Consider the following 57,552-nt stretch of genomic DNA (forward strand, 5'->3'; position numbering starts at 1 on the left):
ATCGTTGTTTTCATTAGAGAAACGGTGTTTGGGGGTGTTTGATACTCTTGAATCGTGCTCCGTCGTCGAGTGACGTTCTTAATTTGGAGCCGGCACTCTCGAATTTCGTCGGAGTCACCAGTTTGTCCCAGCGAGCGCTGTTTTGTCCCTGACGCTTCATGGAATCGCTCAAAAGGTTTGTCCCTACGAGCGCTGTTTTGTCCCTGACGTTTCAATAGATTTGTCCCCGAGATCAAAACCTGCTTTTCCTCATTCCAAGTCTTTGATTTACTTCCAAGTGGCGGGAAGCCATACGGCTCAGCCGAGGGCCCCTTCCTCAATATGAATTGTCGCTGAGGCATCAATGCAAATTTGTTGCGCCGCTCCAGGGGTAGGAGCTTGGGCGGTTGAAGGCTGACTCAAGCTTGATCCTCACATCGCAGGCCGTCCATAAGCCGAAACTGTGACATCACCCGGTTCGCATTGTTGAGCACGATGTCATTCGGACTTATGTCTAGGCGACCGATCTCGAACTCCAGGCACCGCATGACCCTCGAAGAATTCACCGCGCAACTGAACGGCTCCACCTTCTGGAAAGAGTTCACGTTCTCACAGAACCAGTTTTCGCCGCGGCCTGGCCAGGAACTCGAACTCGCCGATAGCTTCGTCTGGCTCGGCGACACGGCCTTCATCATCCAGATGAAAGAGCGGGCCGAACCAAAGGACGATCCCGAAGCCGAAAGGCGCTGGTTCAAGGACGCAATCCTGCGGACTGCAGTACGGCAGATCAAGGACTCGCTCCGTTTCTTGAACGAGCACGCTTCGATCTCGATCGCCAATGAGCGCGGGCAGCGGCACGACGTGAGTGGCGATGATATCCAGCATATCGAAAAGATCATCCTCTATGCCGCTGGTCCGTCACTGCCGGAAGATTGTCGGCGCATTCAGTACCATGCTAGCCAGACCGCTGGTTTCATCCACGTATTCGAGCGGGATACCTACAGCCATGTCGTCAAGACCCTTGCGGTTCCCGAGGAGGTGCGGCGGTACCTGGAGTATCGGCAGAATGCCCTTCTAGCGCTCTCGGATGCCAAGGTGACCGTTGTCGAGGCGGACATCCTCGCTGCCTACATGTCAGACGAGGCGCTACCAACGCCGACATCGCACAAGGCGCTGGACCGCCTATTCGACGATGCCGCCCAGACTGACCTGTCGCCGATCATGAACCGTCTTGCCGACCACATCCAAAACCCGGACAGCGGTAGTGACTACGTCCGCATCCTCATCGAATTCGCCAAACTGCCCAGGTCGGGCTGGAGGGCGGCCAAGGAACGACTGGACCTCGTTATCAACCAAGCCAAGAATGGCGAATTCGAACGCCCCTATCGTTTCGCATTCCCGCCTACCGATTGCAGTTTTATGTTCTCGCCGTTCTTTCCTGGAATGCAGACCACCGGCCCCGAGGGCGAGCAGACGAGGAGGACGGGCCTCCTGAACCTGACTACTGTCGCCAAATACCTCGGCGAAACCGCCAAGGGGGTCGGCGTCCTCGCCTCGAAAGACGGTGATCACTTCCATCTCGATTGGTGCCTGATCGATCATGCCTGGGAACAGGACCCCGATCTCGAGGCCCACCTTGAACGTGGCAACCTGTTCGGTGCCGTCAGGGAGAAAAAGATCGACGGGTACTATTTCGTCAACGAATAGATCAAAGCCGCCAGTGACTGGCCATGGCCATCGGCGGTGAACCTCAAAGCCCGCCTATTATGCAACTTTACGGGTTGGTCCGCCCTTGCTAAACCTTTCCCGGGCAGAGGGCGCAAGAAGCATGGCGATTTGGTACTACACGATAGGACAGGAACGTAAGGGACCTGCCAGCGAAGAGGAAATCCGCGGCCTGATCGAAAGCGGGAAAATCGTCCCTCAAGCGTATGTATGGCGCGACGGTATGACGAACTGGAAGGTTGCGGGCGAACATCCCGACTTCGCGGACGTCTTCGTCACGCCACCTCCCCTCCCAACATCGGCCATCCCGCCCAACTTCCCGCCCCCTGCGTTCCAGCCTGTTGCGACGAAACCTGGTGTTGTCCTTACCTCGCGACCCTGGCCGCGGTTCTGGGCGAGGTTCTTCGACAACCTGCTCTTCGTACCATTGTTGGGGTTCGGGATCGGCCTCTGGTCAGCCGTGTATGCGCCGGACATCTACATAAAACTCGTAGCCATGAACGAAGTTCTGTTCAGCCTCATGATTATGCCTCTGGTCGCCTTATTGCTTGCGGTCAGCATGACATTGCTCGGCAGCACACCAGGCAAGGCCATTGTCGGTGTGCAGGTCCCCGTTCCGCCAGGAAGCAGTCGGTTCTGGTTCTACCTAACCCGAGAGTTCAAGGTGTGGATCGCGGGTCTCGGGATGGGTATTCCGTTTGTCGCCCTCTTCACCCAGGTTGCCCAGTACCGTCGCCTAGCGTCTGGCCGCCCAGCCAGCTACGACGAGGGCAATCCATCAATCGTCGCCACCCCGGGTAGACTGCGCCTCGGCATAGCCGTTGCATTGGTTGCAGCCCTTCTCATCGGCAACACCATCTTGCGGACAGAGGACAAGAGGGCCGCGAACAATCTCACAGCCACTCAGACCTGGGTTAGCCCCGTGACGAGTAAGTCAGCGACAATAGGCAAATCCTGGCAGCCTCAGCCTGTCGATGCCGACAGTGGGAGCGCATTCTATTTCGTCGCAAGTGAATTGCTTTCCGAGGCTATCTTCGGCCACGAGACGCTTCCCTCGGATAACGTTGATACCACGACATACGCGAACGCCATCAAGGATGCGATCGCGTCGGAGATCACTATCAACTCCGAGTGGCGACCAGTGCAAGTGAACGGCATGCCAGGGGTACGAGCGACGGGGATTTCAACGAGAGCATCAGATGCCAATGTCGAGGTGACAATTGTCGTCAGCGGGCGAAATGCGTGGCGAACCTTGATGTTCACCCGAGGTAGCTCCGCCGAACAACTGACCGAGAAGGATCGGTTCGTGAATGCCATGTTTGGGACCGCCAACTGAACAACCTTCTTCGGCTATCGCGTATGAAATAGGTAGAAGTGCCAGGATTTAACGAAATTCGTGAATTAATCATATTGGTACTGTGCAGTCTTCCAGTAAGGCGTGTAAATCCAAATCACCTTCAATCGAGTTAGCTACATGCCTGCCGTTTCACCAATCGAATGGGATATCGTCGAAGCGAGAGTATCTACGGCAATGGCTCGCTACGGGCTTCAAGGGCCATCACTTGCTTTTCTTTACCTCGTGCTGGAGCAGTATTTCCCGGACAGGTCGTCAGACTATCCGGAAATGATCGTTGACGGGGGCAACGATCTCGGTGTGGATGCCATAGAAATCCTCGAGCGCGAGGACCGAGCGGAAGTCTTCATTTTTCAATCGAAACATCGAACCTCATTGGCATCAACCGATCGAACGATCAATGACGGGGAGGTCCTGAGAATTGGGGCCTTCCTTCATGGGCTTTTCGACAGGGAAGATCGGCTGCTAAAAACCGGAAACCTTCAGTTGACTGAAGCCGTGGCGCGAATTTGGCAACTCCACAAAAACGGTGTCATTTGCCGCTATCGCGTCGTCTTCTGCAGCAACGGTAAGGGATTGACCCCTTCTGCTAAATCAATCTTCGACAGCACGTTGAATTCTATGCCTAGCGTTGACTACGAGGTCTACGGTCCGGCCGAGATAATGCGTGACATCGGGTCAACCGGCCGAGAACGCGAAATTGGTTGCCTTCAGGTAATCGGGAAAGAAGCATTCGAACGAACCGACGGAGATATCCGCGGGGTCATAGCGTCTGTTGACGCACGATCATTTGTCGAAATGATCCAAACCTCCGACAAGAAGTCAATCAAGCGGCATTTGTTCGACGAGAACCTGAGAATCTTCCTCGGGGCGAATGGCGGATACAACAGCAATATCATCCAAACGGCAGTCTCAGATGACAGCCATTTGTTCTGGTATCTAAACAACGGCATTACGATCACTTGCAAGGGCTATGCTTTCAACAAGGGGCACTCGAATCCCGTAATCCGGATTGAAGACTTCCAGATCGTGAACGGCGCTCAAACCTCGCACTCGCTCCTCGAAGCCTACAAGAAATCACCTGAGGCGTTTGAGAACGTTGTGTTGATGGTGCGCGTTTACGCCACGGCACGAAGTGACATAACTGAAAGGGTTGCCGTCGCGACCAACAGCCAGGCGCGCATCCAGGCTCGCGATCTGAGGGCCAACCACTCCGTTCTGAAAAAACTTGAGATTGCCTTCCACGACCGCGGCTACTTTTTCGAACGCAAGCGCAACATGCACGCCGACCGTGACCCCAAGAAGCGTGTTGATGCGCTGAAGCTGGGTCAGATACTGCTCTCGTATGAATTGGGTGAACCTGATCGGGCGAAAGCCGATTCCGACACTATTTTTGGGGAGCGTTTCAATGTGATCTTCCACGAGCATCACGTCATCGATGACCTATGCCGTCTGGTCGAGCTCTATCGGTTGATTGAGGAGATGCGTGACGCCTATGCTTCCCGGCAACGAGATGTGATTGAACCACCGACAGGCGAGCATCAGTATCTTGTCTACGGCCATTGGTTCGTGCTGTACGCTGCTCATTTGATCCTCACGCAAAAGAAGGCCCCGTTGCCAGTCGATGACGAGGCTCGAAAGCTCGTTTTGGAGGCCTTGACGCTCGTGGCTAACGCATGCGCCAACGTGAAAAGCACCGCGCACTATCAACTCTTTCGAAGCTCCAAAACAAAGGGGCGCATTATTGCTGAATTAGAAGGGCTTCAGATGAACCTCTTTGATCTTTAAAGGGCATTTCCGAGTTGAGACGCGGATGGATCGCAATCGTCTTTAATCATCTGGCATTGTGATGGACGATGGTACGAGACAGTACACCTTCATAGGTCCGGTTCAGGAACCGAATAGAGATTAGCAACAAAAAAGGCTCCGCATGCGGAGCCTTTACTAAGGTAGAACTACGAGGCTGCTAGATCAGGCGAACTCGAGACGCTCGATGCGGCCCAATTCTATGCCACGAGTAAGTGCTGCACGGGCAGCAGTCGGGTTCGCTTTAGACCAGTTGTCGAAGAGCGCTACGATCGCCTCCGGTTGATACTTGGCGATCCATTTCCCAATGCGCTCGATCGAATAAGCCTCAAGCCAGTCTGCTCGTTCCCAGATCAAGACGAATTCCTTCACCGCATCGACCGCAACCTGTCGCGTGGACGCATCATCGAAATGACGGCCAAGAACTGACCGATCGCTAGGGCGGAAGGTGCCCAGTCGGGAGATCAAAATCTTTACGTCTTCAGACATGGCTCACTCCATGAGCGTGTAACGCTATCGCACTATGCGACAAGAACCTTGCGCAAGAATTAAGCGCGCTCCCTTACAGAACACGCTAGTCGTAGTCAACGACTACATCAACCCCTAGTTCCCTGAATCGGTCGGCAACGAGATCGATTTGTTCCTTTTTTGGCGGCTTTTGTCGGCAATACCGACCGGAGTTTGCGTTGATCACCCAATGGAGGGCATCGTTCTCATCCTCGTCGAATGCAAGCTCGCCCGCAATCCTGGCATGTCCCTCACCGATGAGCGTAGGATGACCAAGTTTCTTATCCTCAGACGGATGCCTCAAACCTCGTCTCCGTGGATACCCGGGGTAGATCGTTTCAGGCTTCTCGATCGCCAACTCTTCAACCGCGACGACTATCTTGCCATCCTCGTCCATTGCCCAGATGTAGCTCTTTGCCCTCAGCGCGTAGCGCATGAGTTTGGTCTGAGCCAGCTTATCCAGCTCACACAAAGTCGTTGCCAAACCTTTGTTCAGGTCTGAAAGGGATTCAGGTGTACGCCCTTTTTCCCAGTCATCAACCTTTTCCGGAAGCCGTGGAGTACCGAATTGAACGTTCAAGTCTTCAGACATTTGCGCGATTCTTATATTTGTTCTGGACTTGCGACTATCAAATGAAGTCGGCGCAGGAAAGAGGGGGTACTCGTTTTACGCTACTTTTCGCGTTGAAGGCGAATTTTTCGGCAGCTTGAACCGTCGGCTGCCGCATCCCCAACTATTCCGCGAGATGCGGTGTCCGACAGGTACGCCTTAGATTCCCATAAGCTTGTCGAATTCGTCATTCGTGAAAGGGAAGACCTCAAACTCATCCCTGAGGTCTTCGAATGACATCGGATCGCACCCATAGGTGCCGATGTCGGCGAGATTGGCGATGTAGTCGGACATGACGCGGTTGGCGTTGAACATGGCAAGTGTCTCCTATTCCGCGCATCGGTGGCGGCGGGTATCGTTTTGAATCGGATGTGAGAAGCGGCGATCCCCCTCGGGATCAGCGACCTATTCGAAACGGGAGGCGGGCTACGGACATGGTGAACACCCCTGTGAAATGACGAATGCGGAAAACGCCGTCGCGGCGTGAGCCGGCGGGGTCATATTCGCGCGCTATTCCTGCGAACCTGGGTCATCGATTTTGTCCTTCGAGCGGAATGGTCGTCGCTCAGGACGTCGACAAATAATCCGGAATTTCAGCGAGTCAACCGGGCACTCCCGAAAAAGTTGACGAAAGTTTTTTTACAGTGCCCGGTTGATTTTCTTATTTTGTTCGCTAAATGTTCCCGTATGAACAAAAACCCGCACCACCTCATACGAATAGGTTGACCTCCGCTGCCGCGATGACCGCGGCGACGACCAACCCTTTTTGTCCGAGGATGCCATGGGAATTGCCAAGCAGGCCGCCACGTTGCGCGCCGCCAGAAACTCCGCGACGATCAGAACCTTTCATCCGGCCGGCACAGTAAAGTGCGATGGCGTGCGCCTCTTCCGCTCCCAGTCGGCGCGCGATGTCGGGTGCATGCTGGACGTCAACCCGTCGGTGGTATCGTGGCGTTGTATGCCGATGCCTTTCGGCGCTGGCGGGATCGCACATGTTCCCGACTTCCAGGTCTTCGACGAAGACGGCAGCACCCTGTATCTCGACGCACCTGACCGAGCCATGTCCGTGGACACCACCCTCCTTGCGACCGAGGCAGAGCGCCTGAACGCCCGCTACAGGTTACTCGATCGAGGCGAAATCTACGACGGTTTCAGGCTGCGGAACGCCAAGGACCTGCTGCGCTATGCCGCGACCGTCACGCCCCTCGGGGATCGGCTCAGGTTGCTGGCCGCGCTCGATGAACACGGTTCCCTGCCGCTTGCGGAATGCCTCAAGGCTTTCCAGGAAACGAGGCCCGTTCCCGGGATCGCGTCGCTCATTCTCCATGGTTACGTCGAGGTGAACCTTGACGATGCGCCGCTCGGTCCCGAGACGGCGGTGCGGCGGATATCGCGGTGATCTGATCCCGCATGTCCGATCGTGAACCATGAGAGAACCTCCCGATGTCCTACAGATCAGCCAGTCGGCCGAAGTCGCCACCACATCTCGCCGTCGCGGTTGCGCGATGCGGCGTCCGCAATGCCCTTAGGCCTTTCCTTCGCCGCGATAACCTCGCCTTTATCGCCGTGCTCATCGCGCCCGAGGACACGGCTGACTACTATCGGCGTGCAGTGTCGAGCCTCATCCAAGACCCCCCGCATGTCGATGAGTATGGCAACGATACCGCCGCTGTATTCACCGTTGCCGAGTCCACCATCGACCCGCGGTCGGTCTATGACCGTATCAAGCACGCTCGTCAGGTTGTTGTCGTCACGGAGAGGCGCGAATACCTGCCCGCGGATTTCCTGGCGGGTGCCGATCTGGTCATGGACGTGGTCAGGCCTACGCCCGAACATTTTATTGCGGCGGCCCGGGAGTCGAAGGTGCCGGGCATGACCCGGAAGCATGCCGAATTCCTGTCGACCATGTCATTCGACGCGATCCTGGTGGCGGTCAGACCAGCGCGACCGCTCATGAGTTCGGTGCGTCAGATGAAGCGCATGGCGGCACAAACCGTCGATCCGGAGCCGGCCGCGGAGAAACTGCCATCGTTGGGTCTCGAGAACATGCACGGCTATGGGAAAGCCAAGGACTGGGGCCTCCAGCTTGCAGTCGACCTGCGCGCCTGGCGTGACGGAGACATCGCTTGGGACGATGTCGATCGCGGCGCGCTGCTCTTTGGTCCTCCTGGATGTGGGAAAACCAGCTATGCACAGGCTTTGGCAAACTCCTGCGGCGTCAAGCTGATCATCGCCTCGGCCGCACGGTGGCAGGCAGCCGGTCATCTCGGAGATTACCTGAAAGCGATGCGGTCGGCCTTCGCCGAGGCGGCGAAAAACGCGCCGAGCCTGCTCTTCATCGATGAATTCGACAGCTTTGGCGACCGCGAATCCGGGGGCGGCAGCGACCACCGCGACTACAGGAGGCAGGTGATCAACGGGATGCTGGAGTGCCTCGATCCCGTGGAAGGCCGTGAGGGCGTTGTGGTGGTGGCAGCCACCAACAACCCCGATGCCATCGATCGCGCCCTTCTTCGCTCCGGGCGGCTCGAAACCCAAATCGAAATCCCGCTGCCGGATGCCGCCGCCAGAGTGGAAATCCTGCGCCACCATCTTCGCGATAACGCAATCCGCGGCGACCTTGCCCAATTCGTGTCGGCAACGAACGGCTGGTCGGGTGCCGACATCGAGAAGCTCACTCGGGATGCCCGTCGCCTTGCTCGCCGCAGGGGAACACCCCTCGACGAGCGCATCCTCATGGAAGCGATGCCCGAACGCTACGTCCTGAGCGCCGCCGAAGTGCGCCGCACCGCCGTCCATGAAGCGGGACACGCTATCATCGGGACCGTCCTTGGCTCCGAGACCCTGGTCTCAGTAGCCATCTCGCGCGAGGCTCCCGTTGCGGGAGTTGTCGGAAGGGTGGGTACGACGACTTTCGTGCCGCAGAAAGGCGGTATCAGGAACGCCGCCTACTACGACGACTGGATCGCGATGCTCCTTGCCGGGACCGCTGCCGAACTCGTGGTGCTGGGCGACAGGGGTGATGGTGCCGGCGGCGCGCCGTCCTCGGACCTGATGCTGGCGAGCGACGCCGCGACCCGTGTTGAACGGCAGCTCGGTCTCGGTGCAAACCTGTCTGCCGACCTCGGCAAGGGTGATCGCCCGCTCGAACACCTGCGCGCTAGCGATCCCGACCTCCGTCGCCTCGTGGACGCCCGCCTGAGGACACAGTTCGACCGTGCCGTCGACCTGCTCGGCGGGTATCGGCCGCAGCTCGATCACCTGGTCGAACTGCTTCTTTCGAACGGTATCGTCATGGACGCGCAGGTTCGCGACCTCTTTGGCGAGCCGATCCCGAATGCCGCATCCGTCAGGACGTGACGGCTAACGGCGCGTCGGTCCGCCCCGATGTCGGGCGGGCCGACGCAAACTTCGATCGGTCGTAGATGTTCCAAAGGAAGGATTATGACGTGCTGAAGACCTCGAAATCGATGACCCGAGCCGGAATTCATGACTTCAATAGGCAGAAAATGCATTTTCTGGAGGCGACATATGAACTTGGTTAATTTTTGGTTCTGTGCCGTTTCGCATCAAATTCTCACGGCTCGAAAGGTGCGCAGAAAGCTGCACGCCGGAATCTTTTATTCAACCATTGGTAGCGAATGCACCTCTCGCGATGCTCGAAAATCCAAGTATTCAGGCCTGTTCGGGCGCATCGTCGCAAGGAATCACGGAGAAAATATTCAAGAACTCGTCAAGGAGTTGCGTTGCGCGGAATTCCTTCCGGAGCGTGGGCCGCTAGCAATGACTCGCAATTCGAATCCTTTCAGCCGTCCGGGTCGCCCGCTCGACGCCAACGTCCGGCACGGTGACTGGCGTCGGCGTCCACGGGATGGTCGTCGCGGACCACGACTTGTGTCCGGGGTCCGGCCCGAGGTCCGGCGAGCCCGGCAATCCGATCTCTCGAACTGCATCCGCTTGGGTGTCGCCCGCACGACCGATCCCGGCATGCGCCAATCCCCCGTCCAAGGACTCGAGAATGCAGAAATCGCCCGCTTGCGCGACCAAGGAATCGTCGGAAAAAATCCAAGAACTCGTGCAGAAATTAATTCAAGGATTCAATTAGATAAATGCCAACACTTAGAATGCGCCGTTCGGCTCCAGTCACGGGCATGCCGATCCCAGGGCATCGAAAACGGGAAAACGCGTCAGGCGTGCACCGAGGGGGCAATCCGTCCGTTCGCCGTCGGACGCGGGACATGTCCGCATGGACCGTCGGAGAGGCCGTCGGGGATGGGTCACGGGGTCTTCGGCATCTTGCTTTGTCCGAAGACATCGACTTATCTCCGGGCTGTCGACGCCGGGACGAGGTCTCCACCGCCCCATCTCAGGTCGAGGCGCAGAACGGGAAACGGGTCGCGTTGGACCGCGACCCGTATTGAGGCTGGCCTGTTCACAGCAGGTGACAGCCGGATGGCTCAAACTACAAGGAAAAAGCCATGGCGAAGAGTTACCCCGGCTAGCGGGGCATTACAACAGGAAAACCGGCTACTTGGGCTGATGACGCGTAAAGCGTTAACGGCGCTGGCGGAGCCGTGTCTTCCAGCGGACCGCCTGTCGGTTTCCGGGGCACTTGTCGCGGAAACGGCTCGCAGGGCGGATGTCCGGGCGACGGAGCGAATAGGCGGGCGGCACGGGCCGCTTGCCGCCGCTCCGCCCTGACCCGCGGCGCGGCAACGGTCGAAGCTTCAACGACATAGACGGCGAAAGCCGGATTTCCAATCGACCCGTCGTCACCGACGAACGGGCAACAGAAGGACTGTGCCATGAATCTCGTCAGGAACGCTTTCACCGGGTGCCTTCATCTCGGCTCCATGGACTTCGATCTCGAAGGCCTCGCCCAGATCAGCGCCGTCGAACTCGATGAGGAGTTGCAGCGCATGATCTGCTCCGTTTCCGGCCGCCCGGACCACAACGGCCTCTAACCCCTAACCCCACAGCAATGGCAGACCCGGAGCGGGAACCCGGTTCCCGCGACCGGCGGAGCTATGGAAAGGCGCAGATGAAGCACGTCTTCACCGAACCCTACGAACAGGGCCGCACCGTCAAGGACCGCGCCCGCCACCCGACCCTTCCGGGTGTCTTCCCGACCAGGAAGGCCACGACACCCTGGGTCAGGACCAGACTGCCCCTTATGGCGGACGGCTTGATCCACCTCGAGACCGATCCGTGCGTCATCCGCATCGCGGTCTACCCGCCCAAGCTCGAGTATTCCGTCTGGAACGACATCTCCCGGCGCTCGAAGGTCAGGACCGTGTCTCCCGATGTCGCGGTCCAGGAAGACGACGGCCACGTCACCGTCATCGAGTATGTCCCCGTGGCCATCCAGGACGAGCGTGCGGGCTTCGCAGAACGTGTCCGTGTCCTCAGGGAAATCTACCGCGAGGAACACGGCTGCGGCTACGCCGTGCATTCCGAGCTCTCGGTCCGTATCGAACCGAGAATGACGAACCTGCGCCGCCAGTACGAGCACAGCTTCGTGGACGACCGACCCGCGCTCGAGGCCGTGCGGGATGCGCTCTATCGCCATGGGCTTCCATCGACGATCGGCGCTGTACGCGCCGCCGTGAGCCTGCCGCCGCCCGTCTATCAGGTCCTCGGAAGGACCAACGAGGCGGTCTTCTCGCGCACGCTCGATGAAATCGACCGCCACTTCACCGCCCTCATGCAGCTCGCCCACAGGGGCGAGATCGAGATCGACATCTCGCGTCCATACGACAACCGCTCCGTCGTCCGCTGGCCGCGCTACAGCCCAAAGGAGAACGCACGATGAGTATCTACGCCAGACCCGGCGACTTCCTCAATTTCGGGAGTCTGCCGGTCGCCATCACGGCCGCCGAACTCGAGGTTCCGAAGCACGACTTCGCGGCCCCGCTTTCCCAGCCCGTCTCGATCTCCGTGAACGAGAAATACATGATCTTCAGTCCCGGCCGCCGCAAGGTCGGACACTATGCCGTGCGGTCGTGGGATGCCGACGATCATCACGGGGCCGTCGCCACCCTCGTCAACATCTTCGGCGGCGGCACGCTCTATCTCACGAACTACCAGCTCGTGACCCTCGAACGGGAAGGCCGCTTCAAGCCCTACAAGTCCTCCGGCAGCATCGTAAACGACGGCCAGACCCTCGCGCTCAAGGACTGGCAGCGCGAAAGCGCCAAGAAGTGGCTGGGATACGTTACCGAAATCGCCTCAGCCGCCGAAAGGCGCGGCTGTCCGGCTGACAAGGCCCTGATCCTCCAGGTCGCGGCTGACCGTGCCGACCGTCTCGGCGACAATCCACCGCCCTCCTATAGCCGCCTCAGGCAGAAGCTCGCCGTCTACTACGAAAACCACTACGACCCGCTCGTCGCGCTCGCGCCGAAGGTACCGCCCGGCAACCTGATCACGAGCTTCTCGTCACTCACCGAACGGTTGCTGGAGGATGCCGTCCATCAGGTCAGCACCCAGACCGAAGGGGACTGGGACGACGTGAAAACGCTGTTCCTGCACTGGGCGGCGCTGCCTGAAAACGAGGCCGTCGGAAAGGAAGTCTTCGACGGGAGCGGCAAATACCGCGGCCCTTCCGACAGCACGATCCAGCGTCGCTGGGCCAAGGTCGACAACTTCGTCAAGTATGCCAACAGGTACGGCCCCGAGGCGGCACAGAAGAAGTTCAACATCTACATCCGCCAGGTCTTGCCGGACAGCGCCCTCGATACCGTGGACGTTGACTGGACGCAGGCTGACGTGACGGTCATCGACGACGTGTATCCCGTGTTCTGGGAGCGCCCGTGGCTTTGTGTCTTCCGCGACCGCTGCACGGCCGCGGTCGTGGGCTTTGCGGTTTCCTTCGAGGGGCCGAGCTATATCGGCACTCTCGCCGCGCTGAAGCACGCGATCTATCCCAAGGACATGTCCGCGTTTCCAGGGCTGGTCTATCTCCCGTATGGCCTGCCCGCGAAAGTGGGCGTCGATCTGGCGATGGAGAACCTGTCGGAGAACATGCGTTCGGCCGCCGCCGAGCTCGGTTTCCGGATCGTGGAATACCGCGGCTCCCACGGATGGGAAAAGGGCGGTATCGAACGCACGTTCAGGGTCATCAACCAGGACGTACTCCATATCGCGCCGGGTTCGACGTTCTCCAATCCGCAGCGCCGCAAGGAATACGACGACGCCAAGAAGGCGGGGCTGCCGGTGCTGACGCTGTCGGAGCTCGAAGCCTGGCTCCTGACCTACTTCGCGACGAAGTACCACACTCGCCCCGTCAAGGGCATCGGGGTCCTCCGTTCGATGAAGGCGATCCCCAACGACAAGTGGGCTGCCACGATCAAGCAGGCTCCGCCGCGGCGTCCTGTCGATCCACTCGTTTTCGCGCGCCTAGCCGGCGATTTCACCTACAGGACCATCCAGAACGACGGCATCCTGTGGGATTGCCTGCGCTACGCCGATCCGGGCCTCGCTGCCTTCACGGCCGACCCTAAGCACTGCATGGCGGCAGACCGCTCGGAAACGACGAGGTACAAGTGCGTGCGCGATCCGAATGACCTCGCCCGCATCTGGGTGGTCAACCACCACGTCAACCCGCCGACCTTCATCGAGGTGCCAATCTCTGGATCGGATGCCGCATACGCCACGGGCATGACGCTCGCACGCCACCGCGCCATCCAGAAGGTCTATCGCGAGCGTTTGAACGAGGACGCGGCCTCGGTGACCGACCTTCTGTCCCTTCGCGACACGATGACTGACGAGCTCAGGGAGCTGAACGAGCGCCGCAGGACGATGCGCGTCAAGCACAACTTCGAGCGCTTCTTTGCAGGCCTCAAGCGCAAGTTCGCCCGCAGCCGCATCGTCGATCCCGTCCACAGCGGCGCGGCCAGCGCCGAGCGCATGCGGATTGACGAACCGTTCGAGCCGGCCCCGGCGAACAGGTCCCGCGTCGACGCGGAATCCCGCCGCGGCCGCACGCCCGAGGAAATCTTCACGCCGGGGCTCGAAGTCGAAGGCGACGGCCACGCCGTCCCGCTTTCCGGCGATCCCCTTGTAGGACACTCGGCGGACATCGAGCCACGCACCCGGCGCACGCAGGTCGCGCCGCCGCCGCTCGACGGTTGCACCGATACCGAGGCCCGCACGTCCGCGGCGGACCTCTTCGACAGGTTCCACAGCGAAGGAGAAGACGAATGAGGGTATTTCCGCAGTTCAACGTCACCGCCATGGTGACCCCCGAACAGCGCGCCGAGGCGGCATCCCGTCCCCCGGCCGAACGCCAGGCCATGGTCCGCGACGTGCTGTTCCGCAGTGACGACTTCCTCGCGCGGTTCAAGGACATCAAGCGCTTCCATATGCCCGTCGAGGGCGGCACCCCCGATGTCGGCCAGGTCGGAACGCTGCTCGGCGACTACCGCAGCGGCAAGTCCTTCGTTCTCCAGTACTTCGCCAGCAAGCATCCTCCGGTCCAGACCGAAACGGGCTACCAATATCCCGTGCTTTACGTCGAAGCCCGCCGTGACTGGAATTCGATGTCGCTTGGCCGTGAAATCTACGACGCGACGGCCGCCGCCGCGATCCCCAATCTCTCCGCGGCCACGATCAATAAAATGGCGACGACGAGGCTCATGAAAATGGGCGTCAAGCTACTCGTCATCGACGACGCGCACGCGATCCTGAACGATCGTGGCCAGCGCAGGACCGTCGCAATGTCGCTGGTCAAGTACGTCGCCGACCGCCGCTTCTGCAATGTCCTACTGGTGGGCCATCCCTCGATCGAGAAGGCGATGCTGGAAATTCCGGAGATCGAGGGACGCGGCGGTCTACCCCGTTTCCGCATGCGCAGGTACGACCAGAACAGCGTGGAGGACCGCCAGCGGCTCCAGTACTTCCTCCACGGTGTCGACCGCCTCCTGCCGTTCCGCGAACTGTCGGGGCTTGGCGAGAACGAATATGTCGCCGACTTCTTCCACATCTGCCGCGGCACGATCGGCTGGCCGATGAACGTCATCACGGCCGCTGCTTTCTTCGCCATCAACGACAACAGTCCCCGCATCACCCTCCAACACCTGCGCCGCGCCGCCGCCGAGCGCCTTTCGCTGGACGCTGACTACGTGCCCTTCGGCCGCGGAGGTGACCGCCATGTTTGATCGTCTGACTATGCCGTTCAGCAACTGGGCTATCGAACCCGGGCGAGTGGAAGGTGGTCATGCCTACGTCTGTCGCCTCGTGGACGACGAAGGGCACGACAGCATGCGGGTCTATTCCAGCTGGATCGAAGTCAATGGTCGTAACATCGTGCCCTCCGCGATGCTGGAGGTCGTATCCAGCCTGCCGATCACGGACGAGCGGCGTCGCCAGCTGGCGCACGCCACCCCGGTGGAGAGGGACGGGTCGTACTGGCTGGGCGGCCAGCGCTTCGCCCTGCGCGACCTTTCGTTCTCCACGAGGCGCTGGTGCGCGGCCTGTCTCGCAGAGAAGGCTTATCACCGCAGCTGGTGGGACATCGTCGCGGTACGTCGGTGTCCCTACCACGACCTCGAACTCGTCGACCGCGATATCGACGGCCGGCCGGTCGGATGGTGGTGGCCGAGGTTCGACGTCACGAAGAGCGGGCGCGATCTCGCCTGCGCACGCATGCCGAGGGTGCTGCGCAGCGGGACGCTCGCCGCCTACCTGCTGATGCGCATGGGCTACGAGGAGCGCTGGAGCGCGCCGCTTCTCGACAGACTGGACGCGACCGATGCGATCGACCTCTGCCACCTGGTCGGCCGCCTGGTGTCCAACCCGAAGTCGGAGGCAATCCCCGATCTGACGTCCCGCACGGCGGACGTCGGCTACCGCGCCCTGCGAAGCGACCGTTCGCATCTGGTGGCCGTCGTTGCCAGGTGGCTGTCGAATAACGTTCCGAGCGCCGACATCGACGACTCCTATTCGAACGTGTTCAGCTGGGCGTATCTCCAAGCCCGCTCGCTCCCGGACCTGCCTACGCGCCGCATGCTTCTGGCCCTCTTCCGTAAGGCGCACTCTGCCGCCCTGACAGGCAGCCGCGTTCTCGACGCCGATGACGACGACGCGGTTAGCCTGACGACGCTGGCCGACGATCTCGGGGTCGACCGCCGCGGTGTCGCCAGTCTCGTCAGCGCCATCGGATCGGTCGATACCGGGAAGTGTGGCAGAAGGCGGGTCTCCTTCGACACATCCCAGGCCGCCGCGATCAGGCGGGAAATCGACGCGTTGTTGACGAGGAACCAGGCGGGCGAGCTGCTGGGCGTTCCGGGCTGGGAGGTCGAGCCTCTCGTGACGGCTGGCTATCTCCGCCCCGTCACCCACATGTCCGGCCAGACCCGGGGTCTCCGGTTCCTGCGCCGTCAGGTGGACGACATCCTGGGAAACCTCGCGGACGTGCCCGTCGTGCAGGGCGAGACATCGCGGAAATTCGTCACGTACTGCCGCTCCGGAAAGCTCCGTGCCGGCGACGTGGCGGTCGCGATCCTGAAGGGAGAGGTCGGCGTCGTCCGCGTCGAACCCAGTCAGCGGGGGTTTCGGGGTCTTCATATCTCGGTTGGCGCTGCCACCGCCAGGACTTCCGCTTCGAACGTGCCGCTCGTCTCGATGGCTGAAGCCGAGGCGATCATGAACCTGAACAGGGGTACTCTCGGCTGGCTGTTGGAGAACGGGAAGCTCGGCCCCGCGTCACGAACGCCGAAGCTTTGCCTGCTCGATCGGAGCGCCGTCGAGGACTTCGCGGGCCGTTACCGCAGTGCCGTCGAGTTCTCGGGACCGCTCGGGACGACCAACGCCGGTCTTGTCCGACGCCTTGCAGGGATCGGCGCTTCGCCGCTCGTCTCTTCGACGGACGGCGCGCTGTTCAACACCGTGGTGGCGCGGGATGCCGTCATGGCGGCTTTCGGTCTGGAGCGCGACCCGTCGGTCCTGGACGACGACGGTCTCACGTCCTTCTGGGCGGTGCTCAGGTCCCTGGCGCGGACGCATTGCCCCGGGTTCAAGTTCCCGGCGCGCCTGCCTGCGGTCGGTCAGCGCGTCTGGCGCGGCGACCGGAAGGGAAGCGTCTTCTTGGAGTTCGATCCCGTTGCCCGCGAGGTCCACTACCGCCTCATCGGCCGTCGGTTTCTCGAAGATCGCCGCGACGACGGCCGCCGGCACCGTTTGCCGGTCACAAGCAACCCACTGCCCATCATCGATCTCATCAGCATGGAGTGTACTGCGTGAACGCAAAGAAGATCGAATACCCGGCATTCGCCTCTCGCCCTGTTCTGTCTCTCCCCAATCCGCCCAAGCTGCTTCCCGATGCCTCGAACGATGCCGCTTTCTCCGAGCCTCCTGCTCGCGGAGGGCGTCGAGGCTGGGACGATACCAAGCTCACCATCACGCGAAAGCCGCGGCCCGGGCAGGTCTATTTCATCGCGGCCGCTTCCGGAGCTCGCGCACCCGAATTCGAAGGATACCATCCGGGTGTGATCATCCGCGTATCTCCCCACTTTACGGCAGATGCCTGCACGGTAGTCTACGTCCCACTCACGAGGCACGAGCCTGACGGCGGTTCTGGAAGGGTACTGCCCTACATCCACCAGCTTTCGGCAGCCCCCGGGCCGGACGGTGAGAGACCTGCGTGGGCTGTGTGCGATCATATCATGACGGCCAACGTCTGCAGGTTGGAACGTTTTCACTATCCCGGCGAAGGGCCGCGGATTCCCGACATCTCCCGTGAGGACTTCCGCGCGATCAACGAATGCCTTGGAGTCGCCATGCCGTCGGTGCGCAACCAGATCGAAGCGCGCATGATCGCCGGGTTCGACCGTGAACGGGAGGAACTCCTTCGTCGCCACGCGGAGGAAGTTGCCCGCCTGAAAGGAGAATACGACGAACGGATGGCCGCTCGCGAGTTCGAATTGATGGACGACCTTACCAGTCCGAAAAAAGTCGACTGAAGCTGTTGACGTCTTTCGGGGTGCCCGGTATCTCTTGGTTCTGATCTGAGGATCAGCACAGGTTCTGGCGACAGGGCCAATCGATATTTCTGGTCTGCGGGCCAGCACAAGAGGCAAGGGAAACCTTGCCTTTTCAAGTTTTCAGAGATGTATTTCGCGGGGCCCCGGAGCGGATATGCCGCTTTCGGGGCGTTTCCGCTTCTAGGACTTCGTCCTCCGGATGGCCCTAGAAAAGACCTTTGCGGCCTTCCGTGGCGTGTTCGCCTGCGAAGATGTGTTCCCGCACGCTGTCGGGCAGGTCGAACGGCGGGTCTTGGTTCTCTACGATGATGAATTGGGCGTCCCCAGACCGCGCAATGAGGTCGTTGTAGAAGTAGACCTTCAGATTCGCGGCTCCCAAGGCCTCTTCGTCAGGCGAAAGCGGGCCGTGCCGCGACTTCAGGGGGTCGCGGCCGCCGTTGACATTCTGTTCGAAAACGAAGGCGTCTGCGTGTCGAGGTCAAGCAATTTTCGCTCGTCGCCCGCAATCGGCCCTAACCGGGCTCTCGCGCCAGAACTGTGGTGTTGGTTAGCTTCTTTGTGGTAGGCATTCCCCGCCTCAGGCAGAGCCAACGAGATGGAGTCAGCCGCATGAAGTGCCTTCGCATCTATGCTACCCCGGATGGCGAGTCCCATTTTGATGAAATCGAGTTGCCAACAACGAAGAGCGCAGTACATCCCGACGCCGTTCCGTTCGACGTTACAGGTAGCTATCCAGCGTCTCGTGTCCGCATAACCCACATCCCGGCGGGGATGCGCGAGGTTGCTTGGCACAAGGTGCCGGAGCCGGTGCTCACGGTTAGACTGGACGGCTCAGTGGAATACGAGACGAGCGACGGAGAGGTGCGCCACGTTCAGGCGGGCAGCTTCGTGCTCGTGGAGGACACCCACGGTAAAGGTCATCTGTCACGCCATTCCCCGGAGGCACAGACCGTCATCTGGATTTCGCTACCGAACGGTCTTGAAATACCGCCAGCATAGTCGGTCCTAATGAGACGACCGCTTGTGGCGCATTCCAGCCGACATCGCGTCCGCTCCACTTGTACGGCGTTCAACGTCTTTTCGCGGCCCGCGCTTCCCCGGATATCCCGTTCCCTAAGTGCTGCGGTTCGTCAGCGCGTGTGTTGACTGGCGATCGCTTCTTATTGGCCATCACGCCCCTATATGTTGAACAGCGAAGTCTTCACCCATTGGCTTCGGGGTCTATGGAGGTGACATGACGCTTGAAGACTTCACGGCGAAACTGAACAGTTCGACTTTCTGGAAGGAATTCACCTATTCCGAGACCAAGTTTTCTCCGCGCCCCAAACAACAAGTCGAGCTGGCTGACGGAATCGTGCTGATCGGATCGCTGGCATACGTCTTCCAGCTCAAGGAACGCACGGGGGCCACAGAAGACCCAGACGCCGAGAGAAAGTGGTTCCGCAACAAGGTCCTCGGCAAGGCGACGAAGCAGATCAGGGACACCCTTGGTTACTTGTCGGCCCATGAAAGTATCCAGCTTACGAACACACAGGGTCATTCCCTTGAGGTCAGGGGTGCCGAACTGAGCGACATCAAGAAAGTGATCGTCTTCTCGGCGACGGATGCGTTGCCTCGCGACTGCCGCGAAACCCAGTTCTATGTCAGTGATACGGCAGGTTTCATGCACGTCATAGCTGCTCAAGATTATCTTGGTGTCCTCGACACGCTACGGGTTCCGAACGACATCCGGCTCTACTTCGAGTACCGGGAATCTGTCCTACCTCGGCTCCGTGAAGCAGGTACGGTTGTCGAGGAACCCGACATCATGGTCGCGTTCCTGTCCGAACTCGACCTTCCTGTGCCAGGGGCGCGGGAAAGGCTGCGCGGATTCGTTCAGGACCTGGAAGCGTTCGATCTCAGGAGCATTTTGGGGGACTTGCTGGCGCACATCCAGAATCCGGACCCGAACCATGACTATTACCGGATACTGCTCGAGTTTGCGCGTTCGTCGCGGTCTGTCTGGCGGGAATTCAAACTGCGCCTCGTCAAGTCTCTCGACGCATGCAAAGCCGGTAATCCCTGTCGTCCTTTCCGTTTCACGATTCCAGACAACGATTGCACGTTCATGATCGCGCCGCTTGACCCCGACTGGCCCTCGACGGGGTCAGACGGCGAGAGGATGCGGATCAACGCCCTCGTGATGTTCACCGAAGCGGCCAAGTATGCAGCGAAATCCACCAAAGGTGTCGGGCTGCTGGTCTCAAAGGATGGCGATTACATTTGCCTGGACTGGTGCCTGCTTGATTATCGCTGGGAGAAGGATGCAAGAATAGAAAACCTGCTGGCGACGACGGAACTCTTCCGCGATGTCAAAGAGAGGATGGTAGACAGCTTCTTTTTCAGGGGCGATTGACGTCCGCCAGAATGAGGTCATCTTCAGGCCCTCTATGCTTCAGAGGGCTGGCATCATGACAAAAAGCTGCGAAAATGCATTCGCCATTGTTGATCTTATTCGAAATGACGAGGCCTCCGGCACCTGCGGCGTGGATGCATTTTCCTTGGCTCTCATTAGAAGCGAACGACAGATAAGACGAGTGTTCACCAATCTGGTGTTTCAGGCGTCAGCATTCGAGCGTAAGGATGTCAATGAACTCAAGGACACCCTGGCCAAACGGAAAAGGCTGTACTTCCGCCATTTCAAAGTGGCCTTCGAGCAGTTGATAGGCATCCCGATCTCGGCCCTAGTCGTCGATTTTGATCGACTATCTGACAGGATGGAAGAAGCGGCGAAATACAGGAACAAACTGTTCCACGGTCAATTGACCGGCGACAGCCTTACAACTTCGCGCCTGCTATCACTCGAAGATGACGTTCGCGCTTGGTGTCTTAGCCTATCAGATAGCTCGAATGAGCGTTTTGGCTACGATGGCTTCGCGGGTAGCACTTCTTTCGTAAAAAACGGCAAGCCAGAAATTTCAAAAATTGTCGATCAGAGAATCTCATCGATCGGGGCCTATGGCGCTTTCCTGAAAGAACTAGAAGGTAAGGCACAACGGAAGACCGCGGATAGGGCGGATCAGAGTTCTCTGTAATGTTGAATTCGCGCAGCCGAGATGACGGTCACCCTGGTTTATGCCGTTCAGTAAAGTGCAACTGTGAATAATTGGCGCAGGGTGCCAGATGTCGGCGGTCGCAAATACAATTTTGACAAAGGTATTACTGGTTTGAAGTCTGTGGAACGCATCGACATTTCAGGTGAAAACCCGATGGCAATCCGATGGGCTATTGCAACCAAGGACAGCGCCGTACATCATTCTTCAAGCTATAAGTTTGAGGAAAAGCGATGCGACTGCGGACTGTCCAGATTAATAACTTCAAGCATATCCTCGATTCTTCTCCGGTGGAAATCGACGACGGGATCACCTGCCTTGTCGGAAAGAATGAATCCGGCAAATCCGCTTTCCTCGAGGCCTTGCGCCGCCTTAAACCCGCTCAAGGCGCAGTTAAGTTCGACTCGGCAAAGCACTATCCTGCGTGGCTGGAGAAGAAGCGTCGTCGCGAAGCCAAGGCTGACGGCAAAGACCTCGACGAAACGATCCCGATTTCAGCCACCTTCGAACTCGAGGCGAGGGATCATGAGGTCATCGAGGCTCTTTTCGGACCAGGTGTCCTAACTTCGACGAACTTCACTTACCAGCGTCGATATAACAACAACACATTCGCAATATTCGACACGGATGAGAAAGCGGCTGTCGCGAATTTTATAAGCGAACACGCCGCCGAAGGGGCGCTCGCCAAGCTGGGCTCTTGCAAAAGTTTCGAGGAGCTGCGAGCCGCGCTCGAGGCTTATGAGGACGACGAAGAAACAGACACGTCCGCCCAGCGCAAAGACCTGAAAGCGGCGATCGACGAACTTGTGCCGAAGAGTGCAACGATGCGATCCGTGATCGCCACAAAGCTAGCCGAGCTGGTTCCCAAGTTCTTCTATTACAGCGATTACAGCAGCCTCCCGAGCAGGGTTCCGATTAGGGAGCTGCTGAACGCCGATCCGGATACCTTGGATGAGAATCGGCAGACCGCCTTGGCCTTGCTCCAGCTTGCTGAGTTCGAAAAGGAACACCTCCTCGATACTGACTACGAAACGCGCAAGAGGGAGCTTGAGAACACCGCGAACGAGTTGACGCGCGAGGTCTTGGCCTACTGGTCGACCAATACCAATTTGCGCGTTCTCATCGACTTGACGATGACGAAAGAGCCCAACGGGAGGGTGGAAACGCCTGTCGTTGATGAGTTGCAGGTACGCATGTATGACGACAAGCACATGCTGTCTCTTCCATTCGACGAACGCTCGTCCGGTTTCCGTTGGTTCTTCTCGTTTTTGACGGCTTTCTCGCGCTATGAGTACGATAGCACACCCGTTGTCATACTCCTTGATGAACCCGCGCTGGGCCTTCACGCGAAGGCCCAGAAGGACTTCCTCCGCTTTATTGAAGAGAAGCTGTCGAAGCGCTGCCAGGTAATCTACACAACTCATTCGCCGTTTATGATCCAGCCAGACCGGCTCGAGCGTACGCGGCTCATTGAGGATAAGGGCCTCGAAAAGGGTTCCGTAGTCACCGCTGACGTTCTGACGACCGATAGGGATACCCTATTCCCATTGCAGAGCGCGCTGGGATACGACATCGCTCAGCATCTGTTCATCGCGAAAGACAATCTCGTTCTCGAAGGCCCGTCGGACTTCATATACCTGGACACGATTTCGCAGCATCTGAAGTCGATAGGCCGAACTGGACTCCATGATCGCTGGTCGATGATGCCGATTGGCGGGGCGGACGTAATTCCTGCTTTTGTGGCCCTCCTCGGGAACCACCTGGACGTCACCGTGCTCGTCGATTCCCGCAAAGAAGGGCATCAGAAGTTGACGTCGTTGGCGAAGGCTGGGTTTCTCACGGACAAGCGAATTATCACCGTTGGTGAGATGACCGACACGAACACGGCCGACATCGAAGACATCTTCGACGTGGATGACTACATCAAGCTTTACAACAGCGCTTTCGGAACGAAGATCAAGAAGTCGGACTTGAAAGGTTCCGATCCCATCGTCGCCCAGATAGCACGCCTTGCTGGTGAGAAGCGGTTTGATCACAATAAACCGGCGGACAATCTGCTGAGAAACAAGCACAAGTTGGTCCAGGAGCTATCAGAGACGACACTCTCCAACTTTGAAAAGCTCTTCGTCAGGATCAATGAAACGCTTGCCTAAAAATCTTCACCGTCGCGCCGAGGGCCTGAAACCGCCAATCCGCATGATGTAACGGAACAGCCCTGACATTTGGCGGAGATTGTGGCGTTTGCTACCTCAGTTCGGATGTTTTCCGTCGGGGTGACGCGATTGTCGATGACGACGTCCCTCAGAAACATCATGTACGCGAGGATGTCGTCATGGGGTCTTGCTTTTGTGTGCGCCATCGCCCGGTTGTAGACAAGGACCCAAGCGGATATGGCTCCGCTGAGGAGGAACCAGGGAGCATAAATGTACACGAGACAGTGGGCGCTGGATCGAAGACTGAAGGCTTTTCAGGAAACGATCGCTGCGCCGAATACGTACGCGCTCCGCAAGTCGTGGAGCGCGGAGGTCGAGAGCCTCGTACTTTCCAGTCGGCGATCCCAGTTCATCAGCGACGAGATCGATTACTTCAAGTACCGCGTCATCGAGATGAGCATTGTGTATCGGGAGCGTACACTCGCTATCGCACTTTTCCGCGAATGGTCCCTGACTGAGGGCTACTTTCCAAGCCATGAATACTTCGTCAAGGTGGCTGATGCGATAACCCAACAAGACTACGAGATGGCCGAATTCGTCGCGAGTTGTTGGGATGAGGACGACCATCCACTGTATTACGGGAATATCGTCCTTTTCGACCGGCTTTCGATAGCTGAACCCAGCCCCCTTATCTGGCCGTGCCTTCTAAAGGGCATTGATCGGCAGTTTTCAAGAAACGGATCGCTGATGGTTTTGAAGGCTTTCCCTCTGGAGTTCGAGGGGCGCATCGAGGACGGCACGGGTAGCAACATCGCCGACGGTCCGGAGTTTGACCTGCGTCAGGCTGCCATGAAGCGCCTCTATCGCTGGAGGCTCGATATGAACGATAGTGTCGGTGAACACGGCAAAGATGGCTGGATGTGGCGGACCATGCGGGGTCCCATTCCCGATTTTGGCTAGCCAGTCGCTGGCTTTTTGGTGGGTCTTTGGTCGGCAGTCCGGCGGCAACCGATGTCCGCCAGTCCAGGCTTCGAATGTTTCCGGATAGCCAACACGTTAAGCGAGAGGCGTACGAAGTCTGAATATCATCGGCATGCACCCCTCGATTTCTGTTCTTGGATACCCAGCACAATCGGATGTGACGATTCACCCGTCGCGGAACAATGAATGTGACGACCGCATACGAGGTAGCTGACGTCAGCCTGACAAAAAGGCAATGAAATCAATGACGGTCAGCTCCCACGTATGTGACGAGCCACATTCTTGTAGCGCGCCCCACGATCCTCTGAACTTACGCCACCGACATCTGAATTCGAGTGGCGTGACCGCAGGGTGAATTTTGTTCGTTCCGCCGGCCGCGGATTCCACATCAAGCGTCGTATATAGGCGTCGTCCATATTGTTTGGGAGGGGATGACACTATAAATGAGTGTTGTGTTGAAGTGATTCAATAAAAATCAGTTTGTTTCATTTTTACGCTGCTGATTCTTGCGTAATGTCATCCATGTCGGCGAATATCACTCGTTACGCCTCTCACATGTGTCGTTTTCGTTCAGAATATAGTGCTACATTGTTTTTTGTTACAATCATTAATTGCCAAAATTTGAATAACAACTTAATTTTGTTTGAATTTTATTTCGGTTAACTATTGCGCTTTACCGCCGTTTAGAACTTCACGGCTATTGTCTCGTCCGACGAGTGTAGATGCGTGGCCGTCGGCCGCGCGGTGAGGACGGGGTGGTCACAGTGCGTGTATTGAAAAAACTCTTGGCGGACCGGTCCGGCAATTTTGCCCTGATGGGCGCCATCGTGATTGTGCCCATTCTTGGCTGTGCCGGCATGGCCATCGATTTCGCCCGTGCCATGGAACTCAAGGCGCAGCTTCAGAACGCTGCCGACGCTGCCATCGTTGGATCCATCGCGGAAAAATCCGCCGGCGTTGCGCAGGCGATCAACATGCCGCAGGACGGCCCCGTTCCGCTCAGCGAAGAGGAAGCGGAGGCTCTGTTCGAGGCGCAAATGGACAGCAGCACGGGAAACACCCAGTACGACCCGGAGGCTGCGGCGGATCTGAAGATCGACACCGTGAACGCCTCGGTCAGAAAAAGCGGCAAGGACATCTACGCCGAACTGACCTATCAGGCGACCTTGAAAACATCCTTCCTGCGCGTCATCGGCAAGGAGAGCATCACGGTCTCCGGCAAGGCCACGGCCACCTACCAGTCGCAGTCCTTCATGGATTTCTACATGCTGCTCGACAACACGCCGTCCATGGGGGTCGCCGCGACGCCGGCCGACGTCGACAACATGATCAAGGCGACGGCAAAGGTATCGGATAGCGGCTCGAGAAACTGCGCCTTCGCCTGCCACATCGTTTCGGAAAAGGGCGTGATCAAGACCGACAGCAACTATTTCGTCGCCCGCAACAACGGCATCACCATCCGCATCGACGTGGTGGCAAAGGCTGTCGCGGCGCTGACGCTGGAGGCGGAGCGGACGCAGAGCTATTCCAACCAGTTCCGCATGGCTGCCTATACATTCGGCGAAACGGCGGTGGACGTGAAGCTCCTGAAGGTCGCGGCACTGACCGCCGACTTGACGAAGGTGAAGGCCGGTACCGACAAAATCAAGCTGATGAGCATTCCCTACCAGGGATACAACAGCGACCAGCAGACGAGTTTCGACAACGCACTGACCAAGATCAACGCCGAGATTGGAACGCCTGGCAATGGCACGAGTTCCGCCAGCCCGGAGAAGATCGTCTTCTTCGTCTCCGATGGGGTCGGCGACAGCTACAAGCCGAAGGGCTGCACGAAGAAGTTGACGGGATCACGCTGCCAGGAGCCGATCGACACGACCTTCTGCAAAACGCTGAAGGATCGCGACATCAAGGTCGCCGTCCTCTACACCACCTATCTGCCGCTGCCGAACAACAACTGGTACAACAGCTGGATCAAACCCTTCCAATCGGAAATCGGAACGCGCATGGAGGAATGTGCGTCGCCGGGCTTCTATTTCGAAGTGAGCCCGACAGAAGGCATCGAGGCGGCCATGAAGACCCTGTTCAACAAGGTGGTGCGGTCACCGCGCCTGACGAGCTAAGTTTCAACCTCAACAGAGGCGAACAAATACAGCACCACAGACAACAGCCATGCATCCGACGATGCATGGCTGTTCTAAATTGGGCTTTTCGCCGGATCTTGCCTGATCGGGTTTTGCCGGGCCGCCGCGTTCGCTCTGTACAATTCGCGCCGGGCACAGTAAGAGGACGCGCATGTATTGGCTTGCGACGTGCTGGCCGCGGGGACTGCGCTCTTCCTCATCGACCGAGACGCGCACGGCATCCGAATTCCGAAAGACAAACATATGACAGAGTTCGACAGCATCGCTCCGGCGATCGCTCATGCGTTGACGAAGCGCGGCTATTCCGAGTTGACCCCGGTCCAGAAGGCGGTTCTGGGCGCCGAACTGGAAGGCCGCGACGCGCTGGTCTCGGCGCAGACCGGATCGGGAAAGACGGTGGCCTTTGGCCTCGCGCTCGCCTCGACGCTGCTTGATGGGCGGGAGCGTTTCGCCCAGGCCGGTGCGCCTTTGGCGCTCGCCGTGGCTCCGACCCGGGAACTCGCCCTGCAGGTCAAGCGCGAACTGGACTGGCTGTACGAACTGACCGGCGCGACGGTTGCTTCCTGCGTGGGCGGCATGGACATGCGCAGCGAAAGGCGGGCGCTGGAGCGCGGCGCCCATATCGTCGTTGGAACGCCGGGACGTCTTTGCGACCATATCCGTCGCGGCGCTCTCGACATGTCGGCGCTGAAGGCCGTCGTTCTCGACGAGGCCGACGAGATGCTCGACCTCGGTTTTCGCGAGGACCTCGAATTCATCCTCGAGGAAGCGCCGGCCGAGCGGCGCACCTTGATGTTTTCGGCGACTGTGCCGCGCTCGATCGCCAATCTTGCCAAGAGCTACCAGCGCGACGCCGTCCGCATCTCGACCCAGGCTGAGCAGAAGCAGCATCTCGACATCGAATACCGCGCGCTAACCGTGGCGCCGTCCGACCGGGAGAACGCTATCATCAACGTCCTGCGCTTCTACGAGGCGCGCAATGCACTGGTGTTCTGTTCGACCCGTGCGGCTGTCAATCACCTGACGGCCCGCTTCAACAATCGCGGTTTCTCGGTCGTCGCCATGTCGGGCGAGCTTAGCCAGAACGAGCGGACCCATGCGCTGCAGGCGATGCGCGATGGGCGTGCCCGGGTCTGCATCGCGACCGACGTTGCGGCGCGCGGCATCGATCTGCCCGGTCTTGAACTGGTCATCCATGCCGACCTGCCGACGAACCCGGAAACGCTGCTGCACCGCAGCGGCCGCACCGGCCGCGCCGGCCGCAAGGGCGTCAGCGCCCTGATCGTGCCGAACAGCGCCCGCCGCAAGGCCGAGCGGCTGTTGCGCGATGCCAATATCACGCCCACCTGGGCAAAACCGCCGTCGGCCGACGACGTGACGCGCCGCGACGACGAGCGCATCCTGGCCGATCCGGCCTTCGAGGAGGCAATCCGCGAGGAAGAGCAGGATTTCGTCCGGGAGCTCCTGGAAAAGCACGGTGCCGAACAGGTTGCGGCCGCGTTCGTGCGCTTGTCGCGTGCCGGACGCTCGGCGCCGGAAGATCTGATGGACACGCCATCGTTCACGCCGTCGACGGATCGCGGCGACCGTCCGGAGCGTGGCGAGCCGAGGGCGCCGCGCGGCGATTTCGGTGACAGCGTCTGGTTCTCGCTGTCCGCAGGCCGCAAGCAAAATGTCGAGCCGCGCTGGCTGATCCCGATGCTCTGCCGCATCGGCCGTATCACCAAGCAGGAGATCGGCGCCATCAAGATGCAGGCCGACGAAACCTATGTCGAGATCGCCCGCGACTGGGTGGATCGTTTCGTCGAAGCGATCGGGCCGAAGCGGGCGCTCGAAAAGGGCATTCAGGTCAGGCAGCTCGACGGCATGCCGGATCTTTCCGGCGGGTCGCGCGGCGCGCCCTATGCGGGCAAGAAGGCAGGCAAGCCCGACTGGAAGAGCGAAGGCAAGCCCGATTGGAAGGGCTCCGATTGGAAGGGGGAAGGCAAGCCGAAGCGCAAGTTCGACGCAAAGCCGGAATTTGCCGGGGCGGACAATCGCTCTTCGGAGAAGACGGATACCAAGCCATGGAGCAAGAAATCCGGTAAGCCCGGTTTCGACAAGCCGAAATTTGACAAGCCGGGCGCCGAAGGCGCCAAGCGCAAGCCGTTCAAGAACAAGGCGAATTGAGTTTGATTCTCGGAGTTCTGGGGTGAACGGCTCCGACCTGGTGCCATCACTGCCCCTCACCCTGACCCTCTCCCCGTAAACGGGGAGAGGGGACTTGAACGGAGTTTGCCGCTTGTTCCTTCTCCCCGTCATAACGGGGAGAAGGTGCCCGACAGGGCGGATGAGGGGCGAGCCACGCGGCGGGAAGAACCCAACCCGTGGTCCAGCCTTTGATCATTCTTACTAGCTGCCAAGCCGTTTGATCTGGCCAACGAGCGTTGAAGCCAGCCGGAGGCTCGCGCCGCAGGCGATGGCCATTTGCGGCAGGATCATCCATTCGAGCGTCCAGGCGGCACCGGAGCGTTCCTGCTCGTGAACCATCGACTGGTGTATGCCGGAAAGCTGGACAGCATTGAAGCGGGCGAGCGCGACCAGCGCTTCGGCGGTCACCGGATTCTGCTTGTGCGGCATGGCCGAGGACCCGCCACCCCCCGACAATTCGATCTCATCGCCGGCCTGTGCCAACAGCGCGATGTCCTGGCCGAATTTGCCAAGGCTGCCTGATATCAGGGACAGGATATGGGCTAGGTCGGCGATCGTCGTACGCTGGCTTTGCCATTGCGGATGATCGGCGAGACCGAGATGTTCGGCAAGGGCCGCACGCACTGCGCTGGCCTTGTCGCCCAGCTTTTCGAGCGTGCCTGCGGCGCCGCCGAATTGCAGGGGGAAAGACACGACGGCCATTCGCTCCAGCCGGTCCTCGTAGCTGGCGAGCGGTGCACTCCAAGCGCCGACGCGATCCGAAACCCGGATGGCAATCGCCGCCTGCATGCGCGTCTTCGCCATCAGCGGGCTTGTACCCCATTGCCGGTTGATCTCCTCGAAAGCCGCGCGAAGCTTATCCAGGCGGCCGCACAGGAGCCGGCAAACCGATGTCAGGCGCAGCATCAGGCTGGTGTCGATCACATCCTGGCTGGTGGCGCCGAAATGCAGTTTTTCGGCAGCGTCTCCGCCGATCGCCTTGCGCAACTGGCGGACAAGTTCGGGGATCACCACTCCGTCCGTCGCCGTTGCGCGCCGTAGGGCGAGCACATCGGGGAGGAAGTTGCCGCAGATCTCGGTGATGCGTGCCGCGGCCACGTTGGAAATGACGCCATGTTCGGCCTCGGCTTTCGCCAGTGCCGCCTCGAATGAAAGCATGGCGCGGACGTCGGCGTCAACCGAGAAGAAGGCGGCGATTTCCTCGTCGCCCAAGAGGCCCGAGAGAAACGGATGATCGAAGACGGAGGCGGTCATGTCTTTCCCCAGGCCCTAGAGCGCTTCAGTTCTATCACGGAACGCTCTAACCCTTGTTCTTACGTATTTCCGGACGGAAAACCGTTTCACACTTTTCCCGGAAATGGCCTAGATGTCGAGAAAGACGGTTTCCTTCTCGCCCTGCAGGTGAATGTCGAACGTATAGATAGAGCCCTTGCGCGGCGCGACCAGTGTTGCGACGCGATGGCGGTGTTCGATGCGGGCAAGCAGCGGGTCTTCGGCATTGGCTTCCGGCTCGTCGGCGAAATACATACGGGTGTGCAATCCGATATTGATACCGCGTGCGACGATCCAGAAGGTGATGTGCGGCGCCATTTTCCGCCCATCCTTGTAGGGCGCGCGTCCAGGCTTGATTGTTTCGAAGGTGAAGACGCCTTCGTCAGCGCTGGTCGGGCAGCGGCCCCAGCCGGTGAAATTCGGGTCAGCGGTGCCGCGCAACTCGGAAGGACTGTTGTAGAGACCGGCCGCATCTGCCTGCCAGATTTCGACAAGCGCGTCCTTCAGCGGCGTTCCAGCGCCGTCGATCACCCGGCCACGCACGGTGATGCGCTCACCCAGCGTCTTGTCGTTGACCATCGATGAGCCAAGATCCGTCTCATAGATGCCGGCGATGCCCGCGAAATTGGGTGTGCAGCCGATATGAACGTAAGGGCCGGCGGTCTGCGACGGCGATTCCTTGAGGTATCCGAGATCCTGGACCATCAGTTGCCCTCCAGCCGGTTTTCAAACAGCGTCGAGCGGCGGCCGCGCAGCACGATGTCGAATTTGTAGGCGCGGGCATCCATCGGAATGGTGTTGGCCCAGTCGAGCGGCGCGATCAGCTGCTCGATGGCGCGGCGGTCCGGAATGGTGGTGACGATCGGACATCTCCAGATCATCGGGTCACCCTCGAAATACATCTGCGTGATCAGCCGCTGGGCAAAACCGTGGCCGAAGATGGAGAAATGGATATGCGCCGGGCGCCAGTCGTTGACGCCGTTCGGCCACGGGTAGGGGCCGGGCTTGATGGTGCGGAAGCGATAGGCGCCATCCTTGTCGGTGATGGTACGGCCGCAGCCGCCGAAATTCGGGTCGAGCGGCGCGAGGTATGTTTCCTTTTTGTGGCGATAGCGGCCGCCGGCATTGGCCTGCCAGAATTCGAGCAGCGCGCCGGGAACCGGCTTGCCCCGCTCGTCGAGTACACGGCCATGGACAATGATCCGCTCGCCGATGGCGCTCTCGCCGGACCTGGCGAAATTGTTGATGAGATCGTTGTCGAGTTCGCCGAGGATGGAGTGGCCGAAGACCGGACCGGTGATTTCGGAAATCGTGCCGTCGAGCGAGAGCAGCGCCTTTTGCGGCGAGCGCAGCACCGAGGTCTTGTAGCCCGGCGTCAGCGCCGGCGCATGCCAGGCGCGGTCACGCTGGAAAAACGCGCCGGTCTCGGGCTTCTTGTTGGAAAGGTCGGACATTTTCGCTTTTCCTCAGGCTGTCTGTTCGGCGTCCATCTGTTCGAAAACCTGCTTGGCGATCTTGATCGCGCGATTGGCAGCGGGCACGCCGGCATAGATTGCCACATGCAACAGCGCTTCGGCGATATCGGCGCGGCTGGCGCCGGTATTGGCCGTTGCGCGCACATGCATCGCCACTTCTTCGTCATGGCCGAGGGCGGCAAGAAGCGCGATCGTCACCATCGAGCGCTCCCGCTTCGTCCAGGTCGGCCGCGACCAGAGGTTGCCCCAGGCGGATTCGGTGATCAGTTCCTGGAACGGCTGGTCGAAATCGGTGGTGGACGACTGGGCCCGATCGACATGCTTGTCACCAAGCACGGCGCGGCGGGTGATCATGCCCTGACGGTAGCGTTCGGTCGGCGCGGCGGCATCATTCATGGCGTTACTCTCCAGACAGGACGATATCGATAAAGTTGCGCAGCACGGCTGTCAGCGCCTCCGGCTGTTCGACGCAGGGGATGTGGCCCGCATCGCGGATCACTTCGTAGCGCGCGCCGGGGACAAGCTTTGCGGTCGAGAGAACGAGATCGGGCGGTGTCGAGCCGTCCTGATCGCCGACAATACACAGGGTGGGCACCGCAATGCGCTTTGCGGCCTCGGTGAAGTCGGCATCGCGGATCGCTGCACAAGTGCCGGTATAACCGGTGACCGGCTGGCGGACGAGCATGTTGCGGTAGCCATGATAGGCGTTGTTTTCCGGCCGGCGAAAAGCGGGGGTGAACCATTTCTCGAGGACGCTATCGGCGATGCTCGCGATGCCGCTCTGCTCGACGGTCGCAATGCGCGCGTCCCATGATTCCACGGTGCCGATCTTGTGGGCGGTGTCGCAGAGAATGAGCGCACGCAACAGATCCGGTCGCGTTGCATACAGCCCCTGCGCGATAAGGCCGCCGACCGACAGGCCGCAGACGATCGCCTGCTTCACCGACAAGAGATCGAGCAGGCCGGCGAGATCGGAGACGTGTAGCTCCATCGAATAGGGGACATCGCCGATGTCGGAAAGGCCGTGGCCGCGCTTGTCGTAGAGAACAATGGCGAAGTCACCCGCAAAGCGCACGATCACGTCCCGCCAGATGCGGAAATCGGTGCCGAGCGAATTGGCAAAGACCAGCACCGGCTTGTCATTGGCAGCACCGATGACCTGATAGTGAAGCGTGATGTCGTTGATATGGGCAAACTGCACTGGAATTCTCCTCCGCCGCCAGATTGGGACTTTAATCTGGTTAGGTAAAATGACATTTTATTGCTTATCATTAACTCGCAGGTTATGAATCCTCATGATCGATGCCCGTGTAAAATTCCGCCATTTGCAGACCTTTGTCGAGGTCGCCCGCCAGAAGAGCGTGATGAAGGCGGCCGGCCTTCTTCATGTCAGCCAGCCGGCCGTGACCAAGACGATCCGCGAACTGGAAGAGGTGCTGGGCGTCAAGGTATTCGAGCGGGACGGCCGCGGCATCAGGATCACCCGGTACGGCGAGGCCTTCCTGCGGCATGCGGGGGCGGCGCTGACGGCCATCCGGCAGGGGCTGGATTCGGTCTCGCAGGAGCGCGCCGGCGAGGGGCCTCCGGTGCGCGTGGGCGCGCTTCCGACGGTGTCGACGCGGATCATGCCGCGGGCGATGGCGCAATTCCTGAAGGAAGAGACCGGCAGCCGCATCAAGATCGTCACCGGCGAGAATGCGGTGTTGCTCTCGCAGTTGCGGATCGGCGACCTCGATCTGGTCGTGGGGCGGCTGGCAGCGCCTGAGCAGATGACGGGATTTTCCTTCGAGCACCTCTATTCCGAGCAGGTCGTCTTCGTCGTGCGCAAGGGTCATCCGCTGCTTTCGGCAAAGCGGTCCGTGTTCGATAATCTCGCGGCCTATCCGGTGCTGATGCCGACCCGCGCCTCGATCATCCGGCCGTTCGTCGAGCGCTATCTGATCGCCAACGGTATTGCCAGCCTGCCGAACCAGATCGAGACCGTGTCCGATTCCTTCGGCCGCGCCTTCGTGCGGGCAAGCGACGCGATCTGGATCATCTCGACGGGCGTCGTTGCGGGCGATATCGAGGACGGCATGCTGGCGGCGCTGCCGATCGACACGAGCGAGACGAAGGGCCCGGTGGGACTGACGGTGCGGGCCAACGCCATTCCCTCCATGCCGCTTGCCATCCTGATGCAGACGATCCGCGAGGCGGCTGCCGAAGTCTCGGGCAAACCAGTGGAGGCGGCCGGGCGGCGATAGGGAACGCCGGACTGTCCGGAATCACAGGCGACGCGACAGACCTACAGCGCCGCGCGTCAAACATGACGCGCAAAGGACGCTGTAGCACTTTGAAACTGCTGCATAATTCCTTAAATCGATTCCGATTTAAGGAATTATGCAGTAGCCATCAATCGCCCGAATAGCGCTGCTCACGCCAGGGGTCGCCAAGCATGTGATAGCCGTTCCGTTCCCAGAAGCCTGCCTGGTCGCCGAGAAGGAATTCGATGCGGCGCAGCCACTTGGCGCTTTTCCAGAAATAGAGATGCGGGATGACCAGGCGCATCGGGCCGCCGTGGTCGCGCGTCAGCGGTTCGCCTTCCCAGGCGGTCGCGAGGATGCCGTTCTCGGAGGCGAAATCGTCAAGCGGCAGGTTTGTGGTGTAGCCGTCATAACTGGTCAGCATCACGAACCTGGCTTCCGGCGCCGGCATCACCAGATCGAGTAGGTCCCGGGTTGAGACGCCCTGCCAACGATTGTCGTAGCGCGACCAGGTCGTCACGCAATGGATGTCGGACAGCCTGTTGCTTTGCGGCAGGCGGTGGAAAGCGTCCCAGTCGAGTTTCATCGGATTTTCGACGGCGCCGATGATCTGCAGTGCCCATTCGGTTGTCTGGATACGCGGCTGCTGGCCGAGATCGAGCACCGGCCAGTTCTTGACCAGATGCTGGCCGGGCGGCAGGCGGTCTGTTTCCGCGCGGGTGAGTTTCCCTGTCAGGAACCTGCCTTGCTCGGCCCAGCGCCGTTTGGATGCGGTGAGTTTCGTCTCAGGAGTCTCGTCGGTCATGAGTAACTCGTTGCTTACGCCGGGCCGGCGGGGAATAGGCCGCGAAATTACAGGTTGAATCGCCCGCGAAGTCAAGCGCGGGCGAGATGCGCTCCCTTTGCGACGATCAGAAGGGATAGTGCTGGGCGGAATCCTCCACTGTGATCCAGCGCAAGTCGGTGAATTCGTTGATCGCCGCCTTGCCGCCGAAGCGGCCGTAGCCGCTGCCCTTGACGCCGCCGAAGGGCATTTGCGCCTCGTCATGCAGCGTCGGGCCGTTGATGTGGCAGATGCCGGATTCGATCCGGGCCGCAACCGCCATCGCGCGCTGGACGTCGCTGCTGAAGACGGCGGACGACAGGCCATATTCGGTGTCATTGGCGACGCGGATCGCTTCTTCCTCACCGGAGACGCGGACGATCGGCTTGACCGGGCCGAAGGATTCTTCCGAATAGACGCGCATGTCGGGCGTTACATGATCGAGCAGCGTTGCCTCGACCACGGTGCCGGAGCGCTTGCCGCCCGCCACCAGTTTTGCGCCCTTCGCTGTCGCGTCGGCGATCAGTTCTTCCATTTTGATGGCTGAATCGAGGCTGATCAGCGAGCCGAGCACAACGTGGCCACGCGGGTCGCCGGCGGGGAGCTGGCTGGCACGAGCGGCCAATTTGGCGACGAACTGATCGGCGATGGCCTCGTCGACGATGATCCGCTCGGTCGACATGCAGATCTGGCCCTGATTCATGAAGGCGCCGAAGATGGCGGCGTTGACGGCCCCGTCGATATCGGCGTCATCGAGGATGACCAGCGGCGCCTTGCCGCCGAGCTCGAGCAGGGCTGGCTTCAGGTACTTGCCGCAGGTCTCGGCGATGATCTTGCCGACCCTGGTCGAGCCGGTAAAGTTGACGCGCTTGACGGCCGGGTGGGCAATCAGGGCGGCGACGATTTCCGGAGCGTCCTCCGGCGCGTTGGTGACGACATTGATGACGCCGGCGGGCAGGCCGGCCTCGGACAGTGCGGTGGCGATCAGCCGGTGCGTGCCGGGGCATTGTTCGGATGCCTTGAGGATGACGGTGTTGCCGCAGGCAATCGGCATGGCAACGGCGCGGGTGCCGAGGATGACGGGTGCGTTCCAGGGCGCGATGGCAAGGCAGACGCCGGCCGCCTGCCGAACGCCCATCGAGAGCGTACCGGGCTTGTCGGAGGGAATGATCTCGCCCGAGATCTGCGTCGTCATCGAAGCGGCCTCACGCAGGATATTGGCGGCCAGCATGACGTTGAAGCCAGCCCAGGGGGCGGTGGCACCCGTCTCCTCGATCATCAGTTTGGTGAATTCGCCGACCTTGGCGTCCATGATGTCGGCCGCCTTCATCAGGATCGTGCGGCGCTGGCCGGGGCCGGTCTTCGACCAGGCGGGGAAAGCGGCTGCGGCGGCATCGATGGCTGCGGCGACATCGTCCAGCCCTGCTGCGGCAGCACGGCTTGCGAGCTTTTCGGTAAAGGGATCGATCCGGTCATAGGTCCGGCCGCTCGAGGCTGCGCGGTCGGTGCCGTTGATGAGAAGGGAAATGTTCATGAGGGACTCCTTGAGGGAATGAATTAGAAGCCGAGGACTTCGGCATTGATCGAGGCTTCGAGGCCGCCATCGGCGGAAAGATTGACGCCGTTGATCCAGCGGGCGCCATCAGAGCAGAGGAAGAGGATCGCCGGTGCGATATCGGCGGATGTGCCGGCGCGGCCGACGCGGGTGATGTCGCTGTCGACGCGGGCATCCCCGAGCACGGCGCGGAACTGTTTGAGGATCGGCGTTTCGACCGGACCGGGGCTCACCGCATTGACCCGGATGCCGCGCTGCTTGAACAGCGGCTGATGGGCGGCGCGCATGGTCCAGAGCAAGAGCAATTCCTTGGAGAGCGGATAGCCTTCCTCGTCCCTGAGGTCGTGTTCGGCGGCAACCGTCGACACGTCCGGGAAGCCATCGATGCCGGTCAGCGCCTTTGCCCGCTCGAGATTGGCGCGCCAGCCGTAACCGGCGATAGACGCGACATTGACGATGGCGCCGCCTTCGCGCAGGCGCGGCGCAACAGCTTCGGACAATGCCCGTAGGCCGTAGAAATTGACTGATAGCGTCGGGACGACGCCGGTATTGCCGGAGAGGCCGGCAACATTGGCGAGCGCGTCGAGGCGCATCGGAAGCTGCGCGACGATGTCGGCGACGCCGGCTGCGGTCGAAAGGTCGCCTTTGATGAAGGCGGCGCTTCCATTGGCTGGTTCGTGGACGTCGACGCCGATGACCTCGGCGCCCATCTGGCCGGCCAGGTCGGCCGTGCGCGCGCCAATGCCGGAGGCGACGCCGGTTACCAGGATGGTTTTACCGAAAAGCATGAAGTTCACCTTTCACAAGAGAGTCCGGGCCGCCGGGCATGTCATTGTTTCCATTGAATCTTGGTCGGCCCCGGAAGTTTCAGCCGGTAGCCGACGGGAAGAAGTTGCAGGTCGAAGCGGCGCTCGATTTCGCCCCAGAGACCGCGTGGAAGATAGAGCGAGAAGATCACGGCGGTGGCCCCAAGGCCGATCAGGTACCAAACGCCGAGCGAGCCGAAGAAGGTTTCGATGATGAAGAACAGCACAGCGCCGAGGATCGCGCCCTCGAACTTGCCAATGCCGCCGACCAGCACCATGAAAATCATGTAGGCGGTCCATTGAACACTGAAATAGGTCTTCGGCTGGAAGGTCGTGGCTGATGCCAGCCACAGCCCGCCGGCAACGGCGATGCCGAAGGCGGCGAGCACGAACAGCAGGCGCTTGGTGCCGATGACATGCACGCCGACGGAGGCAGCGGCGTCCTCATTGTCGCGGATCGCCTGGATCGCCGCGCCCGTGCGGCTGCGCAGCAGGGCAAAGAGGATGCCAAGGAGGGCTGCCATCGAGGCGAGCGCCAGCCAGTAGATGACCGCACGGCGGGTACCGCTGTCATAGGCGTTCAGCGAGATCAGCGAGGTGCCGGTCTCGCCCTGGATCAGCCGGTCGAGATTGACCAGCATATGCGTCAGGGCGGAGATTACCCACATGCCGATAGCGAACTCGCCGCCCTTCAGGCGCAGCATGAAGAGCGACAGGGGCAGTGAGATTGCGCCGGTGATGAGGGCGGCGGCAAACAGCGAGAGGAACGGGTTCAGCCCGGCATCGGCAAGGCGGATGGTGAAATAGGCGCCGAGGCCGAAGAACACCTGTTGCCCGACCGAAACAAGGCCGCCGAAGCCGGCAAGCGCGTTCCACATCGCGGCGAGGATGACGTAGACGAACAGCGCCGTCATCCGGTCGACCGCACCCGCGCCGAGAACGAGCGGCGCAAGGGCGAGGAGGCAGAGCACCGCCGCCATGGTCGACAGGGCAAGACGGGATGACCGGGTCGAGCGTTCGATGGAAATGTCGTTGGTGAGAGCTGTCATGTCTTGCTCCGAAGCGGTAGGCGGATTTTTCCGATGCCGGCCCGGCCGACGATGGGCACGCCGGTCAGGAACAGCCGGGCGAAGAGCGCCAGGAGGAAGGCAATGTGGCCGCCGATCAGGAAGCCCTGCGGGTGGAATTGCGCGCCGAGCGACTGGGCAAGGCCGAGCACGACCCCGCCGATGAGGGTGCCCCAGAGCGAGCCCGCCCCGCCGATCACGGCCGCCTCGAAGGCGAAGAGCAGTTGCGGGCCGCCGGAATAAGGATCGAAGGTGGCGCGCATGCCGAGGAAGGCACCGGCAATGCCGACCGTGATCATGGCGATCGCCGCGGCCAGTGCATTGACCTTCCGGGCGTCGATGCCGACGAGACCGGCCGTGTCGGGATCCTCCGCCGTTGCGCGGATGGCGCGGCCGAGGGCAAAGCGACTGAGGAAGAACTGCAGGCCACCAAGCAGGGCAATCGCTGTTGCCATCATCAGGATGGCGAGCTTGCCGACATAGATCCCGCCCGGCAATTCCCAGCTGTCATAGGACAGGCTGCCGATGAACGGGGCCAGCGAGCGCGTGTCGGCGCCGAACTGCTCGAACAACAGGTTGTCGATGACGATGGCGAGACCGAAGGTGGTGAGGATCGGCAGGAGCGCACCGCCGCGGGCGCTGCGCTCGAGCAGATAGCGCTGCAGCAGCCAGCCGACGGCCGCCATGACGGGCAGCACGATCAACAGCCCGGCAAAGGGCGGGATGCCGAACCTGGAGGCGAGCAGCCACAGACCATAGCCCGATGCGACCGCCAAGCTGCCATGGGCGAGATTGATGATCCGCATGACGGAGAACATGAAGGACAGGCCGCAGGCGATGACGGCATAATAGCCGCCAAGCAGAATGCCCTGGATCAGGGTGTCGATCACGATGCTGCCCTCCCGGTGTTCGTCCGATGCAGCCCGAAATAGGCCTCGGTGATCTGGTCGCGGGTGACGCCGCGCGTCGGCTTGTCGAGCACGATGCGGCCTTCCAGCATGCACATGACGCGGTTGGCGACCGCCATGGCGCGGCCGAGATCCTGCTCGACCAGCACGATGGTGGTGCCGGAGGTGAGCAGCGACTGGAGTTGGGCATAGACGCGATCGACGACCAGCGGCGAAAGCCCGAGCGAGACTTCATCGAGCAGAAGAATATCGGGGTTGCTCATCAGTGCCCGGCCGATCGCCGTCGCCTGCTGCTCGCCGCCGGAGAGGTGTCCGGTCTTGGCATGGCGGCGCGGGACGAGGTTGGGGAACGCGTCGAAGACGCGGTCGATGGTCCAGTTACCTTGCCGACCGGCGGTTTTCCCGAGCAGCAGGTTTTCCTCGACCGTCATCTGCGAAAACAGCTTACGACCTTCCGGCACCAGCGCGATACCCATGGCGATGCGCTTGTGCGAGGGGACGGAGGCGAGGTCTTCGTCGCCGAGCAGGATGCGGCCGGATGCCGGCAGATGCGCGCCGGCGATGGAGCGCAGGAGCGTCGTCTTGCCGGCGCCATTGGCGCCGACCAACGCCAGGACGTCGCCCTTGGCGAGATCGAAGCTGACGTCGCGCACCGCCTTAAGCAGGCCGTGGCGGACTTCAAGATTGCGGATGGAGATGAGGCTCATGCGGGTGTGCCTCCGAGGTAGGCCTTGACCACGGCAGCATCGCCCATGACCGTTTTCGGCTCGCCGTCGGCGATGATGCGGCCGGCATCCATGCAGATCAGCCGTTCGGCGACCTGCAGCAGGATATGGACGATATGCTCGATCCAGACGATGCCGATGCCGCGGCGGCGCAGTTCGAGGATCGTGCCGACCAGTTCCTGTGCCTCGCCATCGGTCAGCCCGCCGCCGATCTCGTCGAGCAGCATCAGTTTCGGTTTTGTTGCGAGCGCCCGGGCGAGTTCCAGACGTTTGCGATCGAGCAGGCCGAGCGTATCGGCCTGACGGTTGGCGACGCCGCGCATGCCGCAGAGCGTCAGCGAGTCGACCGCGCTCTCATAGGCCTCGTCGCGGCTGGCCGCACCGCCATGGGTCGCGGCAACAAGGACGTTTTCGAAGGCCGTCATGCCGCTGAAGGGTTTTGGAACCTGATGGGTGCGCACGAGGCCGAGGCGACAGCGGTTCGCCGCTGCTTGCGCGGTGACGTCGCGGCCGTCGAAACGGACCGTTCCGGCGCTCGGCGGGAAGGCGCCTGCAAGGACACTCAGAAGCGTCGTCTTGCCGGCACCATTCGGGCCGACAATGCCGACCGCATCGGCCTGGCCCATGGAGAAATCGACATTGTCGAGTACCACAAGCGCCCCGAAGCGCTTGTGGATGCCGGTCGCCGAGAGAAAGGTCTCTCCCGGCGGTGTCTTCCTGACTTGCTGCCGCACGGAACTGTTATCCATTATAGGGAACAGTCTTGACCCCCACCGGCACATTCGAGTCGGTGGCGTTTTCCGTGACGACGTAATCGAGCGTGAATTTGCTGCCCTCCGGCGCCTTGACCCACTGCGCGCCGATGATCGGGCCGGGCGAGACATTGGCCACCGGTCCGCTGGTGAAATCCACCTTTCCGGCAATCGTCGTCGTCTGCAAGGTGCTCAGCGCCTTGGCGACAGCCTCCTTGTTCTTGGCGTCGGTTGCCGCTTTCAGGGCTTCGAAGCCGGCGTCGAGCAGCGACAGGCTGGCGCCAAGCTGCTGCGTCCATTGCTTGCCGCTCGTCTCCTCATAGCCATCGGCAAGTTCGCTGCCGGAGACACCGGTCAGCGAGGACTTGTAGGGGAACGCCTTGTGCCAATAGGCGGCGCTGCAGATGTTGAAGCCGAGATCGCCCAGCGCCTCGATGTCGGAGGGGAAGAGACCGGTCTTCGCCACCTGGCAAATCTTGACCTGGCGGGTAAGGCCCTGTTGGGCCGCCTGACGCCAGAAGGCCGCGAAATCCGGAGGGATCGGGAAAGAGTTGAAGATTTCGACGCCTTCCTGCTTGAAGAGGGCGATCTGGGCGGAAAAATCCGTCGTGCCGGTCTCATAGGCGCCGGGGTCGACGATCGTGAAACCTTCCTTGGCAAGAAGCGGTGCCAGATTGGCGCGGATGGCATTGCCGTCGGCGTCGTTCGGATACATGACGCCGACCTTTTTGTTGGTCTCGATCAGGTTCCACTGCGAGACATAGGTCTTGAAGAACTCGTGGACGCCGAAGCCGAAATGATAGGTCCATTTGAACGGCGAGGGTGCGCCAGGCTTTGCGCCGCGGCCGAAATACCAAGCTTCCCAGGGCATGACGGTGGAGAGGCAGGGGATACCCGCCGCCTCGCAGGCATCTGCCACCGGATTGATGGTTTCCGGGGTGGAAACGGCGAGCATCAGGTCGATACCCTGGTTGTTGATCAGGTCCTTCGCCAGTTGGCCGGCGCGGGAGGGATCGGACTGGGTATCCTGATCGAGGATTTCGACTTGGAATGTCCTGCCGCCTGCCTGGAAGCCGGATGCCAAGGCCTTGCGCGCAAGGTCGAGCACATAGCCGTCGGTCTGGCCGAAGCCGGCGAGCGGGCCGGTCCGGGGGCTGATGAAACCCACTTTCAGCGTTTCGCCGCTTTGCGCGAAAGCCGTGCGGCCTGACAGGGCGAGCGCTGCGCTGCCTGCTGCCGCCGCGGCAATGAAAGAGCGGCGGGTCAACGATGCCTGATCGAATTTTCCGTTGCGGACGTTCATGAAATTCCTCCCTGTTGCGGGCCTTCCAGCCCGTTGGTATGTTCATTCCCGCCGATCCGGCCCCACCTCCGGATGCCTAGATCGGATAATCCCGTTTGCCGGATGCCAAGGTGATCCAGCGCAGTTCGGTGAATTCGTCGATCGCCGCCTTGCCGCCGAAGCGGCCGTAACCGCTCGACTTGACGCCGCCGAAGGGCATTTGCGGCTCATCGGAAACCGTTGCCTCGTTGATGTGGCAGATGCCGGATTCGAGCCGCCTGGCGACGGCCAGCGCCGCGTTGATGTCCCGGCTGAATACGGCCGAGGAGAGGCCGTATTCATTGTCGTTGGCGACCGTCACCGCTTCGTCGGCACTGCCGACGCGGATGATTGCCGCCACCGGCCCGAAACTCTCCTCGCGATAGATGCGCATGGCCGGCGTCACATGATCGACCACGGTGGCATCCATCAGCGTGCCGTTGGCAACGCCGCCGCAGACGAGGACCGCACCTTTCTGCAATGCGTCGTCGACGAGACCCTTCACGCGCCGGACGGCCTCGGCGTTGATCAGCGTGCCGAGCGGCGTATTGCCATCCTGCGGGCTGCCGGCGACGAGGGTTTCGGCTTTCGCCTTAAACTTGCCGACGAAGTCGTCGGCGATCTCGTCCATCAGGATGATCCGTTCCGTCGACATGCAGATCTGGCCCTGGTTCATGAAGGCGCCGAAGGCGGCAGCGCGGACGGCTTCGTCGATATCTGCGTCGGCAAGCACGATGAACGGCGCCTTGCCGCCGAGCTCGAGCAGGCAGCGCTTCAGGTGCCGGGCGCTGGATTCGGCGATGATGCGACCGACGCGCGTCGAGCCGGTAAAATTGACACGGCGGACGGCGGGATGGGCGATCAGCGCCTCGACCACGGCGGCCGCGTCCTTCGGCGCGTTGGTCACGACATTGACGACGCCACGCGGAAAACCGGCCGCGCGCATGACGTCGCCGATCAGGCAATGAGTCTTGGGGCAGAGTTCGGAGGCCTTGAGAACCACGGTGTTGCCGCAGGCGAGCGGCATGGCGATGGCACGGGCGCCAAGGATGATCGGTGCGTTCCAGGGCGCGATGCCGACGCAGACCCCGGCCGGCTGGCGCACGGCCATGGCGAGACTGCCCGGGATGCCGGAGGGGATGATCTCGCCACTGATCTGCGTGGTCATTGCCGCGGCTTCCCTGAGGATATCGGCGCCGAGGCCGCAGTTGAGCGCCGCCCATTGCGCGGTCGCCCCGGTTTCGCCGGTCATGGCGGCGATGAACTCCGGCGTGCGGGCAGTCAGGATGTCGGCGGCGGCATTCAACAGTCGGCGCCGTTCGCCAGGGCCGGTTTCCGACCAGGCGGGGAAGGCGGCGGCTGCGGCATTGGCGGCCTTTGCCATGTCGGTGACCGAGCCCGCCGGGGCGATCGTCGCGACATCGCCGGTCAACGGATCGACGCGCTCGAAGGTGGACGCATCGGATGCATCCATCGCTTCGTCGTTGATCATCAGCTTTGCCACAAACACCGTCTTCACCCATTCGCCTGCAGGCTGGGCCTGCGTTGATCCTGAAGGGAGATGCACGCACGCAAGGGCCGGGCCGAGAGGGCCGCGTGTCCTGCATGGGTCTGTTGAGGTGCCTCCTCCCAAAGGCTGATGAGGGAAGACTACGCCGATGTTTAAGGGATGGAATGTGTTTTATTGGGTTAATATTGTTATTATCTGGTATTTATGGCTTCGATTTGGTGTTCGGGAGGAAGAATGCGATGGCGACAGATGGTGGCATCCATCATCACGCGCGCGGCGAGCGGCGGGAACCGTCCTTATCGTATCGGCGCATCCGCTTTCAAAAAGGGCTTTATGCCGATTTTCATCATTTCTTCCTTTTGACGGAGGGAGAGGCCGAGCTTGAATTCGACGATGGCGAGCATCGGCGGCTGCAGGGTCCGGCGCTCGCTTTCCTGCCACCGCAGGCGCAGTGCGAGGTTTCGATGGCCGCCGGAGCTGAAGCCTATCTGATCGGCGCGTCGCCGCAGATCATGGTCGATGCGATCGGCGACAAGGTGGAATCCTATTCGCTGCGCATCTTCATCGAGCAGCCGAAGTTGATCGAAGAACCGGACGCCGTGTCGGTCAATGAGATCAATCCGCTGATTTCCGGCTTCGTGCGGGAACTCGGCGATCCGTACCGCGCCTCCTGGATGGTCGTGTCCGCCTATATGCGGCTGATCCTGATGGCCGTATGGCGCACATCGGGCGGCGAGAAGGCCGAGCAGCGTGGGCGCGGTGAAAGCGGCTCGGCCCTGCAGAGATATCGGCAACTGGTGGAGGTGTGGTTTCGCCAGCACCGGCCGATCAGCGACTATGCCGCAGAACTGGGCGTCACGACCGATCGGCTGCATTCGATCTGCCAGCGGGCACTCGGCCGCTCGCCGATCCAGCTTCTGCACGAGCGGGTGGTGCAGGAGGCGAAGCTCAGGCTGGAGCGGTCGGCCCGCAATATCCAGGAAATTTCCGACAGTTTGGGTTTTCGTGATCCGACCTATTTCAGCCATTTCTTCAAGCGCAAGACCGGGCATTCTCCGGCCGGTTATCGTGAGATTGCCCGCGCTTCGGCCGGTTCTGAAAATAGTGTCCTGTCTTCCGGTTACGCTGACTGGCCCTGAAAAATGGAAAGGGGCGATGCGCGGCCCCGCGATGTGTCGCTTCCGAATAGCGTGGATTTGTTGGCACGAAGCCTCACGCCAACGGGTTGAAAGTCAGAGTTTGAAGGCTTCGCGAAGGTCGCTGCTCTTGTTCTCGCGCATGTCGAGATCGGCCTCGATATGGTCGATGTGGTGGATCATCAGGTGGCAGGCATGGTCGAGATCGCCGCGCTCGATCGCCGTGACGATGTCCTGATGCTCCTGATGGCCACAGCTTGATATGGCCGACTGGCCGTAGAGTGCGATGACGAGCGATGAACGGGCGACGAGTTCGTCCATGAAGCGCTGCATGACGGCGTTGCCGGTCATCGAGGCGAGCATCAGGTGGAAATCGCCGGACGCCTTGATTTCGGCGCGGCGGGCCGTCTGGCCGCGTTCACCCATCAGCCGGCCTTCTTCCATCAGCAATTGCCGCAAGTGCTGCAGATGCGAAGGCCCCATATGCCTGGCCGCCTCGCGAAGGATGCCCGGCTCGATCAGCCGGCGCGTGGCAAATATCTGCCTTGCTTCTTCGGGCGACGGGTAGGCAACGAAGGCGCCGCGATTTTTCTCGACATTGACAAGGCCCTCATAGGCGAGCGCCTGCAGCGCGCCGCGCACGAGGGTGCGGCTGACATTGAACAGCGCACCGACATCCGCCTCCGACAGCTTGGTGCCGGGAGCGAGCCTGCGGTCGACGATCGCATCTCGGATGGAATCGCGGATAGATTGTGTGCTGACGTCGATCTGATCGTTGGCGGGAACTGCTGCGGTTTTCATCAAGGCTCATTCCGGGTTCTGCGCCGCATGTTATCGTGGTTTTTGTATAAAGTGAATCAGGATTTTGTGCTCATGTGAATGGTGAAATTGTATACGATGTTTTGCGCATATTGCAGACAAACGCATATATTTTAAGCAAAACCTAACGTGCAAAAATTTCGCGGCATTCCGGGTGGTTCGTAATAATAGATACATTTCAATTGCTTATAATTTCATCTCCGGTCTGGCACGCGGGATGCATTGAATACTCCGTCACAGGAGAGACTGGATGACCAAAGCGGCAGAAATCGATATCGTATCCGTTTCCAAGGTTTATGGCAGCACAACCGCCGTGCATTCCATCAGTCTGAAAATACCCTCCGGCAGTTATTGCTGTTTTCTTGGTCCGTCCGGTTGCGGCAAGACCTCGACGCTCAGGATGATTGCCGGACACGAGAGCATTTCGTCGGGAGACGTCCGTCTCGGCAATGCCGTCGTTACCGACCTGCCGCCGGCCAAGCGCGGCACGGCGATGATGTTCCAGTCCTACGCCCTGTTTCCGCATCTCGACCTCGTCGACAATGTCGCCTTCAGCCTCAAGATGAAGGGTGTCGATAAAGAGGAACGCCGCGCCAAGGCGCTGGAGATGCTGAAGCTGATGCAGATGGAGCCCTATGCCAACCGGCGTCCGGCCCAGCTTTCCGGCGGCCAGCAGCAGCGCGTGGCGCTCGCCCGCGCGTTGATCACCGATCCGGAGGCGCTTCTTCTCGATGAGCCGCTGTCGGCGCTCGATCCGTTCCTGAAGATCCGCATGCGGGCTGAACTGAAGAAGCTTCAGAAGAGCCTCGGCATCACCTTCGTCCATGTCACCCATAGCCAGGAAGAGGCGATGGCGCTGGCCGATATCATCGTCATCATGAATGACGGGCGCATCGAGCAGGCGGCGCATCCGCGCGAGGTGTTCGAACGTCCGGCCACTGCCTTCGTCGCCCGCTTTATGGGCGATCACAATGTTCTTACCGGCCGGGTCGTGGAAAGCGGCGATGGCAAGGTGACGCTGGAAGTGGCCGAGGGGCAAAAATTCACCGTCGCAGGTCCGGCCCAGGCGCTGGGATCGCCGATCGATATCGGTGTTCGCACGGACCGGGTCAGGCTCGCTGCGCCATCGGAAAAGACGCTCGGTTTCCAAGGCGTCGTGTCGAACGTCGAATATCGCGGGGCTTCCGTGAAAATCACCGTTCTGGGCGCCGGCAGCGACGATTTCACCGTCATCGCCACCGACGCGGATTATTTCGAAAAACCGGTATCCGTGGGCGATGCGGTGCCGCTGAGCTGGGGCCTGGATGACGCCGTGCTTCTCGGCCGCGTGGCCGCCTAATCCTTTATCAACATCAAAAAGAGGGAACTGACATGACAACCGAAAACAAGACTCCAAAGGGAATTTCTAGGCGCGGCCTCTTGAAGACCGGTGCCGCGGCAACCGGCGCGGTCATCGGTTCCGGCCTGATCACCGGCTTCCCGACCATCTGGGCGCAGAACCCGATCACGCTGCGCCAGTTCGGCACCGGCGTTTCGAATATCAATGCGATCGCCGAGAAGTGCAAGGCCGACCTCGGCATCACGCTGGAGATGACGGCGACCGACTCGGACGCCGCTGCCCAGCGCGCCGTCACCCAGCCGGACTCTTATGACATCGCCGACATCGAATACTGGATCCTCAAGAAGGTGTTTCCGGCCGGCGTCATCCAGCCGATGGATATCAAGAAACTGAAATACTACGACAAGATCGTCCCGCTCTTCAAAACCGGCAAGCTGAAGCCGGACAGCGTCATTGCGCAGGGTACCGCGCCGCATACGGTAGGCTTCGTGGAAGCACCGGGCGAGAAGACCTTTGCCAAGGCCGAAACCCAGTTCTTCACCATGGTTCCGACCATCTACAACGCCGACACGCTTGGCATCCGACCGGACCTCGTCGGCCGCGACATCACCTCCTGGGCCGATATCATGGACCCGGCTTTCAAGGGCAAGACATCGATCCTCAACATTCCGTCGATCGGCATCATGGATGCGGCGATGATCATGGAAGCCATGGGCAACATCAAATATGCCGACAAGGGCAACATGACCAAGGAAGAGATCGACGCAACGATCGAATTCCTGATCAAGGCCAAGCAGGACGGCCAGTTCCGCGCCTTCTGGAAGTCGTTCGATGAATCCGTCAACCTGATGGCGTCGGGCGAAGTTGTGATCCAGTCCATGTGGTCGCCGGCCGTTGCCGCCGTCCGCTCGAAGGGCATCGCCTGCAAGTACCAGCCGCTCAAGGAAGGCTACCGCTCGTGGGGCGGCGGTCTCGGCCTTGCAGCCCATCTCGAAGGCGCACAGCTCGATGCGGCCTACGAGTACATCAACTGGTACACGTCCGGCTGGGTCGGCGGTTACCTCAACCGTCAGGGCTACTATTCCGCCGCCATGGACACGGCCAAGGAATTCATGTCCGCCGATGAGTGGGGCTACTGGATCGAAGGCAAGCCGGCTCAGGGCGATATCATGTCGCCGGAAGGCAAGGTCATGGAGAAGGCAGGCGCGGTGCGCGACGGCGGCTCGTTCGAAGAGCGCATGGGCAAGGTCGCGTGCTGGAACTCGGTCATGGACGAGGACCGCTATATGGTCAAGCGCTGGAACGAGTTCATCGCTGCGTAAGGGAACTTGCCCCTCACCCTAGCCCTCTCCCCGTAAACGGGGCGAGGGGACGACGGAGGTTGCCGCTTCTTCCTTCTCCCCGTTCACGGGGAGAAGGTGCCCGCCCTTCTTTTCAAACAAGAGGGGGCGGATGAGGGGCGTGCCTCCTTGAATCAACGAAATGAACCGGAGACCCAACACGTGACAGCAGCCATCACGGAAGAGCCCCCGCAGATCGAAGCGCCTACCAAACCGGCCTTCGCTGCCAGTATCGGCAAGATCGCGGCCGCTGTTGCGTCCTATCTGCAGGCGGCACCGCTGGCGCTGATCCTCGGTTTCTTCTTCCTGTTGCCAATCCTGATGATCGCCGTCGTCAGCTTCTGGGATTACGACTTCGCCGGGCTCTACCCGGATTTCCTGACAATGAACTATACCGATACGCTCGGTTCCTGGGTCACCTGGAAAACCTATCTGAACACGCTGAAATACACGGCGCTGGTCTGGGGACTGACGCTGGCGATCGGTTTCTGGGTCGCCTATTTCCTTGCCTTCCACGTGCGCACGACCACCATGCAGATGGTGCTCTTTCTCGTCTGTACCGTGCCCTTTCTCACCTCCAACATCATCCGGATGATTTCCTGGATCCCGGTGCTTGGTCGAAACGGTCTCGTCAATTCGACGCTGATCGAGATGGGCCTCATTCCGGCGCCGATCGAATGGCTGCTCTATTCCGATTTCGCCGTGGTGCTCGCCATGGTGCATCTCAACACGCTGTTCATGGTGACGCCGATCTTCAACACGCTGATGCGTATCGACAAGTCGCTGATCGAGGCGGCGCGCGACGCCGGAGCGAACGGCTGGCAGATCCTCTGGAACGTCATCCTGCCGCTGGCGAAGCCCGGCATCGCCATCGGCTCGATCTTCGTCGTGACGCTGGTCATGGCGGATTTTTCGACGGTGCAGGTGATGTCCGGCGGGCAGAGCGCGTCAGTCGCGCTGATGATGAAGAACCAGATGTCGTTGTTGCAGTATCCGGCCGCCGCCGCCAATGCCGTCGTGCTTTTGATCGTCGTGCTGCTCATGGTCGCCGCCATCCTGCGCGTCGTCGATATCCGCAAGGAGCTGTGAGCCATGTCCCACGAAAAGCGCACGCTGGAATTCTACGTGCTGGCGATCTTCTTCGCTTTGTTCGTCTTTTTCCTCTACGGCCCGCTGTCGGCCGTTCTTATCCTGTCCTTCCAGGGGCCGGACGGGGGCCTGACCTTTCCGCTCAACGGCGTTTCGGTGCACTGGTTCTACAATCTTTTTGAACAGCAGGCCGTCGGCGATTTCGGGGCATCCTTCAAGCGGTCCTTCTCGCTCGGTGTGATGGTCATGGTGGTCAACGTGCTCGTTTCGCTGCTTGCCGGTCTCGCCTTTCGACGCAAGTTCAGGGGGGCGACGGTACTGTTCTACCTGACGGTCGCAAGCCTCGTCGTGCCGTCGATCATCATCTCGCTCGGCATCGGCGTCGTTTTCCAGCAGCTCGGCCTCAAGCCCGCTTGGTATTCGTCGGCTTTCGGCGCGCACCTGACCTGGACGCTGCCGTTCGGCGTGCTGATCATGTTTGCCGTGTTCAACCGGTTCTCGCCCTCCTACGAGGAAGCTGCCCGCGATCTCGGCGCGACCTCGTGGCAGACCTTCCGGCATGTGCTGCTGCCGATGATCGCGCCGAGCCTGATCGGGGTGGGGCTGTTCGGCTTCACGCTCTCCTATGACGAATTCGCCCGCACGCTGATGACATCAGGCACCTACAACACGCTGCCGCTCGAAATCTACGGCATGACGACCAACGTAACGACGCCGGTGCTCTATGCGCTCGGCACGGTCACGACGCTCTTTTCCTTCTCCATCATCCTCCTGGCGCTTGCGATCATCCTGGTGATGCGCCGCAGGCAAGCAAAACTGGTCTGATCCCGCATGCGCATTCTTGTCGTCAATCCCAACACCACCCGCTCCATGACGGAAAAGGCGGCAGAGGCCGCCCGCGCCGTCGCCGGTCCCGGAACCGAAATCATCGCGGCCACGGCGCAGATGGGGCCGGCCTCGATCGAGGGGCACTATGACGGCGCGCTCGCTTTGCCCGGTCTGCTCGCGGAGATCAAAAAGGCGGAGGAGGCGGGTGCGCAGGCGGCGGTGATTGCCTGCTTCGACGATACCGGGCTTGATGCCGCGCGTTCGCTGGCCGGGTTTCCCGTGCTGGGGCTCTGCGAATCCGCGCTGGTCACGGCCGGATTTCTCGCCCAGCGCTTTACCGTCGTGACGACGCTGGAGCGCTCGCGGGTCCTGCTTGAAAACTTGTCGCGGCATTACGGCTTCGGCGGCCGGGCGAAGGTCCGTGCGGCGGACATCCCGGTGCTCGAACTGGAAGACGCGGCCTCCGGTGCGATCGGCAAGCTGCGCCGCCAGATCGAATTGGCGCTTGTCGAAGATGGCGCGGAAGCCATCGTTCTCGGTTGCGCCGGCATGGCCGATCTCGCCCGCGCCCTGCAGGAGGACTATGGCGTCCCGGTCATCGACGGCGTCTCGGCGGCGGTGAAGCAGGCCGAGGCGCTGGTCGCCCAGCGGTTGACCACAAGCAAGCGCGGGTCCTATGCGACGCCACTCGCGAAGGAGTATGCGGGGGCGATGGGGGCGTTTGCCCCAGGCGCGGTTTGATCTTCCCTTTGAGCGAGATGTCAGTAAGTGATAGAGCGGGTAAACAGCCTTGCTTGAGGCCCCGCGGCTGCGTCCGGCTGAGGAGCGGAAAGTGACGAGCCAAGTATGTGATTTCCTGAACGCGACCGGCGAGCCCATTCGTGAGTGAATTTGATGCAGATGTGATCGTGGCCGGGGCCGGCTTTACCGGCCTTTCGGCGGCGGAGGCGCTCGTTTCCGCGGGTATCGACGTCATCGTGCTCGAAGCGAGGGATCGTGTCGGCGGACGTGTGGAATCGGTGGCTTTCTCGGATGGCATGCGGGTCGACACGGGCGGCCAGTTCGTCTGTGACGAGATGCCGGAAATCATGGCCTTGGTGCGCCGGTTTGGCAAAGCGCTTGCCGAGACGCCCATGGAGGGCGCCTTCCTGATACAGCGCGATTCCAGGTCCACGGAAACCGGTTACACTTTTGCGGAATCCGGCCGTATCCGGGCGCGGGCAAACAGGATCGACCCGCACGATCCGGCCATCGCCGGGCTGACGGCGGAGGCGTGGCTTGCCAGACAGAGCGATCCGCCGGATGCCAAGGCTGGCTATCGGGCGATGGTCGAGGGGCTCTGGTGCCGTCCGATAGGCGAAATTCCGCTCTGGTACCTGATCGACAATGATCGCCGCACCACCAGCAATGGCAGCGAGCTGCAATATTTCGTCGAAGGGACGATTCATGCCGTTGCCGAGGCCTTGGCGGCAACGCTTGGTCCCCGCTTGCAGCTTAATACGGCCGTCACCTGCGTTGAGCGAATGGACGGATCGGTCACGGTCACCACCGGCAATCGTGACGTGTTCAGGGCGCGGCAGATTATCGTCGCCGTGCCGCCGGTGATGGCGTCGCGGATGACTTACGAGCCCGATCTACCGAAGCCGCTGATCGACGCATTTGCTGCCTGGAAAAGCGGCACCGTCATCAAGACGTTTGTCCGTTACGAGCGCCCTTTCTGGCGCGATCGTGGATTGAGCGGCATGGTGATGTGGCGCGATGTACTCGGTCTTTTCGCCTGCGATGTCAGCAGCGACCGGGCGGCGGCGCTCGTCGTGTTCGTCGGAGGACCGCTGGCTGCCCAATGGAGCGGCAAGGGGGCTGGGTTCGTCCAGGCCGAAATCATCCGCCGGCTCGTCGCGGCGCTGGGCAGCGAGGCGGGAGACTATACGGATTTACGGATGCGCGACTGGGTCGACGATCGCTGGAGCGGCGGAGGTTACAGCGATGTCATCACCGACGCATCAGCCTACCACGCGGAAGCGATTATCCGGGTCGGTGCACCGCCCGTGCATTTTGCCGCTTCGGAACTGGCGCCGTCCTTTCCGGCCTACATCGAAGGTGCAATCATCGCAGGCCGCGAGGCCGCCGCGCGCGTGATGGCGGCATTGCACTCAAAAGATCAGCCGGCAAGCGCAATCAGCGCATCAGCGTCATAAGGTGTCATAGGCGCGCCGAAGGAAATAGCGTCGGACCTGGAACCTTCTACCGGTCCAGTTCGGGATAGACCCGATCGAGAAAACCGGGGCGCAGTTTCTCGCCGATCAGGCAATCGGTCCTCGGGGCTGTCTGGACGGGAATAACCTGGCTGGCGTGTCGCTTGCGGCTCACCTCCATGACCAATTTTTGCCGGATCGCTACGGCGAAATCCTCCGGGCGGTGAACGGGCAGGACGAAGGAGCCCGGACCACCGATTACGCAATCGGCGTAGTAGCGGTCGAGCTTTCCTGCGCTGGCAGAGGGGCGGATGACGATGGCGAGGCCGTTGATGATGATGCCGTCGTCGACAGCCGCGTCGCGGATGGGATCGACCGGCGGCCCGATATTGTTTGGGCCATCGCCGGACACATCGATCACCCGGCGCGTCGCATTATAGGGGGTGGTGGCGATCAGCCTCGATGCAAAGGCAATCGCGTTGGATATCGATGTGCCCCGCCGCGTGTAAACCGGGCGGGCGGCGATACGTTCGGCGAAAGCTGCGGCATCCTCGGCGTCGTCGATCAATTGCCATTCGACCAACGAGGTTTCGTTGACGCTGCCGGCCCACTCGAAATAACTCATGGCGATGCGGCCATTGAGGCCGGCGGTTACCGCATTGATGAACTCCGCATGGCGTAGGGCATCCACGTATCCCAGCCGCTGCACACGCGCTTCCTCGATATCCATGGAGCCGGACATATCGACGGCGAGCACGAGCGCGACATCAACCTGGGTGTTGCTCGCGGCGGGGGTGACTGAAGCAGCGCCCGAGAGACTGAAAAGTATCGCAAGTGTCGTGAACATCAGGTCGTCCAATCACTGCTGCCGCTCGTAGGAAGCAAAAAGTGTAACACAGGTCATCCGTCAGGCGATCCTTTCGTATAATGGCAAGTTCAACAATCGGTGATTTGCCGATGCGTCCGGGTTGTGGTGAAACTTGTGGTTGATTGGAGTGCTTGATGAAATGCTTTTGAAAAACGACACCGACGCGGTCCTTCTCGACCGGTTCCAGCAAGCGGCGTTCGGTTACTTCCTTGAATACGCCAATCCGGGCAACGGGCTGATCGCCGATACGTCTCTCCCCGGCGCCCCGTCCAGCATCGCAGCGACGGGGTTTGGCCTTTCCGCCTATCCGGTCGGCGTCGAGAGGGGCTGGATGAGCCGGCAGGATGCGGCGGCAAGGACACTGGCTACACTGCGCTTCTTCGCGCAAAGCCCGCAAAGCCGCGATAAAAGCGCGACGGGATACAAGGGGCTCTACTACCATTTCCTCGACATGAGGACCGGGCAGCGGACGTGGCGCAGCGAGTTGTCGCTGATCGACAGCGCCCTTCTTATCTCCGGCATGCTGACGGCCGCGGCCTATTTCAACCAGGAAGATGAGGTCGAGGCTGAGATACGCTCCTTTGCGGCGATGCTCTATGCCCGCGCCAACTGGGCTTGGGCGCTCGACGGTAAAGGGGCATTCTGGCTCGGCTGGAAACCGCGGAGCGGCTTTCTACCTCATCGCTGGGAATCCTACAGCGAAGCGCACATCCTCTATGTTCTGGCGCTTGCCTCTCCTTCCTATCCGATCGGCAGGGAAAGCTACGATGCCTTTGCCGGGAAATTCGACTGGATGACGGTGGAAGGAAAGCCGTTCCTCTATGCCGGACCGCTGTTCATTCATCTTTTTTCGCATGCCTGGATCGATTTCCGCGGCATTCGCGACGCAGCCGTCGCGGCGAAGGACACAGATTATTTCGAAAACACCCGGCGGGCGATTGCCGTGCAGCGCGATTATGCGCTCAGCAATCCTGGCGGCTTTGCCGGCTACGGTGCCGATATGTGGGGGCTGACTTCCTGCGACGGCCCCTTGCGGCCGCGCCGTCTGCAGGATGGCCGCCACCAGCGGTTTTCTGGCTATACGGCGCGCGGTGTGCCGTTCGGACCGGACGACGGCACGATCGCGCCCTGGGCGCCGCTCGCCTGCCTGCCGTTCGAGCCGAAGGCTGCGATCGCGGCTGCCCGCCATATCGTCTTGACTTATCCCGGGGTGATCGAGGAAGGGCGGTTTCTCGGCAGTTTCAATCCAAGCGTTCCCGGCAAGACGGCCGAAGGATGGCTCAACAATCGCAGCGTCGGACTTGACCAGGGCATCCTGTTGATGATGATCGAAAATCATCGCACCGGCCTCATCTGGAACCTGATGCGGGAATTGCCGATCATTCGGCGTGGCTTGAAACGAGCAGGCTTCTCCGGCGGCTGGCTTTGAGATAAACGGGCAGCCGGCATGGAAAAGGCGGCGCCTTTGGACAAGAACACAGATACCGGCGGTTGGCCGGCCTCTCCGTGGAAAGAGGACGCGCAAGCGGCTATGGCCTGGCAGGCGCAGCGATTTCCGCAAGTTGCAGCCTCCCTTGCCGGTGACGGCGCGGATTTTCCGTTGGTGACCGACGTATGGCGCAATGACAGTGCCGAGATCGCCGATCTCTTGCACTACCAAGGCCGGTTTGCGGCAGGAATGGATGATCGCACCAAGGGCGCCCATCTGGTCGCCTTCTACAGCCACCAACTCAGCATCGCTGCCGGTGCTCTTTATCTGAGGACCGGTCTGGTGCCGGATCTCGATCCGGGAAGCCTCGCTTTCCGTTTTGAACCGTACGCCCCGAAGAACGCGGGCGAGGGTGCGCTGGCCTGCCCATCCGATGCCCGCCGCTTTCATTTTCGCTTCCGCCATTTTCGCCGTGGCCGTGACAATGCACCTCTGTTTCACGACAGCTTCGTTGCCAGCCTTGTGCCGGTTGTCGAAACGGTGAAGGCCCGTACCGGTTTGTCATCGGTTGCACAATGGCGGCTGGCCGCCGACGGCATTGCCGGTGCTTTTCTCGAAATAGGTGCGGCATCGGCGCAAGAGGAACAAGCGATGGTTTCGGCGCTCGCGATCGTCAACACCGAAGGTTCGCCGCTGAAGTCAGACGCATTGCGCTATCAAAAGGTCGCCGCGATCATGGATGGCGTGCCGGTCGAGCGCAATTTTCGGCTCAGAAGCGGTTGCTGCCTGTATTACCGAACGGATGGTGGGACCTTTTGCGATGTCTGCGTGCTTCTCGACGAGAAGACGCAAAGGTGCCGCCTGCGCGCCCATCTTGAACGCGCAGGCGGCTAAGATTGCAAGCCGGTTCGTTACGCCGATTTCAGGAAGCGGTCGTTGAAAAAGCCCGAGACAAGGCCGAGCACGATCCACGAGGCGAGCGCGGTTGCCAGCGCGGCGACAGCGAATTCGGCGCCGAGAACGGCCGGAACCGGGCTCGAAATATCCGCAGGCTGCGGCGCGCCGTAGATATGCGGCGCCGCGAGGACGACCAAGCCGGCGATTTTCGCAGCGATTTCGCGGCGCAGCGCAAGGAGATAGAGGCCTGCGCCGGAGAGCAAGACCGTCGCCATCCACCATATCTGCCGGTCATGCAGGTCGGCAGCTGGAAAGCCGGGCAATTCCGGTGGCAGGCCGATGGCAGGCAGCATGTGGACCGCCAGCCAACCGCAAGCGCCCCAGAGGACGCCGTTGCGAAGCGTGATGGGATAGCCGATCAGCAGGCTGATGCCGGTCAGCAACAGGCTGAAACCTGTGCCGGTCACGAGATTGGCGAGCAAGGTTCCTGAAAAGCGGCTCATGCCAAACATGATGCCGCCTTCGTCTTCATGCTCGCCCTCATGGGCGTAGGCCGGCGTGATTGGAGAGAATGCCGCAAGTATTTCGCCGATCGTGGTTGTCTGCTTGAGCGACGAGTGCTGTTGCTGCCTGTCTGTGCCGCCGGGCTGTTCCGTCGCGGGCTCCTTGCCCTCATATTCTTCGGCATGAAGGATGATCGGAACGACCCGCGCAGTCTGCGCCACCGTCGTAAAGACACCCGCAATCAGTCCGGCCACCAACGCGGCCAGAAGCGTTTTGACAATCATTTCGATACCCCCCAGGTTCAAGCGGAGCGGATGCTCGTCAACGCTCTCTGGCTTGCTATGTTTGAAAACCCCACGGCAAATGCCGCCCGGTACCGCAGCACGGGCGCATGTACCATCGATGCATGGTTTCCATGGAAACCCGCATTCTGTTGCCGGATTGAATGCGAAAAGCGCGCGGCTTCTCACATCAGCCGATCAATGGCAGGGAAAACCGTAGGAGTGGCGAACGTCGTGTGCGGTGTCGTGCAGCACTGCGGAATTCGCGAGACCGGCGCCGAAAACCAGGAATCCGCCGATCAGAAGGGCGAGGATACCGGCGGTGATGCGGTCGTTGAGGGAGAGCGGGATGCTCGAAACTGTAGACGTAGCCATGACAACCTCCGTGATGGCGCGTGGGAAACTTCCCACCAAATGGGCACCATGCCCTTTATCAACCGGCAGGTTTCCTGGCTCGCGGCGTCAGGTGCTTGCACCAAGTGAACCTGTCTCGCCTTCCCAAGGTGCGGGCCAGGCCCGCCGCCGCAGTGGCTTTTGCCGGATTAACCGGCATGACAAATTCCGACCGCTCTACAGTCGCGGGGTCGGCCGTGATTGAGATGCCCAGCATGGGTCCATCCGTCACGTTCCCATTTACTCCCCGGAAACGTTCGCTTCCAAGGGAACCAATTGATCGACGATGATTATGATGTCGCCCTGCTCATGTCAATTCGAGGTTACGACGTGCGATGCCGCTTTGCCGTCACCATTTGCGCAAGTTCGCTTGCACATGTATCTTTCCAGGTTAAGCGCAAATTACACGGTGTACGGCTATTTGTTGTGAAATAGCACTGAATAGTTGATTGTATTGCGGATTACATTTCGCGTTTTTGTGAGGCAATATTTCTTTAGGAACCTTGCGGCAGAATGCCGCGCACGTCCGTATGGAAAGAATCATTCATAGAGAAAACAATGAAGGCGGCGAGGTCCGAACAGGAATTTCAGAATATTCTTCGGAGACTGGAGCTCGCGCTTGACGCCTCCCGGATCGGCGTATGGGAACACGATACGCAGAAGGATGAGGTCGTCTGGGACAAGCAGATGCACCTGCTCTATGGAACCGGCAGGACAAACAAGCGCGTCAAGGCGGCGTTCTGGATCAAGGCGGTCCATCCGGATGACCGGGAGCAGGCCGAGGCGGATTTCAACTATGCCATCAAGAGCAAAGGCAACTACTCGTCAGAGTATCGCATTGTTCTACCGGACGGTAAAGTTCGCTATCTCCGCTCCAGGGCGCATTGCTTCGAGCAAGACGGAAATATCACCTTCATCGGCGTGGAATGGGACGTGACGGCGGATGTGCTGCTCAATCGGGAACTGCAGCGGCAGAAGGCCATTGCCGAAAAACGCGCAGTTGAGCTTGAGGCGAGCGCCCGGAGGATCGAATACGCGGCCGAACACGACTACCTGACCGGGCTGCCGAACCGTAGCTTCTTCGATCGCAGATTAGGGGAACTTTCAGAGGATGCCGGGCTGGAAAAGCTCGCCATCCTTCATATCGGCCTCGACCGGTTCAAGCAGATCAACGACACGGCCGGGCATTCGGTGGGCGATGATGTCCTGAAATCGATCGCCGGCCGGATTGTTGCCACATTGCCGAATAACGCCTTCGTCGCCCGCATAGGCGGCGACGAATTTGCGGTTCTTGTTGCAAACTTCAACTCCGTCGAAGACTTGAAGACGGTTGCCGAACGGCTGGCGCAGCAATTGAAGCAATCGATATGGCACAATGACGAAGTGCTGCGCACCGGTGCCTCGATCGGCCTGGCTTCCGCCACCGGTAGAAATATCACCAGCCTGCTTGCGGAAGCCGAT

General features: G+C 60.6%; 50 protein-coding genes, 1 pseudogene and 1 riboswitch (1 of these 52 running past the window's edge). Of the genes and pseudogenes, 29 read left to right on the top strand and 22 right to left on the bottom strand.

Features of this window, described 5'->3' with window-relative positions:
* Nucleotides 1-525 precede the first annotated feature (525 nt).
* The 3 genes from ACSQ2W_RS14300 to ACSQ2W_RS14310 all read left to right on the top strand — a co-directional run bounded on the left by ACSQ2W_RS14300 (nt 526) and on the right by ACSQ2W_RS14310 (nt 4,846).
* Nucleotides 526-1,686, top strand: a complete 1,161-nt coding sequence (locus tag ACSQ2W_RS14300) for a hypothetical protein (RefSeq protein WP_436086839.1) — start codon at nt 526-528, stop codon at nt 1,684-1,686.
* Nucleotides 1,687-1,807: 121 nt separating this feature from the next.
* The gene (locus tag ACSQ2W_RS14305; protein ID WP_436086840.1) at nt 1,808-3,040 is read left to right on the top strand and encodes an RDD family protein; all 1,233 of its coding nucleotides are present in this window, start codon (nt 1,808-1,810) and stop codon (nt 3,038-3,040) included.
* A gap of 138 nt (nt 3,041-3,178) precedes the next feature.
* Nucleotides 3,179-4,846 carry an AIPR family protein gene (locus ACSQ2W_RS14310; protein WP_436086841.1) on the top strand — a complete coding sequence of 556 codons (1,668 nt, stop codon included), beginning with the start codon at nt 3,179-3,181 and terminating at the stop codon, nt 4,844-4,846.
* A gap of 183 nt (nt 4,847-5,029) precedes the next feature.
* On the opposite strand, the gene ACSQ2W_RS14315 is transcribed toward ACSQ2W_RS14310, so the two are convergent.
* From ACSQ2W_RS14315 to ACSQ2W_RS14325, 3 genes are all read right to left on the bottom strand, one after another.
* Nucleotides 5,030-5,353, bottom strand: a complete 324-nt coding sequence (locus ACSQ2W_RS14315; protein ID WP_436086842.1) for a hypothetical protein — start codon at nt 5,351-5,353, stop codon at nt 5,030-5,032.
* Between the two features lie 85 nt (nt 5,354-5,438).
* A complete protein-coding gene (locus ACSQ2W_RS14320; RefSeq protein WP_436086843.1) occupies nt 5,439-5,963 on the bottom strand; it encodes a hypothetical protein in 525 nt (174 codons plus the stop codon).
* A 177-nt stretch (nt 5,964-6,140) separates the two neighbouring features.
* Nucleotides 6,141-6,296 (bottom strand): hypothetical protein, encoded by a 156-nt coding sequence (locus ACSQ2W_RS14325; RefSeq protein ID WP_436086844.1) that lies wholly within the window; start codon nt 6,294-6,296, stop codon nt 6,141-6,143.
* Nucleotides 6,297-6,762: 466 nt separating this feature from the next.
* Here ACSQ2W_RS14325 and ACSQ2W_RS14330 point away from each other — a divergent pair, with 466 nt between their 5' ends.
* From ACSQ2W_RS14330 to ACSQ2W_RS14365, 8 genes are all read left to right on the top strand, one after another.
* Nucleotides 6,763-7,380, top strand: coding sequence for a hypothetical protein (locus ACSQ2W_RS14330; RefSeq protein WP_436086845.1), 618 nt, complete (start codon nt 6,763-6,765; stop codon nt 7,378-7,380).
* A gap of 44 nt (nt 7,381-7,424) precedes the next feature.
* Nucleotides 7,425-9,341, top strand: coding sequence for an AAA family ATPase (locus ACSQ2W_RS14335; protein WP_436086846.1), 1,917 nt, complete (start codon nt 7,425-7,427; stop codon nt 9,339-9,341).
* Nucleotides 9,342-10,786: 1,445 nt separating this feature from the next.
* Nucleotides 10,787-10,945 (top strand): hypothetical protein, encoded by a 159-nt coding sequence (locus ACSQ2W_RS14340; RefSeq protein WP_436086847.1) that lies wholly within the window; start codon nt 10,787-10,789, stop codon nt 10,943-10,945.
* Between the two features lie 77 nt (nt 10,946-11,022).
* Nucleotides 11,023-11,793: a hypothetical protein gene (locus ACSQ2W_RS14345; protein WP_436086848.1), complete on the top strand. Its 771-nt coding sequence runs from the start codon at nt 11,023-11,025 to the stop codon at nt 11,791-11,793.
* Nucleotides 11,790-14,183, top strand: coding sequence for a hypothetical protein (locus ACSQ2W_RS14350; protein WP_436086849.1), 2,394 nt, complete (start codon nt 11,790-11,792; stop codon nt 14,181-14,183). The genes ACSQ2W_RS14345 and ACSQ2W_RS14350 overlap by 4 nt, the downstream gene beginning before the upstream one ends.
* A complete protein-coding gene (locus tag ACSQ2W_RS14355) occupies nt 14,180-15,136 on the top strand; it encodes a TniB family NTP-binding protein (RefSeq protein WP_436086850.1) in 957 nt (318 codons plus the stop codon). The genes ACSQ2W_RS14350 and ACSQ2W_RS14355 overlap by 4 nt, the downstream gene beginning before the upstream one ends.
* Nucleotides 15,129-17,219 (top strand): TniQ family protein, encoded by a 2,091-nt coding sequence (locus ACSQ2W_RS14360; RefSeq protein ID WP_436086851.1) that lies wholly within the window; start codon nt 15,129-15,131, stop codon nt 17,217-17,219. The genes ACSQ2W_RS14355 and ACSQ2W_RS14360 overlap by 8 nt, the downstream gene beginning before the upstream one ends.
* Nucleotides 17,216-17,938 carry a hypothetical protein gene (locus tag ACSQ2W_RS14365; protein WP_436086852.1) on the top strand — a complete coding sequence of 241 codons (723 nt, stop codon included), beginning with the start codon at nt 17,216-17,218 and terminating at the stop codon, nt 17,936-17,938. The genes ACSQ2W_RS14360 and ACSQ2W_RS14365 overlap by 4 nt, the downstream gene beginning before the upstream one ends.
* 226 nt (nt 17,939-18,164) lie before the next feature.
* Here ACSQ2W_RS14365 and ACSQ2W_RS14370 read toward each other — a convergent pair whose 3' ends face one another.
* Complete coding sequence (locus ACSQ2W_RS14370) at nt 18,165-18,338, bottom strand: hypothetical protein (RefSeq protein WP_436086853.1); 174 nt, start codon at nt 18,336-18,338, stop codon at nt 18,165-18,167.
* Nucleotides 18,339-18,568: 230 nt separating this feature from the next.
* On the opposite strand from ACSQ2W_RS14370, the gene ACSQ2W_RS14375 reads away from it, so the two are divergent.
* The 7 genes from ACSQ2W_RS14375 to ACSQ2W_RS14405 all read left to right on the top strand — a co-directional run bounded on the left by ACSQ2W_RS14375 (nt 18,569) and on the right by ACSQ2W_RS14405 (nt 28,495).
* Nucleotides 18,569-18,958: a hypothetical protein gene (locus ACSQ2W_RS14375; protein ID WP_436086854.1), complete on the top strand. Its 390-nt coding sequence runs from the start codon at nt 18,569-18,571 to the stop codon at nt 18,956-18,958.
* Nucleotides 18,959-19,193: 235 nt separating this feature from the next.
* The gene (locus ACSQ2W_RS14380; RefSeq protein WP_436086855.1) at nt 19,194-20,354 is read left to right on the top strand and encodes a hypothetical protein; all 1,161 of its coding nucleotides are present in this window, start codon (nt 19,194-19,196) and stop codon (nt 20,352-20,354) included.
* 55 nt (nt 20,355-20,409) lie between these two features.
* Nucleotides 20,410-21,033: a hypothetical protein gene (locus tag ACSQ2W_RS14385; protein WP_436086856.1), complete on the top strand. Its 624-nt coding sequence runs from the start codon at nt 20,410-20,412 to the stop codon at nt 21,031-21,033.
* 251 nt (nt 21,034-21,284) lie between these two features.
* Nucleotides 21,285-23,204, top strand: a complete 1,920-nt coding sequence (locus ACSQ2W_RS14390) for an ATP-dependent nuclease (RefSeq protein WP_436086857.1) — start codon at nt 21,285-21,287, stop codon at nt 23,202-23,204.
* Between the two features lie 270 nt (nt 23,205-23,474).
* Nucleotides 23,475-24,164 carry a hypothetical protein gene (locus ACSQ2W_RS14395; RefSeq protein ID WP_436086858.1) on the top strand — a complete coding sequence of 230 codons (690 nt, stop codon included), beginning with the start codon at nt 23,475-23,477 and terminating at the stop codon, nt 24,162-24,164.
* A 785-nt stretch (nt 24,165-24,949) separates the two neighbouring features.
* Nucleotides 24,950-26,305 (top strand): TadE/TadG family type IV pilus assembly protein, encoded by a 1,356-nt coding sequence (locus ACSQ2W_RS14400; RefSeq protein ID WP_436086859.1) that lies wholly within the window; start codon nt 24,950-24,952, stop codon nt 26,303-26,305.
* Between the two features lie 264 nt (nt 26,306-26,569).
* Complete coding sequence (locus tag ACSQ2W_RS14405) at nt 26,570-28,495, top strand: DEAD/DEAH box helicase (RefSeq protein ID WP_436086860.1); 1,926 nt, start codon at nt 26,570-26,572, stop codon at nt 28,493-28,495.
* A 222-nt stretch (nt 28,496-28,717) separates the two neighbouring features.
* On the opposite strand, the gene ACSQ2W_RS14410 is transcribed toward ACSQ2W_RS14405, so the two are convergent.
* From ACSQ2W_RS14410 to pcaD, 5 genes are all read right to left on the bottom strand, one after another.
* Complete coding sequence (locus ACSQ2W_RS14410) at nt 28,718-29,770, bottom strand: 3-carboxy-cis,cis-muconate cycloisomerase (RefSeq protein ID WP_436086861.1); 1,053 nt, start codon at nt 29,768-29,770, stop codon at nt 28,718-28,720.
* 108 nt (nt 29,771-29,878) lie between these two features.
* Entirely contained in the window at nt 29,879-30,493 is a 615-nt protein-coding gene (gene pcaG, locus ACSQ2W_RS14415; RefSeq protein ID WP_436086862.1) for a protocatechuate 3,4-dioxygenase subunit alpha, read from the bottom strand.
* Complete coding sequence (gene pcaH, locus ACSQ2W_RS14420) at nt 30,493-31,242, bottom strand: protocatechuate 3,4-dioxygenase subunit beta (RefSeq protein ID WP_436086863.1); 750 nt, start codon at nt 31,240-31,242, stop codon at nt 30,493-30,495. Before pcaH ends, pcaG begins: the two co-directional genes overlap by 1 nt.
* 12 nt (nt 31,243-31,254) lie before the next feature.
* Nucleotides 31,255-31,659: a 4-carboxymuconolactone decarboxylase gene (pcaC, locus tag ACSQ2W_RS14425; protein ID WP_436086864.1), complete on the bottom strand. Its 405-nt coding sequence runs from the start codon at nt 31,657-31,659 to the stop codon at nt 31,255-31,257.
* Nucleotides 31,660-31,663: 4 nt separating this feature from the next.
* Nucleotides 31,664-32,464 carry a 3-oxoadipate enol-lactonase gene (gene pcaD / locus ACSQ2W_RS14430; protein WP_436086865.1) on the bottom strand — a complete coding sequence of 267 codons (801 nt, stop codon included), beginning with the start codon at nt 32,462-32,464 and terminating at the stop codon, nt 31,664-31,666.
* A 94-nt stretch (nt 32,465-32,558) separates the two neighbouring features.
* On the opposite strand from pcaD, the gene pcaQ reads away from it, so the two are divergent.
* Complete coding sequence (pcaQ, locus tag ACSQ2W_RS14435; protein WP_436086866.1) at nt 32,559-33,506, top strand: pca operon transcription factor PcaQ; 948 nt, start codon at nt 32,559-32,561, stop codon at nt 33,504-33,506.
* Nucleotides 33,507-33,654: 148 nt separating this feature from the next.
* On the opposite strand, the gene ACSQ2W_RS14440 is transcribed toward pcaQ, so the two are convergent.
* From ACSQ2W_RS14440 to ACSQ2W_RS14480, 9 genes are all read right to left on the bottom strand, one after another.
* Entirely contained in the window at nt 33,655-34,311 is a 657-nt protein-coding gene (locus tag ACSQ2W_RS14440; protein ID WP_436086867.1) for a sulfite oxidase-like oxidoreductase, read from the bottom strand.
* A gap of 106 nt (nt 34,312-34,417) precedes the next feature.
* A complete protein-coding gene (locus ACSQ2W_RS14445) occupies nt 34,418-35,863 on the bottom strand; it encodes an aldehyde dehydrogenase (RefSeq protein WP_436086868.1) in 1,446 nt (481 codons plus the stop codon).
* A 23-nt stretch (nt 35,864-35,886) separates the two neighbouring features.
* Entirely contained in the window at nt 35,887-36,672 is a 786-nt protein-coding gene (locus ACSQ2W_RS14450; RefSeq protein WP_436086869.1) for a coniferyl-alcohol dehydrogenase, read from the bottom strand.
* Between the two features lie 41 nt (nt 36,673-36,713).
* Nucleotides 36,714-37,739, bottom strand: coding sequence for a branched-chain amino acid ABC transporter permease (locus tag ACSQ2W_RS14455; protein WP_436086870.1), 1,026 nt, complete (start codon nt 37,737-37,739; stop codon nt 36,714-36,716).
* The gene (locus ACSQ2W_RS14460; protein ID WP_436086871.1) at nt 37,736-38,647 is read right to left on the bottom strand and encodes a branched-chain amino acid ABC transporter permease; all 912 of its coding nucleotides are present in this window, start codon (nt 38,645-38,647) and stop codon (nt 37,736-37,738) included. The genes ACSQ2W_RS14455 and ACSQ2W_RS14460 overlap by 4 nt, the downstream gene beginning before the upstream one ends.
* On the bottom strand, nt 38,644-39,372 hold the full coding sequence (locus ACSQ2W_RS14465) for an ABC transporter ATP-binding protein (RefSeq protein ID WP_436086872.1): 729 nt from the start codon (nt 39,370-39,372) through the stop codon (nt 38,644-38,646). Before ACSQ2W_RS14465 ends, ACSQ2W_RS14460 begins: the two co-directional genes overlap by 4 nt.
* On the bottom strand, nt 39,369-40,043 hold the full coding sequence (locus tag ACSQ2W_RS14470) for an ABC transporter ATP-binding protein (RefSeq protein WP_436087789.1): 675 nt from the start codon (nt 40,041-40,043) through the stop codon (nt 39,369-39,371). The genes ACSQ2W_RS14465 and ACSQ2W_RS14470 overlap by 4 nt, the downstream gene beginning before the upstream one ends.
* Nucleotides 40,044-40,131: 88 nt before the next feature.
* Entirely contained in the window at nt 40,132-41,445 is a 1,314-nt protein-coding gene (locus ACSQ2W_RS14475; RefSeq protein ID WP_436086873.1) for an ABC transporter substrate-binding protein, read from the bottom strand.
* A gap of 76 nt (nt 41,446-41,521) precedes the next feature.
* Nucleotides 41,522-42,955: an aldehyde dehydrogenase gene (locus tag ACSQ2W_RS14480; protein ID WP_436087790.1), complete on the bottom strand. Its 1,434-nt coding sequence runs from the start codon at nt 42,953-42,955 to the stop codon at nt 41,522-41,524.
* 257 nt (nt 42,956-43,212) lie between these two features.
* On the opposite strand from ACSQ2W_RS14480, the gene ACSQ2W_RS14485 reads away from it, so the two are divergent.
* Nucleotides 43,213-44,112, top strand: a complete 900-nt coding sequence (locus ACSQ2W_RS14485) for an AraC family transcriptional regulator (RefSeq protein WP_436086874.1) — start codon at nt 43,213-43,215, stop codon at nt 44,110-44,112.
* A gap of 93 nt (nt 44,113-44,205) precedes the next feature.
* On the opposite strand, the gene ACSQ2W_RS14490 is transcribed toward ACSQ2W_RS14485, so the two are convergent.
* The gene (locus ACSQ2W_RS14490) at nt 44,206-44,910 is read right to left on the bottom strand and encodes a GntR family transcriptional regulator (protein ID WP_436086875.1); all 705 of its coding nucleotides are present in this window, start codon (nt 44,908-44,910) and stop codon (nt 44,206-44,208) included.
* Nucleotides 44,911-45,178: 268 nt separating this feature from the next.
* On the opposite strand from ACSQ2W_RS14490, the gene ACSQ2W_RS14495 reads away from it, so the two are divergent.
* The 6 genes and pseudogenes from ACSQ2W_RS14495 (at nt 45,179) to ACSQ2W_RS14520 (ending at nt 51,722) form a co-directional block, all read left to right on the top strand.
* Nucleotides 45,179-46,267 (top strand): ABC transporter ATP-binding protein, encoded by a 1,089-nt coding sequence (locus ACSQ2W_RS14495; protein ID WP_436086876.1) that lies wholly within the window; start codon nt 45,179-45,181, stop codon nt 46,265-46,267.
* Between the two features lie 32 nt (nt 46,268-46,299).
* On the top strand, nt 46,300-47,589 hold the full coding sequence (locus ACSQ2W_RS14500) for an ABC transporter substrate-binding protein (protein ID WP_436086877.1): 1,290 nt from the start codon (nt 46,300-46,302) through the stop codon (nt 47,587-47,589).
* A gap of 273 nt (nt 47,590-47,862) precedes the next feature.
* Nucleotides 47,863-48,696, top strand: a pseudogene (locus ACSQ2W_RS14505) (ABC transporter permease); the annotation flags it as partial.
* Nucleotides 48,697-48,699: 3 nt separating this feature from the next.
* The gene (locus ACSQ2W_RS14510) at nt 48,700-49,521 is read left to right on the top strand and encodes an ABC transporter permease (protein WP_436086878.1); all 822 of its coding nucleotides are present in this window, start codon (nt 48,700-48,702) and stop codon (nt 49,519-49,521) included.
* Between the two features lie 6 nt (nt 49,522-49,527).
* Nucleotides 49,528-50,265 carry an aspartate/glutamate racemase family protein gene (locus tag ACSQ2W_RS14515; RefSeq protein ID WP_436086879.1) on the top strand — a complete coding sequence of 246 codons (738 nt, stop codon included), beginning with the start codon at nt 49,528-49,530 and terminating at the stop codon, nt 50,263-50,265.
* 140 nt (nt 50,266-50,405) lie between these two features.
* Nucleotides 50,406-51,722 carry a flavin monoamine oxidase family protein gene (locus ACSQ2W_RS14520; protein ID WP_436086880.1) on the top strand — a complete coding sequence of 439 codons (1,317 nt, stop codon included), beginning with the start codon at nt 50,406-50,408 and terminating at the stop codon, nt 51,720-51,722.
* Between the two features lie 46 nt (nt 51,723-51,768).
* Here the strand turns inward: ACSQ2W_RS14520 and ACSQ2W_RS14525 are convergent, their stop codons facing one another.
* The gene (locus ACSQ2W_RS14525) at nt 51,769-52,566 is read right to left on the bottom strand and encodes a DUF1194 domain-containing protein (RefSeq protein WP_436086881.1); all 798 of its coding nucleotides are present in this window, start codon (nt 52,564-52,566) and stop codon (nt 51,769-51,771) included.
* Nucleotides 52,567-52,726: 160 nt separating this feature from the next.
* On the opposite strand from ACSQ2W_RS14525, the gene ACSQ2W_RS14530 reads away from it, so the two are divergent.
* Nucleotides 52,727-54,016: a glucoamylase family protein gene (locus ACSQ2W_RS14530; RefSeq protein WP_436086882.1), complete on the top strand. Its 1,290-nt coding sequence runs from the start codon at nt 52,727-52,729 to the stop codon at nt 54,014-54,016.
* 36 nt (nt 54,017-54,052) lie between these two features.
* Complete coding sequence (locus ACSQ2W_RS14535) at nt 54,053-54,910, top strand: (2Fe-2S)-binding protein (protein WP_436086883.1); 858 nt, start codon at nt 54,053-54,055, stop codon at nt 54,908-54,910.
* A 17-nt stretch (nt 54,911-54,927) separates the two neighbouring features.
* On the opposite strand, the gene ACSQ2W_RS14540 is transcribed toward ACSQ2W_RS14535, so the two are convergent.
* Both ACSQ2W_RS14540 and ACSQ2W_RS14545 read right to left on the bottom strand, forming a co-directional pair.
* Nucleotides 54,928-55,701: a CbtA family protein gene (locus ACSQ2W_RS14540; protein ID WP_436086884.1), complete on the bottom strand. Its 774-nt coding sequence runs from the start codon at nt 55,699-55,701 to the stop codon at nt 54,928-54,930.
* Nucleotides 55,702-55,896: 195 nt separating this feature from the next.
* Complete coding sequence (locus tag ACSQ2W_RS14545; protein ID WP_113005357.1) at nt 55,897-56,073, bottom strand: CbtB domain-containing protein; 177 nt, start codon at nt 56,071-56,073, stop codon at nt 55,897-55,899.
* A 47-nt stretch (nt 56,074-56,120) separates the two neighbouring features.
* A riboswitch (cobalamin riboswitch) is annotated at nt 56,121-56,383 on the bottom strand.
* Nucleotides 56,384-56,649: 266 nt separating this feature from the next.
* Here ACSQ2W_RS14545 and ACSQ2W_RS14550 point away from each other — a divergent pair.
* Nucleotides 56,650-57,552, top strand: the 5' portion of a protein-coding gene (locus tag ACSQ2W_RS14550) for a bifunctional diguanylate cyclase/phosphodiesterase (protein WP_436086885.1). 864 nt of this gene lie beyond the right edge of the window; only the first 903 of its 1,767 coding nucleotides appear in the window; the start codon lies at nt 56,650-56,652; its stop codon lies off the right edge, out of view.

Source organism: Pararhizobium sp. LjRoot255 (assembly GCF_964252905.1).
In the GTDB taxonomy this organism is placed as follows: Bacteria; Pseudomonadota; Alphaproteobacteria; order Rhizobiales; family Rhizobiaceae; genus Pararhizobium.

Coding starts and splice junctions, on each gene's coding strand:
- ACSQ2W_RS14450 (WP_436086869.1), bottom strand. CDS start 36,672: ATGCTTTTCGGTAAAACCATCCTGGTAACCGGCGTCGCCTCCGGCATT.
- ACSQ2W_RS14380 (WP_436086855.1), top strand. CDS start 19,194: ATGACGCTTGAAGACTTCACGGCGAAACTGAACAGTTCGACTTTCTGG.
- ACSQ2W_RS14455 (WP_436086870.1), bottom strand. CDS start 37,739: ATGACAGCTCTCACCAACGACATTTCCATCGAACGCTCGACCCGGTCA.
- ACSQ2W_RS14515 (WP_436086879.1), top strand. CDS start 49,528: ATGCGCATTCTTGTCGTCAATCCCAACACCACCCGCTCCATGACGGAA.
- ACSQ2W_RS14530 (WP_436086882.1), top strand. CDS start 52,727: ATGCTTTTGAAAAACGACACCGACGCGGTCCTTCTCGACCGGTTCCAG.
- ACSQ2W_RS14445 (WP_436086868.1), bottom strand. CDS start 35,863: ATGAACATTTCCCTTCTCATCAACGGCACCGACCGCGCAGCCTCGAGC.
- ACSQ2W_RS14340 (WP_436086847.1), top strand. CDS start 10,787: ATGAATCTCGTCAGGAACGCTTTCACCGGGTGCCTTCATCTCGGCTCC.
- ACSQ2W_RS14410 (WP_436086861.1), bottom strand. CDS start 29,770: ATGACCGCCTCCGTCTTCGATCATCCGTTTCTCTCGGGCCTCTTGGGC.
- pcaC (WP_436086864.1), bottom strand. CDS start 31,659: ATGAATGATGCCGCCGCGCCGACCGAACGCTACCGTCAGGGCATGATC.
- ACSQ2W_RS14475 (WP_436086873.1), bottom strand. CDS start 41,445: ATGAACGTCCGCAACGGAAAATTCGATCAGGCATCGTTGACCCGCCGC.
- ACSQ2W_RS14350 (WP_436086849.1), top strand. CDS start 11,790: ATGAGTATCTACGCCAGACCCGGCGACTTCCTCAATTTCGGGAGTCTG.
- ACSQ2W_RS14480 (WP_436087790.1), bottom strand. CDS start 42,955: ATGATCAACGACGAAGCGATGGATGCATCCGATGCGTCCACCTTCGAG.
- ACSQ2W_RS14490 (WP_436086875.1), bottom strand. CDS start 44,910: ATGAAAACCGCAGCAGTTCCCGCCAACGATCAGATCGACGTCAGCACA.
- ACSQ2W_RS14525 (WP_436086881.1), bottom strand. CDS start 52,566: ATGTTCACGACACTTGCGATACTTTTCAGTCTCTCGGGCGCTGCTTCA.
- pcaH (WP_436086863.1), bottom strand. CDS start 31,242: ATGTCCGACCTTTCCAACAAGAAGCCCGAGACCGGCGCGTTTTTCCAG.
- ACSQ2W_RS14390 (WP_436086857.1), top strand. CDS start 21,285: ATGCGACTGCGGACTGTCCAGATTAATAACTTCAAGCATATCCTCGAT.
- ACSQ2W_RS14315 (WP_436086842.1), bottom strand. CDS start 5,353: ATGTCTGAAGACGTAAAGATTTTGATCTCCCGACTGGGCACCTTCCGC.
- ACSQ2W_RS14310 (WP_436086841.1), top strand. CDS start 3,179: ATGCCTGCCGTTTCACCAATCGAATGGGATATCGTCGAAGCGAGAGTA.
- ACSQ2W_RS14320 (WP_436086843.1), bottom strand. CDS start 5,963: ATGTCTGAAGACTTGAACGTTCAATTCGGTACTCCACGGCTTCCGGAA.
- ACSQ2W_RS14500 (WP_436086877.1), top strand. CDS start 46,300: ATGACAACCGAAAACAAGACTCCAAAGGGAATTTCTAGGCGCGGCCTC.
- ACSQ2W_RS14405 (WP_436086860.1), top strand. CDS start 26,570: ATGACAGAGTTCGACAGCATCGCTCCGGCGATCGCTCATGCGTTGACG.
- ACSQ2W_RS14485 (WP_436086874.1), top strand. CDS start 43,213: ATGGCGACAGATGGTGGCATCCATCATCACGCGCGCGGCGAGCGGCGG.
- ACSQ2W_RS14540 (WP_436086884.1), bottom strand. CDS start 55,701: ATGATTGTCAAAACGCTTCTGGCCGCGTTGGTGGCCGGACTGATTGCG.
- ACSQ2W_RS14395 (WP_436086858.1), top strand. CDS start 23,475: ATGTACACGAGACAGTGGGCGCTGGATCGAAGACTGAAGGCTTTTCAG.
- ACSQ2W_RS14330 (WP_436086845.1), top strand. CDS start 6,763: ATGGGAATTGCCAAGCAGGCCGCCACGTTGCGCGCCGCCAGAAACTCC.
- ACSQ2W_RS14360 (WP_436086851.1), top strand. CDS start 15,129: ATGTTTGATCGTCTGACTATGCCGTTCAGCAACTGGGCTATCGAACCC.
- ACSQ2W_RS14495 (WP_436086876.1), top strand. CDS start 45,179: ATGACCAAAGCGGCAGAAATCGATATCGTATCCGTTTCCAAGGTTTAT.
- ACSQ2W_RS14440 (WP_436086867.1), bottom strand. CDS start 34,311: ATGACCGACGAGACTCCTGAGACGAAACTCACCGCATCCAAACGGCGC.
- ACSQ2W_RS14300 (WP_436086839.1), top strand. CDS start 526: ATGACCCTCGAAGAATTCACCGCGCAACTGAACGGCTCCACCTTCTGG.
- pcaQ (WP_436086866.1), top strand. CDS start 32,559: ATGATCGATGCCCGTGTAAAATTCCGCCATTTGCAGACCTTTGTCGAG.
- ACSQ2W_RS14355 (WP_436086850.1), top strand. CDS start 14,180: ATGAGGGTATTTCCGCAGTTCAACGTCACCGCCATGGTGACCCCCGAA.
- ACSQ2W_RS14375 (WP_436086854.1), top strand. CDS start 18,569: ATGAAGTGCCTTCGCATCTATGCTACCCCGGATGGCGAGTCCCATTTT.
- ACSQ2W_RS14385 (WP_436086856.1), top strand. CDS start 20,410: ATGACAAAAAGCTGCGAAAATGCATTCGCCATTGTTGATCTTATTCGA.
- ACSQ2W_RS14510 (WP_436086878.1), top strand. CDS start 48,700: ATGTCCCACGAAAAGCGCACGCTGGAATTCTACGTGCTGGCGATCTTC.
- pcaG (WP_436086862.1), bottom strand. CDS start 30,493: ATGGTCCAGGATCTCGGATACCTCAAGGAATCGCCGTCGCAGACCGCC.
- ACSQ2W_RS14465 (WP_436086872.1), bottom strand. CDS start 39,372: ATGAGCCTCATCTCCATCCGCAATCTTGAAGTCCGCCACGGCCTGCTT.
- ACSQ2W_RS14305 (WP_436086840.1), top strand. CDS start 1,808: ATGGCGATTTGGTACTACACGATAGGACAGGAACGTAAGGGACCTGCC.
- ACSQ2W_RS14325 (WP_436086844.1), bottom strand. CDS start 6,296: ATGTTCAACGCCAACCGCGTCATGTCCGACTACATCGCCAATCTCGCC.
- ACSQ2W_RS14345 (WP_436086848.1), top strand. CDS start 11,023: ATGAAGCACGTCTTCACCGAACCCTACGAACAGGGCCGCACCGTCAAG.
- ACSQ2W_RS14545 (WP_113005357.1), bottom strand. CDS start 56,073: ATGGCTACGTCTACAGTTTCGAGCATCCCGCTCTCCCTCAACGACCGC.
- ACSQ2W_RS14335 (WP_436086846.1), top strand. CDS start 7,425: ATGTCCTACAGATCAGCCAGTCGGCCGAAGTCGCCACCACATCTCGCC.